Source organism: Actinophytocola sp. (assembly GCF_036378875.1).
Taxonomy (GTDB): Bacteria; Actinomycetota; Actinomycetes; order Mycobacteriales; family Pseudonocardiaceae; genus Actinophytocola.
The window spans coordinates 1-55,634 of the sequence record NZ_DASUVO010000103.1; the positions used below are offsets into that span (position 1 = coordinate 1).

62 protein-coding genes and 2 tRNA genes (1 of these 64 running past the window's edge) are annotated in these 55,634 nt (G+C 68.8%); 20 read left to right on the top strand and 44 right to left on the bottom strand.

Features of this window, described 5'->3' with window-relative positions; all coding sequences use genetic code 11:
* Nucleotides 1-363: hypothetical protein (locus VF106_RS31205; protein WP_330843476.1), on the bottom strand; the 363-nt coding region annotated here is incomplete at its 3' end.
* 130 nt (nt 364-493) lie between these two features.
* Here VF106_RS31205 and VF106_RS31210 point away from each other — a divergent pair.
* Entirely contained in the window at nt 494-835 is a 342-nt protein-coding gene (locus VF106_RS31210; protein WP_330843477.1) for a hypothetical protein, read from the top strand.
* Between the two features lie 134 nt (nt 836-969).
* Nucleotides 970-1,908 carry an alpha/beta hydrolase gene (locus VF106_RS31215; RefSeq protein WP_330843478.1) on the top strand — a complete coding sequence of 313 codons (939 nt, stop codon included), beginning with the start codon at nt 970-972 and terminating at the stop codon, nt 1,906-1,908.
* 10 nt (nt 1,909-1,918) lie between these two features.
* On the opposite strand, the gene VF106_RS31220 is transcribed toward VF106_RS31215, so the two are convergent.
* The 7 genes from VF106_RS31220 to VF106_RS31250 form a co-directional block, all read right to left on the bottom strand.
* Nucleotides 1,919-2,701, bottom strand: a complete 783-nt coding sequence (locus VF106_RS31220; RefSeq protein ID WP_330843479.1) for an MHYT domain-containing protein — start codon at nt 2,699-2,701, stop codon at nt 1,919-1,921.
* Nucleotides 2,702-2,712: 11 nt separating this feature from the next.
* Nucleotides 2,713-3,297: a GTP-binding protein gene (locus tag VF106_RS31225; protein WP_330843480.1), complete on the bottom strand. Its 585-nt coding sequence runs from the start codon at nt 3,295-3,297 to the stop codon at nt 2,713-2,715.
* Nucleotides 3,275-3,649, bottom strand: coding sequence for a DUF742 domain-containing protein (locus VF106_RS31230; protein ID WP_330843481.1), 375 nt, complete (start codon nt 3,647-3,649; stop codon nt 3,275-3,277). The genes VF106_RS31225 and VF106_RS31230 overlap by 23 nt, the downstream gene beginning before the upstream one ends.
* Before the next feature lie 10 nt (nt 3,650-3,659).
* A complete protein-coding gene (locus VF106_RS31235; RefSeq protein WP_330843482.1) occupies nt 3,660-4,079 on the bottom strand; it encodes a roadblock/LC7 domain-containing protein in 420 nt (139 codons plus the stop codon).
* Nucleotides 4,080-4,096: 17 nt separating this feature from the next.
* Nucleotides 4,097-6,376 carry a sensor histidine kinase gene (locus VF106_RS31240; RefSeq protein ID WP_330843483.1) on the bottom strand — a complete coding sequence of 760 codons (2,280 nt, stop codon included), beginning with the start codon at nt 6,374-6,376 and terminating at the stop codon, nt 4,097-4,099.
* A 413-nt stretch (nt 6,377-6,789) separates the two neighbouring features.
* Complete coding sequence (locus VF106_RS31245) at nt 6,790-7,290, bottom strand: hemerythrin domain-containing protein (RefSeq protein WP_330843484.1); 501 nt, start codon at nt 7,288-7,290, stop codon at nt 6,790-6,792.
* Between the two features lie 58 nt (nt 7,291-7,348).
* Nucleotides 7,349-8,485, bottom strand: a complete 1,137-nt coding sequence (locus VF106_RS31250) for a cytochrome P450 (RefSeq protein ID WP_330843485.1) — start codon at nt 8,483-8,485, stop codon at nt 7,349-7,351.
* Nucleotides 8,486-8,549: 64 nt separating this feature from the next.
* On the opposite strand from VF106_RS31250, the gene VF106_RS31255 reads away from it, so the two are divergent.
* Nucleotides 8,550-9,620 carry a TetR/AcrR family transcriptional regulator gene (locus VF106_RS31255; protein WP_330843486.1) on the top strand — a complete coding sequence of 357 codons (1,071 nt, stop codon included), beginning with the start codon at nt 8,550-8,552 and terminating at the stop codon, nt 9,618-9,620.
* Between the two features lie 15 nt (nt 9,621-9,635).
* Here VF106_RS31255 and VF106_RS31260 read toward each other — a convergent pair whose 3' ends face one another.
* The 5 genes from VF106_RS31260 to VF106_RS31280 form a co-directional block, all read right to left on the bottom strand.
* Complete coding sequence (locus tag VF106_RS31260) at nt 9,636-10,220, bottom strand: GTP-binding protein (RefSeq protein WP_330843487.1); 585 nt, start codon at nt 10,218-10,220, stop codon at nt 9,636-9,638.
* Nucleotides 10,201-10,572, bottom strand: coding sequence for a DUF742 domain-containing protein (locus VF106_RS31265; protein WP_330843488.1), 372 nt, complete (start codon nt 10,570-10,572; stop codon nt 10,201-10,203). Before VF106_RS31265 ends, VF106_RS31260 begins: the two co-directional genes overlap by 20 nt.
* Nucleotides 10,569-10,982 (bottom strand): roadblock/LC7 domain-containing protein, encoded by a 414-nt coding sequence (locus tag VF106_RS31270; protein WP_330843489.1) that lies wholly within the window; start codon nt 10,980-10,982, stop codon nt 10,569-10,571. The genes VF106_RS31265 and VF106_RS31270 overlap by 4 nt, the downstream gene beginning before the upstream one ends.
* Nucleotides 10,960-13,542, bottom strand: coding sequence for a sensor histidine kinase (locus VF106_RS31275; protein WP_330843490.1), 2,583 nt, complete (start codon nt 13,540-13,542; stop codon nt 10,960-10,962). The genes VF106_RS31270 and VF106_RS31275 overlap by 23 nt, the downstream gene beginning before the upstream one ends.
* A 326-nt stretch (nt 13,543-13,868) precedes the next feature.
* Nucleotides 13,869-14,378, bottom strand: coding sequence for a hypothetical protein (locus VF106_RS31280; RefSeq protein ID WP_330843491.1), 510 nt, complete (start codon nt 14,376-14,378; stop codon nt 13,869-13,871).
* A 333-nt stretch (nt 14,379-14,711) separates the two neighbouring features.
* Between VF106_RS31280 and VF106_RS31285 the strand changes: the two genes are divergently transcribed.
* The 4 genes from VF106_RS31285 to VF106_RS31300 all read left to right on the top strand — a co-directional run bounded on the left by VF106_RS31285 (nt 14,712) and on the right by VF106_RS31300 (nt 16,302).
* A tRNA-Arg gene (locus VF106_RS31285) sits at nt 14,712-14,785 on the top strand.
* A gap of 19 nt (nt 14,786-14,804) precedes the next feature.
* On the top strand, nt 14,805-15,344 hold the full coding sequence (locus VF106_RS31290) for an HAD domain-containing protein (RefSeq protein WP_330843492.1): 540 nt from the start codon (nt 14,805-14,807) through the stop codon (nt 15,342-15,344).
* Between the two features lie 88 nt (nt 15,345-15,432).
* Nucleotides 15,433-15,507 (top strand) — tRNA-Glu (locus VF106_RS31295).
* A 33-nt stretch (nt 15,508-15,540) separates the two neighbouring features.
* Entirely contained in the window at nt 15,541-16,302 is a 762-nt protein-coding gene (locus tag VF106_RS31300; RefSeq protein ID WP_330843493.1) for an alpha/beta fold hydrolase, read from the top strand.
* Here VF106_RS31300 and VF106_RS31305 read toward each other — a convergent pair.
* From VF106_RS31305 to VF106_RS31345, 9 genes are read right to left on the bottom strand one after another with little or no spacing between them, the layout of a single operon-like run.
* A complete protein-coding gene (locus VF106_RS31305) occupies nt 16,259-16,837 on the bottom strand; it encodes a hypothetical protein (RefSeq protein WP_330843494.1) in 579 nt (192 codons plus the stop codon). The two genes, VF106_RS31300 and VF106_RS31305, sit on opposite strands and share 44 nt — an antisense overlap.
* 6 nt (nt 16,838-16,843) lie before the next feature.
* The gene (locus VF106_RS31310) at nt 16,844-17,596 is read right to left on the bottom strand and encodes an ESX secretion-associated protein EspG (RefSeq protein WP_330843495.1); all 753 of its coding nucleotides are present in this window, start codon (nt 17,594-17,596) and stop codon (nt 16,844-16,846) included.
* Nucleotides 17,589-18,668 carry a PPE domain-containing protein gene (locus VF106_RS31315; RefSeq protein ID WP_330843496.1) on the bottom strand — a complete coding sequence of 360 codons (1,080 nt, stop codon included), beginning with the start codon at nt 18,666-18,668 and terminating at the stop codon, nt 17,589-17,591. Before VF106_RS31315 ends, VF106_RS31310 begins: the two co-directional genes overlap by 8 nt.
* Entirely contained in the window at nt 18,665-19,102 is a 438-nt protein-coding gene (locus VF106_RS31320) for a hypothetical protein (protein ID WP_330843497.1), read from the bottom strand. The genes VF106_RS31315 and VF106_RS31320 overlap by 4 nt, the downstream gene beginning before the upstream one ends.
* A gap of 47 nt (nt 19,103-19,149) precedes the next feature.
* Nucleotides 19,150-19,824 (bottom strand): dienelactone hydrolase family protein, encoded by a 675-nt coding sequence (locus tag VF106_RS31325; protein WP_330843498.1) that lies wholly within the window; start codon nt 19,822-19,824, stop codon nt 19,150-19,152.
* A gap of 60 nt (nt 19,825-19,884) precedes the next feature.
* Entirely contained in the window at nt 19,885-20,640 is a 756-nt protein-coding gene (locus tag VF106_RS31330) for a sulfite exporter TauE/SafE family protein (protein ID WP_330843499.1), read from the bottom strand.
* Nucleotides 20,637-21,002: a VOC family protein gene (locus VF106_RS31335; RefSeq protein ID WP_330843500.1), complete on the bottom strand. Its 366-nt coding sequence runs from the start codon at nt 21,000-21,002 to the stop codon at nt 20,637-20,639. The genes VF106_RS31330 and VF106_RS31335 overlap by 4 nt, the downstream gene beginning before the upstream one ends.
* Nucleotides 21,003-21,053: 51 nt before the next feature.
* Nucleotides 21,054-21,935: a spore coat protein gene (locus tag VF106_RS31340; protein WP_330843501.1), complete on the bottom strand. Its 882-nt coding sequence runs from the start codon at nt 21,933-21,935 to the stop codon at nt 21,054-21,056.
* Nucleotides 21,935-22,663, bottom strand: a complete 729-nt coding sequence (locus VF106_RS31345) for a cytidylyltransferase domain-containing protein (protein WP_330843502.1) — start codon at nt 22,661-22,663, stop codon at nt 21,935-21,937. The genes VF106_RS31340 and VF106_RS31345 overlap by 1 nt, the downstream gene beginning before the upstream one ends.
* A gap of 41 nt (nt 22,664-22,704) precedes the next feature.
* Here VF106_RS31345 and pseB point away from each other — a divergent pair, with 41 nt between their 5' ends.
* Genes pseB through VF106_RS31360 form a run of 3 tightly spaced genes read left to right on the top strand, consistent with a single transcriptional unit; the run spans nt 22,705 to nt 25,503 of the window.
* Nucleotides 22,705-23,688: a UDP-N-acetylglucosamine 4,6-dehydratase (inverting) gene (gene pseB, locus VF106_RS31350; RefSeq protein WP_330843503.1), complete on the top strand. Its 984-nt coding sequence runs from the start codon at nt 22,705-22,707 to the stop codon at nt 23,686-23,688.
* Complete coding sequence (locus tag VF106_RS31355; protein ID WP_330843504.1) at nt 23,681-24,817, top strand: DegT/DnrJ/EryC1/StrS family aminotransferase; 1,137 nt, start codon at nt 23,681-23,683, stop codon at nt 24,815-24,817. Before pseB ends, VF106_RS31355 begins: the two co-directional genes overlap by 8 nt.
* Nucleotides 24,817-25,503, top strand: a complete 687-nt coding sequence (locus tag VF106_RS31360; protein WP_330843505.1) for a phosphotransferase enzyme family protein — start codon at nt 24,817-24,819, stop codon at nt 25,501-25,503. Before VF106_RS31355 ends, VF106_RS31360 begins: the two co-directional genes overlap by 1 nt.
* Nucleotides 25,504-25,626: 123 nt before the next feature.
* Here the strand turns inward: VF106_RS31360 and pseI are convergent, their stop codons facing one another.
* The 4 genes from pseI to VF106_RS31380 all read right to left on the bottom strand — a co-directional run bounded on the left by pseI (nt 25,627) and on the right by VF106_RS31380 (nt 28,189).
* Nucleotides 25,627-26,676 (bottom strand): pseudaminic acid synthase, encoded by a 1,050-nt coding sequence (gene pseI / locus VF106_RS31365; RefSeq protein ID WP_330843506.1) that lies wholly within the window; start codon nt 26,674-26,676, stop codon nt 25,627-25,629.
* Nucleotides 26,677-26,707: 31 nt separating this feature from the next.
* Complete coding sequence (locus tag VF106_RS31370) at nt 26,708-26,929, bottom strand: hypothetical protein (protein WP_330843507.1); 222 nt, start codon at nt 26,927-26,929, stop codon at nt 26,708-26,710.
* Nucleotides 26,930-27,085: 156 nt separating this feature from the next.
* Entirely contained in the window at nt 27,086-27,550 is a 465-nt protein-coding gene (locus VF106_RS31375; protein WP_330843508.1) for a hypothetical protein, read from the bottom strand.
* A 9-nt stretch (nt 27,551-27,559) separates the two neighbouring features.
* The gene (locus VF106_RS31380) at nt 27,560-28,189 is read right to left on the bottom strand and encodes a glycosyltransferase family 29 protein (RefSeq protein WP_330843584.1); all 630 of its coding nucleotides are present in this window, start codon (nt 28,187-28,189) and stop codon (nt 27,560-27,562) included.
* Nucleotides 28,190-28,333: 144 nt separating this feature from the next.
* On the opposite strand from VF106_RS31380, the gene wzm reads away from it, so the two are divergent.
* From wzm to VF106_RS31400, 4 genes are read left to right on the top strand one after another with little or no spacing between them, the layout of a single operon-like run.
* Nucleotides 28,334-29,260, top strand: a complete 927-nt coding sequence (gene wzm / locus VF106_RS31385) for a galactan export ABC transporter permease subunit Wzm/RfbD (RefSeq protein ID WP_330843509.1) — start codon at nt 28,334-28,336, stop codon at nt 29,258-29,260.
* 17 nt (nt 29,261-29,277) lie between these two features.
* A complete protein-coding gene (gene wzt, locus VF106_RS31390; RefSeq protein WP_330843510.1) occupies nt 29,278-30,096 on the top strand; it encodes a galactan export ABC transporter ATP-binding subunit Wzt/RfbE in 819 nt (272 codons plus the stop codon).
* Entirely contained in the window at nt 30,096-31,001 is a 906-nt protein-coding gene (glfT1, locus tag VF106_RS31395; protein WP_330843511.1) for a galactofuranosyltransferase GlfT1, read from the top strand. The genes wzt and glfT1 overlap by 1 nt, the downstream gene beginning before the upstream one ends.
* A gap of 60 nt (nt 31,002-31,061) precedes the next feature.
* Nucleotides 31,062-31,334 carry a hypothetical protein gene (locus VF106_RS31400; RefSeq protein WP_330843512.1) on the top strand — a complete coding sequence of 91 codons (273 nt, stop codon included), beginning with the start codon at nt 31,062-31,064 and terminating at the stop codon, nt 31,332-31,334.
* Nucleotides 31,335-31,374: 40 nt separating this feature from the next.
* Here the strand turns inward: VF106_RS31400 and VF106_RS31405 are convergent, their stop codons facing one another.
* On the bottom strand, nt 31,375-31,773 hold the full coding sequence (locus tag VF106_RS31405) for a GtrA family protein (protein WP_330843513.1): 399 nt from the start codon (nt 31,771-31,773) through the stop codon (nt 31,375-31,377).
* Between the two features lie 45 nt (nt 31,774-31,818).
* Between VF106_RS31405 and dprE1 the strand changes: the two genes are divergently transcribed.
* Together dprE1 and dprE2 are read left to right on the top strand one after the other, a co-directional pair.
* The gene (gene dprE1, locus VF106_RS31410; RefSeq protein ID WP_330843514.1) at nt 31,819-33,156 is read left to right on the top strand and encodes a decaprenylphosphoryl-beta-D-ribose oxidase; all 1,338 of its coding nucleotides are present in this window, start codon (nt 31,819-31,821) and stop codon (nt 33,154-33,156) included.
* A complete protein-coding gene (dprE2, locus tag VF106_RS31415; RefSeq protein ID WP_330843515.1) occupies nt 33,153-33,908 on the top strand; it encodes a decaprenylphospho-beta-D-erythro-pentofuranosid-2-ulose 2-reductase in 756 nt (251 codons plus the stop codon). The genes dprE1 and dprE2 overlap by 4 nt, the downstream gene beginning before the upstream one ends.
* Before the next feature lie 444 nt (nt 33,909-34,352).
* Here dprE2 and VF106_RS31420 read toward each other — a convergent pair whose 3' ends face one another.
* From VF106_RS31420 to VF106_RS31460, 9 genes are all read right to left on the bottom strand, one after another.
* Nucleotides 34,353-34,721 (bottom strand): PIN domain-containing protein, encoded by a 369-nt coding sequence (locus VF106_RS31420; RefSeq protein ID WP_330843516.1) that lies wholly within the window; start codon nt 34,719-34,721, stop codon nt 34,353-34,355.
* Nucleotides 34,722-34,745: 24 nt separating this feature from the next.
* On the bottom strand, nt 34,746-35,258 hold the full coding sequence (locus VF106_RS31425) for a helix-turn-helix domain-containing protein (protein ID WP_330843517.1): 513 nt from the start codon (nt 35,256-35,258) through the stop codon (nt 34,746-34,748).
* Nucleotides 35,259-35,452: 194 nt separating this feature from the next.
* On the bottom strand, nt 35,453-36,388 hold the full coding sequence (locus tag VF106_RS31430; RefSeq protein ID WP_330843518.1) for a decaprenyl-phosphate phosphoribosyltransferase: 936 nt from the start codon (nt 36,386-36,388) through the stop codon (nt 35,453-35,455).
* Nucleotides 36,385-36,957, bottom strand: a complete 573-nt coding sequence (locus tag VF106_RS31435; RefSeq protein ID WP_330843519.1) for a phosphatase PAP2 family protein — start codon at nt 36,955-36,957, stop codon at nt 36,385-36,387. The genes VF106_RS31430 and VF106_RS31435 overlap by 4 nt, the downstream gene beginning before the upstream one ends.
* Nucleotides 36,957-38,171 (bottom strand): UDP-galactopyranose mutase, encoded by a 1,215-nt coding sequence (glf, locus tag VF106_RS31440; protein WP_330843520.1) that lies wholly within the window; start codon nt 38,169-38,171, stop codon nt 36,957-36,959. Before glf ends, VF106_RS31435 begins: the two co-directional genes overlap by 1 nt.
* A 51-nt stretch (nt 38,172-38,222) precedes the next feature.
* Nucleotides 38,223-38,825, bottom strand: coding sequence for an endonuclease (locus tag VF106_RS31445; RefSeq protein ID WP_330843521.1), 603 nt, complete (start codon nt 38,823-38,825; stop codon nt 38,223-38,225).
* Between the two features lie 177 nt (nt 38,826-39,002).
* Nucleotides 39,003-40,163, bottom strand: a complete 1,161-nt coding sequence (locus VF106_RS31450) for a BamB-related PQQ repeat family beta-propellar protein (protein WP_330843522.1) — start codon at nt 40,161-40,163, stop codon at nt 39,003-39,005.
* A 51-nt stretch (nt 40,164-40,214) separates the two neighbouring features.
* Nucleotides 40,215-41,081 carry an LLM class flavin-dependent oxidoreductase gene (locus VF106_RS31455; RefSeq protein WP_330843523.1) on the bottom strand — a complete coding sequence of 289 codons (867 nt, stop codon included), beginning with the start codon at nt 41,079-41,081 and terminating at the stop codon, nt 40,215-40,217.
* A 15-nt stretch (nt 41,082-41,096) separates the two neighbouring features.
* A complete protein-coding gene (locus VF106_RS31460) occupies nt 41,097-41,672 on the bottom strand; it encodes a hypothetical protein (RefSeq protein ID WP_330843524.1) in 576 nt (191 codons plus the stop codon).
* A 41-nt stretch (nt 41,673-41,713) separates the two neighbouring features.
* Between VF106_RS31460 and VF106_RS31465 the strand changes: the two genes are divergently transcribed.
* Both VF106_RS31465 and VF106_RS31470 read left to right on the top strand, forming a co-directional pair.
* Nucleotides 41,714-42,538: an HAD family hydrolase gene (locus VF106_RS31465; protein WP_330843525.1), complete on the top strand. Its 825-nt coding sequence runs from the start codon at nt 41,714-41,716 to the stop codon at nt 42,536-42,538.
* 22 nt (nt 42,539-42,560) lie between these two features.
* Entirely contained in the window at nt 42,561-43,031 is a 471-nt protein-coding gene (locus VF106_RS31470) for a SixA phosphatase family protein (protein ID WP_330843526.1), read from the top strand.
* A gap of 18 nt (nt 43,032-43,049) precedes the next feature.
* Here VF106_RS31470 and VF106_RS31475 read toward each other — a convergent pair whose 3' ends face one another.
* Nucleotides 43,050-43,397, bottom strand: a complete 348-nt coding sequence (locus VF106_RS31475) for a hypothetical protein (protein WP_330843527.1) — start codon at nt 43,395-43,397, stop codon at nt 43,050-43,052.
* A gap of 280 nt (nt 43,398-43,677) precedes the next feature.
* On the opposite strand from VF106_RS31475, the gene VF106_RS31480 reads away from it, so the two are divergent.
* Nucleotides 43,678-43,881: a cold-shock protein gene (locus tag VF106_RS31480; RefSeq protein WP_330843528.1), complete on the top strand. Its 204-nt coding sequence runs from the start codon at nt 43,678-43,680 to the stop codon at nt 43,879-43,881.
* A gap of 67 nt (nt 43,882-43,948) precedes the next feature.
* Here the strand turns inward: VF106_RS31480 and VF106_RS31485 are convergent, their stop codons facing one another.
* From VF106_RS31485 to VF106_RS31495, 3 genes are all read right to left on the bottom strand, one after another.
* Nucleotides 43,949-45,850, bottom strand: a complete 1,902-nt coding sequence (locus VF106_RS31485) for a glycosyltransferase (RefSeq protein WP_330843529.1) — start codon at nt 45,848-45,850, stop codon at nt 43,949-43,951.
* Nucleotides 45,851-46,002: 152 nt separating this feature from the next.
* Nucleotides 46,003-47,922, bottom strand: a complete 1,920-nt coding sequence (locus tag VF106_RS31490; protein ID WP_330843530.1) for a glycosyltransferase — start codon at nt 47,920-47,922, stop codon at nt 46,003-46,005.
* A 104-nt stretch (nt 47,923-48,026) separates the two neighbouring features.
* A complete protein-coding gene (locus VF106_RS31495) occupies nt 48,027-50,840 on the bottom strand; it encodes a PQQ-dependent sugar dehydrogenase (RefSeq protein ID WP_330843531.1) in 2,814 nt (937 codons plus the stop codon).
* A gap of 237 nt (nt 50,841-51,077) precedes the next feature.
* Between VF106_RS31495 and VF106_RS31500 the strand changes: the two genes are divergently transcribed.
* The gene (locus tag VF106_RS31500; protein ID WP_330843532.1) at nt 51,078-53,069 is read left to right on the top strand and encodes a DUF6541 family protein; all 1,992 of its coding nucleotides are present in this window, start codon (nt 51,078-51,080) and stop codon (nt 53,067-53,069) included.
* A gap of 42 nt (nt 53,070-53,111) precedes the next feature.
* Here VF106_RS31500 and VF106_RS31505 read toward each other — a convergent pair whose 3' ends face one another.
* The 4 genes in view from VF106_RS31505 to VF106_RS31520 are tightly spaced (at most 23 nt apart) and all read right to left on the bottom strand, a layout consistent with a single transcriptional unit that may run on beyond the window.
* Complete coding sequence (locus tag VF106_RS31505; protein WP_330843533.1) at nt 53,112-54,002, bottom strand: glycosyltransferase family 2 protein; 891 nt, start codon at nt 54,000-54,002, stop codon at nt 53,112-53,114.
* Complete coding sequence (locus VF106_RS31510) at nt 53,999-54,367, bottom strand: DUF2304 domain-containing protein (protein ID WP_330843534.1); 369 nt, start codon at nt 54,365-54,367, stop codon at nt 53,999-54,001. Before VF106_RS31510 ends, VF106_RS31505 begins: the two co-directional genes overlap by 4 nt.
* A complete protein-coding gene (locus tag VF106_RS31515; RefSeq protein WP_330843585.1) occupies nt 54,364-55,134 on the bottom strand; it encodes a glycosyltransferase family 2 protein in 771 nt (256 codons plus the stop codon). Before VF106_RS31515 ends, VF106_RS31510 begins: the two co-directional genes overlap by 4 nt.
* 23 nt (nt 55,135-55,157) lie before the next feature.
* Nucleotides 55,158-55,634 carry the end of a hypothetical protein gene (locus VF106_RS31520; RefSeq protein ID WP_330843535.1) on the bottom strand. It continues 861 nt past the right edge of the window, so only the last 477 of its 1,338 coding nucleotides appear in the window; its start codon lies beyond the right edge, outside the window; it ends in the stop codon at nt 55,158-55,160.

Sequence of the window (55,634 nt, forward strand, 5' to 3'; positions counted from 1 at the left end):
CGGCTCGGGCACCGGCACCGGCACCGGCACGGGCTCCGGCTCGGGCTCGGGCTCGGGCACCGGCTCCGGCACCGGCTCCGGCTCCGGCTCCGGCACCGGCTCCGGCTCCGGCTCCGGCACCGGCTCCAGCCCAGACCCCAACGGTTCGGGCTCAGGCACCGGCACCGGCACCGGCACGGGCTCCGGCTCGGGCACCGGCTCCGGGTCCGGCTCGGGCTCGGGCTCGGGCTCGGGCTCGGGCAGCAGCCCAGACCCCAACGGCACTGGTTCAGGCTCCGGTTCAGGCACCGGCACCGGGTCCGGGTCCGGGTCCGGGTCCGGGTCCGGGTCCGGCAGCAGCCCAGACCCCAACGGCTCAGGCAACCAGAACCCTCCGGGACAGAACCAAGGTCCGGGCAACAACGGCCCGGACCCCAACAACCCCGGTGGCAACCAGGGCAATACGCCAGACCCCAATGCGACCGGGCCGAACCAACCACACAAGCCTTGGGAGGTGTACGACCCGCAGACGGGGAAGTACAACAACCCGTGGACCCCGGAGGGTTACCAGAACCACGCGCAGTTCACGCAGTCGCTCGACCAGCTCAGCCATGTACCGCAGGAGAAGGTCTCGGACATCGCGCACAAGCTGCTTGGGCCCAAGGGCGGCGACATGTTCATGAACACGCTGCAGACCCTGAAGGATCTGCGGGATCCCGGCTACTTCGTCAAGGTCGGTGGCGTCGAGGTTCCCGTTGGCTGGATCGGTGCGACGATGACCGAAGTCATGAAGGAAGCAGTGAAGGTCGACGACAACAAGGAAGACGCCAGGGAGGACGCTGGCGTCGAGGGCTGACGCGGGTCCCGGAAATGAGGTTGACCGGTCCACGCGGCCGGTCATAGCCTTCGACCCGCGCTGTAGAGCTGCGTACCGACGCAGTAGCTGTCACCGACAGCCGGAATTGTGAGCGCTCATCCGAAAGGTTTACCGTGCGCGCCTTTTCCGCGGCGGTGATCGCTGCCGTCCTCGCACTCCTCCTCGCACCGTCCACTGTGGCCGAACCAGCTTCGTGTCGCGGCCAATTTCTGTCCGTCGACCGGTATCCGGGCGATCCCGTGCCGCACCGCGTCTTCGGCGAGTTCTGCCGGCCGGCCCGCATGGGTCCCGACACGCCCGTCCAACTGCTCCTGCACGGTGCGACCTACGACCACACCTACTGGAACGCCTACGCCCGGCTGGCCGCGGCACGCGGGTTCGCGACGTTCAACCTCGACCGTCTCGGGTACGGCCGCAGTGACCACCCGGACCCGATGACACTCGACCTGCCGGCCGCCGGCTACGTCGCGCACCAGGTTGTGGAACGCCTGCGCGGCGGCACGTTCGGCCCTCGGTTCACGAGGGTCGTGCTGAACGCCCACTCGCTCGGCGGGCTGGTCGCCTACGACGCGGCGCGGTACGGCGGCGTTACCGCCATGGTCATCAGCGGCATGCCGGCCGGTCTGCCGAACATCCGCGCGAACGCGCCCTTCCCACCGTTCTACCCGGCCGAGCAGGACCCGAAGTTCGCCGGTCGCGGCTGGGCGACCGGATACCTGACCACCATGCCCGGCACTCGCGTCGAGACCTTCCTCTATCCCGATACGTACGGGCCGGCGGTCCCGTATCTGGAGGAGGCCAGAAAGGACACCGTGCCGGAGCCGGAACTGCTGGCCATCGGCACGTCACCGACGCCGGTCGACGTGCCAACGCTGTCGGTACTGGGCCGACACGACATGTTCTACTGTGGACAGACGGCCGACTGCACGACCGCACCCGCCGGGCAACTGGTGGACGCGGTCATCCCGGACACCGGCCACTCGATCAACATGAGCGACGGCGCGCCCGCGTTCTACACGCTCACCTTCCGCTGGCTTGCCGGGAACAGCTGACCGACTCGGACTACCGGACCGCCGCCGTGTCGAGGGGGCGGTCCAGTGGTTCGTCCGGCGTGATGTCGTCGTCCTTCTGGGTCGTCAGGATCGCGACGATGGGGAGTGCGAGCGCGGCGGCCGAGAGGATGAACACCGGGAACAGGAAGCTGAACACCTCGACGCCGGCCGGGTCGGGGGCGTTCGCGTCCAGGTTCACATCGACCGCGGCCATGCCTACGAAATGCATGCCCACCACGGCGACGCCCATCACCAGGCCCGCCATCAACCGCTGCGGCAGGCCGTCCGTTCGCACCGTGAACCACAGGGCGGCCGTCGCGGCGCCCACGGCGATGATGATCGACAGTACGACCAGGAACGGGTTGTAGCTGAGGTCGCCCTTGACGTTCACGGCCCACATGCCCGTGTAGTGCATGAGGTTCACCGCGAGGCCCGTCACGGCGCCCGCGACGATCAGCCGCCATGTCGCGGACTTCTGCCGCACACCGAACACCACGAGCCCGACGAACACCGCCGTGATCGCGAGCACCGCCGACAGTGCCGTGCGTGCGATGTCGAAGCGGATGGGCTGTCCCGGGGTGGAGAAGCCGAGTATCGCGATGAAGTGCATCAACCAGATGCCGATGCCGCCGATCGAGAGTGCGGCGAGCGCGAGCCAGCCGAGGCGGACGTTCGGTGTCACACCGCGGGCCTGGGCCTGGTGCGCACACGTGAGGCCGATCGTGGCGCCGACAACGGACGTCGCGTACGACAGGAACAGCAGCCACACGCCCATGTCGAAGTGGTGAACCATTTCCTGGCCTTTCAGCCCGCGCGGGCATCCAAAGCGGACAGTGAGTACTCGCTGGCGGCGATCAGCACCTGCTTCGCCGACTGTGTCGACCGGGCGTCACAGGGGATGATCCGGACGTGGTCGCCGAGCACGAGTGCCTCACGGACCTGGTCGGGGGTGAACCGGCGGGCGCCGTCGAACTCGTTGATCGCCACGAGGAAGGGCATGCGGCGGGACTCGAAGTAGTCGACCGCGGAGAAGCCGTCGGCCAGGCGTTCCGGGTCGACCAGCACGATCGCGGCGATGGCGCCCTGGACGATGTCGTCCCACATGAACCAGAAGCGGTGCTGGCCCGGGGTGCCGAACACGTACAGGACGAGGTCCTCGGCGAGCGTGAGCCGGCCGAAATCCATGGCCACCGTGGTCTTGAGCTTGTCGGGGATCCGCGCCAACTCGTCGACACCCACGCTCGCACTGGTCATCAGCGCCTCGGTGCGCAGCGGCGTGATCTCGGACATCGAGCCGACGAACGTCGTCTTGCCCACCCCGAAACCGCCGGCCACCACGATCTTCGCGGACGTGATCCGCTTGCGCCTACTTGGTTGCCCGTAGTCCACTGAGGACCCTCTCGATCAGCTCGCGTTTCTCCGCGTCGTCCGCGTCGTGTGCGAGGGTGGCCTCGACGTTCACCAGCCCTTCGGCGACGAGGTCCGCGACGAGCACCTTCGCGACGCCGAGTGGCACCGCGAGGTACGCGCCGATCTCGGCGATGGACCGCGGTTGGAAGCACAGCTGCGTGACCGTCCACAGTGCACTGGTCAGGCGTGGTGTCAGGTCCCGACCGGACCGCGTGGTCAAGACCCGAGCCTCGATCGCGAGGTCGACACTTGGCTGTGTGCGGCCGTCGGTCCACGAGTACGGGCGTGCCAACGCCGGTGGCGGCGCCCCGGGGTCATGGACGTCACTCAAGTTTCGGCCCTCAGCCCTGTTCTGATGCTCCGCCGCGGACCGGGGTGTCGACCATGCGGCCGACGCGATCGACAAGCAACGTCATCTCGTAGCCGACGAGACCGATGTCGCACCCCGCCGCGGCGATCACCGCGAGATGGGAGCCGTCGCCGACACTCATCAAGAGCAGGAACCCGTGTTCCATCTCGATCACCGACTGGACCACCCGGCCAGCCGTGAACAGGTCTGCGGCGCCGACCGTGAGGCTGGTCAAGCCTGCTGTCAGTGCGGACATCTGGTCCGCGCGATCTCGTGGGAGGGCATCGCTGGCAGCGACCAGCAACCCGTCGGCGGAAACCAGCACCGCGTGCGCCACGCCAGGAACTTCCTTGGTGAACGCGGAAACCAGCCAGCCCAACGACGGTTCGGTCGCCGTCGTGCCTTCAGTCATCGTCTCAGTCACTCCCTCTAGCTGTTCCCGCCTGGCCCGGGCTGCTCACGGGCCCGGCGAGCCGCGAGCACGCCGTCGTAGTGCCGTGAGAGGTTGTTCCGGATCGACTCTGGATCGCGGAAACCCGTATCTGGGGCGGTCTGCTGACGCTCCGCCGGCACGGCTCCCGCGCCGGGCGAGCGGATCGGCAGGCCAGCCGCGGTGGTCGCGGCGGGTCGAGGGGCGGCGGGGGCCTGGCTCAGGGGCCGCACCGCCGGGGTGGCAGGGGTCATCCAGCTGCTGCCGTGCTGGTTCCCGTTGCCGTTGCTGCTACTGCCGTTCCCGTTGTCGTTGGTGTCCGAGTACGTCTCCTCGACGAACCAGCTGGAGGTCTTGGGCTGGTCCTCGAGTTGCGGGGCCGGCCACAGCGGCATGGGCTCGGCGCTGGTGGCCGCGGCCACCAGCTCACGCCGGCCGGCCGCCACGGTGACCATGCTCTCCGGGGTCGTCCCCGCGATCACCAGCGCGCCGGGCAGGTGGATGCTGGCCGTGATGCCGGCCCGCGACGCCCGCTCGAACGTGGGGCGCAGGCGCACGGTCACCCCGTGCCGGGCGGCGAGTCGGCTGACCACGAACAGACCCATGCGCCGGGTGGTCTCCGGGTCGACCGAGTCAACGGCGGCGAGTCGCCGGTTGGCTGCCTCGATGTCGTCGGGCGCCATGCCGAGCCCGGCGTCGACCACCTCGAACAGCAGACCGCCGTCGGCGCCGCGGTCCGCGGACAGCACGACCTTCTGGTCCGGTGGCGAGTAGCGGGTCGCGTTCTCCAGCAGCTCGGAGAGGATGTGCACGACGTCGGCGGCGGCGATCGCGCGGACCGAGCCGCTCGGCGCGTGCGCGAGCGTGATCCGGCGGTACTCGTCGATCTCGGAGGTGGCGGCACGCAACAGTTCGACGACGGTGACCGGCGACGTGTCGCGGCGGGCAGGCGAGCCACCGGCGAGCACCTGGAGGTTCTCGCCGTTGCGGCGCAGGCGGGTCGCGAGGTGGTCGAGCCGGAACAGGCCGGACAGGCGGCGCGGGTCCTGCTCGTCGGCCTCGAGGGTCTCGATGACCTCCAGCTGCGACTCGACGAGCGTCTGGCTGCGGCGGGACAGCGTCATGAACATCTCGCTGACCTGCCGGCGCAGCTCGGCCTGCTCGGCGGCGAGCTTGATCGCCTGCTCGTGCATGTCGTCGAACGCCCGGGCGAGCTGGCCGATCTCCTCGGTGGTCCTCACCGGCACGGACTGCGCGGAGCTCCAGCTGATCGGCTCGCCGGCACGCACGCGCTCGACCGTTCTCGGCAGCTGGTGGCGGGCGGCGGTGAGCGCGGCCTGGCGCAGGCGACGCACCGGCGACAGCAGCGACCTGGCGACGACGAGTGCGACCGCGAGCGCGGTCAACAGCGCGGCGATCACGATCGCGGTGTCCCGCAACGCGTCGGAGCGGGCGTCGCTGGTGCGCTCATCCACCGTGGTGCCAAGGAAGTTGACGAGCTGGGTGGACAGGTCGCGGATGCGGGTCGCCGCGGTCTGCACGTTCGGCAGCAGGGAGGTCAGGTCAACAGAACCGGGTTCGATGACGGCCTGCTGCAGCGTGGCCCGCCGGCCCGACGCGGTCTCGGTGGCGGCGGCGAACTCGGTGGACGTCCAGTCGGGCAACGCGACCCGCAGTTGCTCGCCGAGCACCCGCTCCTCGGCGGCGGACTGCTGCGCGCCGGAGGCGATGGCACGGGGCGGTGGCGTCGGCTCACCGGCGAACCGGATGAGTGCCTCCTCGGCGGCCAGCGCCGAGCGAAGGAGCAGCAGCGAACGGACCGAAGTGGACAGTTCGTCGAGGTCGTCGCTCTGGGCCACCTCGACGACGCCGGGCACCAGCTGGGTGAGGCCGTTGACGACCTCCTGGTAGGCGGCGAGGTCGGTGACCGGGTCGCCGACGTCGTTGCTGGTCTGCACGCGGACCGCGGCGAGACGGCCCAGGGAGTCGCTCAGCGTGCGGTCGACCGCGGAGGGCAGGCGCGCGAAGTCCACCGCGCCGCGCACCTTGAGCACCTGCGCGTCGACGGCCGCGCGTTGCGCCCGCAGCCGTGGCCGCTGGTCCCGGTCGTTAATCACGGCCGTGACCATCTCGTCGACCACGAGGTCGGCGAGCTTCAGCGACTCGCCGAGCACCACCATCTGGTCCCGGATCGTGCTGAGGCGGTTGGCCTCGTCAAGCCGTGACTCGACTCGGATGGCACCGAGCACGAGCGCGATGACGGCCGGCAACAGGAGCACGGCCGCGACCTTGGTTCGCAGGCTCCAGTTGTCGACGCGCCATTTGGTGGAAACCCGCTTTACTGGCTCCGGGGCCCCGCTGCCCATCTGACATTCCGCCTAACTCGAGCTGTGCTCAGCGCACGAAAAAGATGGAGTCGCCGCCTGCATCGGCGTCACGAATTGCCTTTGTTCCCGACCTGGGTGCCGCGTTTGAGGAGACAATCGGAACCAACGGGCTGTGTCAAGACGTCAGCCGGAAGTTAGCTGATCATGACCGTTATGTCCGATTTATCCGATTCGTCGATTGCTCCGTTCGTGTGACACACGCGTCCAAAAATGCAAATTGCAGCATTGTCCTTGCGTGAGTGTCTTTGCGAAGCAGACGAACGGCGGGTGGCCAAAAATCCGACCACCCGCCGTACTGAATCGCGTCAGGACATCACCGCGTCAACAGCCTTCTTGATGGCGCTCGGCTGCGACGGCTTGCGGGGCGCCTTCTTCTTCAGTTCGAGCATCCGCGCGCCCAGTTCCTGCAGCTGCTTGCGACCGAGGCCAGCGCGGACCTTCGGGAACCAGTCCTGCTCCTCCTCGTCCATGTGGTGGGTGACGTTCTCGATGAGCACCGTGGTCTTGGCGTCGAAACGCTCGCTGTCCGGGCTCATCGCGGCCAGCTCCACGCACAGGACGTCGGCCACGTGGTGTTCCTCGTACGACTCGAGAACGTGGTCGGCCAGGTCGGGCATGAGTTTTCGCACCTCGGGGTACATGCACTCGTTCTCGATGTAGGTGTGCACGGTCAGCGCTTCGAGGATGCGTTCGACAATCTTTCCCTTGGTCCTCGCGGGTTTCTCGCTCGCTTGCTCGAACTCGCGGAAGAGCTTGCGGATCTCCTTGTGGTCTTCCTTCAGCAGGACGATCCCGTCGGTCGACATGGCGTGTGCCCCTTTCGACGAAAACCCCGGGACACCGAGATACCCACGGAACCGGGCCTCACACCACGCGTACCGGCAACGCCGTCAGACGCCAGGTCGCCGGGTCCGGGGCACGGAGTTCCGCTGGGTTCACGGTCAGTGTGAGGTCCCTGGCGAGCAGTGCCGAGAGCGCTACCTCCGTCTGCACGCGGGCATGTGCGGCGCCGAGGCAGAAGTGCGGGCCGTGGCCGAAGCCGAGCTGTGTCGCCGCCCCGCGTCGGAGGTCGAACCGCGACGGGTCGGGGAACGCCCTCGGGTCGCGGTTGACCGCGGCGATCGCGATCGTGACCGGTTCGTCGGTCGAGACGGGCACCCCGAACAGGTCCACGTCCTCGGTGGCGTAACGCGGGACGGTCAACAGCTGCGGGCCGCACCACCGCATCAGCTCGTCCACCGCGCCCGGCAGCAGCGCCGGGTCCGCCCGCAGCTCCGCCAGCACGTCCGGTCGAGTCCACAGTTCCGCCACCGCGTTCGCGATCAGGTTGACCGGAGTTTGGCCCGCCAGCACGAGCTGCCACACCAACGTCACCAACTCCGTGTCGGTGAGACGGTCCTCGGCGCGGATCAGATCCGCCAGCGCACCCATGGGCGGACGGGCGGCGATCGCCGCCTTCGCACCCTCGATGATCCCCGGCACGGCCTCGCCGAGTCGCGCGACGTCGAAGGCGGCGACGATCGCGCCCCACTCCACCCAGTCGGCACGGTCGGCCGCCGGGATGCCGACCAGCTCGCAGATCACGTGCATCGGCAAGGGCTTCGCGAAGTCCCGCAGCAGGTCCGGCTCGGCGGGCATGGCGTCCAGAAGCTTCTCGACGAGTGGTTCGACGGCGGGGCGGAACTCCTGCGCTCGCCGTGCGGTGAACGCGGGTGCCGCGAGCCGGCGCAGCCGCAGATGATCTGGACCGTCCATTTCGGACATCGTGTGCAGGTACCGCTGGTACTCCGCCGGCGCGCCGGGAATGCCGAGGAAGCTCGTCGGCCGGATGACGAAGCGCGGGTCGGTCAGCATCGCGCGCGCGTCCTCGTGCCGGGTCAGCGCCAACATCGGCATGCCGGGGATGTTCAGCCGTATCACCGGGGCGGCCTCTCGCGCCCGGTCGTAGGCGGTGAACGGATCGCGGATGACCTCGGGGTCGGTGAGGTCCAGCTCGTACATGTCGCCTCCATATGTTCAGATCATATGATCTCATCATCTGGATGGTGACGATATCTTGTCAAACATGACGCGGCTCAGCAGGGCGGAGATGCAGGAGCGCAACCGGGCGCGGGTGCTGGCCGCCGCACGGGACGAGTTCGCCGAGCAGGGCTTCCGGGACACCAAGATCGACCTCATCGCCGAGCGGGCCGAGCTCACCCGCGGCGCGGTCTACTCGAACTTCCCCGGCAAACGGGCGCTCTACTTCGCGGTACTGGCCGACCTCGCCGAGCACGCACCGCCAGTGCCACACATCGAACCGGGGCGAACCACCGGCGACGCGCTCGCGGCCCTCGCCCGCACGTGGCTCGGCCGGATGCCGCCGAGCGAGGAGCGCTGGCTCGGCATGGACCTGATGCCCGAGGTCCTCTCCGACGAGCTGACCCGCCGGCCGTACGCGCAGCTGATGATGCTCGACGCGGTGCTCCTCGGCCTCTCGCTGGAGAGGCTGCGCCAGGAGGGGCGGATGGTCAAGGTCGCGGAGACCGTGCTGACCACGCTCCACGGGGCGAGCCAGCTGGCGGCCGCCGCGCCGGGGTTCGGCGACCAGTTCAACGTGGCCAAGGCCTGCGAGCAGCTCGCCTACCTCGACGTGCCGGACGAATGGCTGGAGCTGCCGTTCACGGCGCAGGTCCGCGCGGTGAACGAGCCGTGGGCACCGCCGGCCGGGTGGGACTCCGTGCGGAACGAGGAGGTCTCACCCGTCGAGGACGGCGTGGTCGCCGTGCTCGGGCTGCATCGGGCCTCGGCCGTCGAGTACGCGGTCCGTGCCGCGCCGGACACCACGGTGACGGCCGTGCTGGTGTCGGGGACACCGGCCGAGCTGATTCCCCTCGCGCGGCTCGCGATCACCGAGCTCACCGGGTGCCTGCGACAGGCGTTTCCGGAGTTCACCTGGCCCCGCCTGCGCGTGCTGTGCGACGGCACGGGCGCTCTGGCCCGGGCCGCCGGTGTGTCAGCGGTGAGCGACGCGACCGAGGTGGCGATCCGGGTGTCCGACGGGAAGATCGTGGCCCGCGCCGAAGGCTACGGCGCCTGCCACGTGGTCACGAAAACGCAACTCGCAGGGGCCGAACGCGAGACTCGCGGGGGCTGAAAGCGAGACTCGCGGCTAGATGGCTGTGCCGGCCAGGCGGGCTTCCGCCATCGCGTGTTGGAGCAGCATGATCAGGACCTGCTTCGTGGACTCGCGTTCGCGGGCGTCGCACAGCAGGATCGGGACGTGGCCGTCCAGGTCGAGGGCGCCGCGGACCTCTTCCGTGCCGTAGCGGTAGGCGCTGTCGAAGCAGTTCACGCCGATCACGAACGGCAGCCCACGCTTCTCGAAGAAGTCCACCGCGCCGAAGCAGCTGTCCAGCCTGCGCGTGTCGGCCAGCACGACCGCGCCGATCGCGCCTCGGGCCAGCTCGTCCCACATGAACCAGAACCGGTTCTGGCCGGGGGTGCCGAACAAGTACAGGATCAGCTGCGGGTTGATCGTGATGCGGCCGAAGTCCAGCGCGACGGTCGTCGTGTGCTTCTGCTCGACACCGGTCAGGTCGTCGACGCCGGAGGACGCCTCGGTGATCAGCTCTTCGGTGCGCAGCGGCGGGATCTCGCTCACCGAGCCGACCATCGTTGTCTTGCCGACGCCGAACCCGCCGGCGATCACGATCTTGGTCGCGCTGGCGGGGCGGTCAGAGTTTTCGTATGCCATCGAGAACCGCCTGGAGAACATGTTGGCTTGGGCGCTCGTTCGCCGACGAGACGGGCGAGCGGAAGATGATGAGCCGCTGGTTGATAAGGTCCGAGAGGAGCACCTTGACCACCTGCAGCGGCAGGTCGACCTTCGCGGCGACCTCCACCACCGATATCGGGAACTGGCACGCGGACAGAATCCGCTCGTACTCCGGCTCCACGTCGATGTCGACGGCCGAGTGCATCGCGACGACGAGCGTGATCAGGTCGAGTCCGAGGGTGTCCGACCGGGTACGACCGCCAGTCATCGCATAGGGCCGGACCAGCGACCCTTCGGCGTCGTCGAACCACTCCTCGTCTTCGGCGGTCATGGCACCGGACGCTCCAGGAACTCACGCGGCTTGGCGGTGAGCACCGCGCCGACCCGTTTGACCATCATGTTCATCTCGTAGGCGATCATGCCGATGTCGGCGTTCTCGTCGGTGAGCAACGCGAGGCAGGCGCCGTGGCCCGCCGCGGTCACGAACAGGAAGGCGTGGTCCATCTCGACCAGCGTCTGCCGGACCTGCCCGCCCCCGAAGTGCCGGCCGGTGCCCCGAGCGAGGCTCTGGAACGCGGAAGCCACCGCGGAGAGGTGCTCCGCGTCGCCGGCGGACAGGTTGCTCGACCGTCCGATCAGCAGGCCGTCCGCGGAGAGCACCACGGCACGGTCCGCGCCGGCGACTCGCTTGACCAGCTCGTCGAGCAACCAGTCGAGCTCATTCACTGCGGTGTTGGCCATTACGCCCGCTCCCCACACTGTCGTCGAACTTCACTGTCTCGTCGGACGCCTGTGCGTGTCGACCCCTACGGGTTCCCGACTGGAACGCGGCCAACCGGCTGCGTGCCTGCTCGGGGCTGTCCTCCCGATTGACCTCCGGGCTGTCGGACGACTGGGGCCACGTGGGCGCCGGGTCCTCCCGCAACTGCGGTGCCAGGTTCTGCTGGCGGCGGCGTTGCGGCAGCGCCGGACGGCCCGGCGCCTGGGCGAACTGCGGCGCCTGCGGCGGCTGCTGTGCCGACGGTTGCCGGGTGTCGGCGCTCGGCGGCGCCGGTGCGGCGAGGTCCGGACCGCCGGCCTGGACCGGCTCGGCGGAACGCTCCGGGGCGCGCGGCGGCGCAGGCGTGCGCTTCGGCAGCTCCGGGGGCTGCTCGCCCGAGCGCTGCTGCGGCTCCACCTGGCGCGGCGGCTCGGTCGAGCGCGGCGGCTCCTTCGGCTGCTGGGGCGGGCGGCGTACCGGTTGGCTCGGCTCGTGCTCGGCGTCCACCGGTCGCTGCGGGCGGAACAGGTCCTCACCGGGACGCGGCTCCACGACCGGCAGCGGCGGCAGGTCGGGCAGGCTGACCGCGCCGGGGATCGACAGCTTGATCGCGCTGCGGGGCCCTGGCGCGCCGTTGCCGTTGCCGTTGACCCGCTCGACAGGCTGTTCGGGCGTGTCCTGCTTGCTGTCCGGGGCGCTCAGGTCGTCGGTGTCCGGGCCGAGCAGCTCGTTGCGGACCAGCACGATCGCCCTGGTGCCACCGTAGGCCGACTCCCGCAGCGTGACGCCGATGCCGTGGCGGGCCGCGAGGCGGGCGACCACGAACAGCCCGAGCCGGGGCTCGGTGGACAGCGCCATGATGCCGAAGTCCGGTGGATTGACGAGCATGTTGTTGAGATCGTCGATGCGGTCCGCTTCGATACCGAGTCCCTGGTCCTCGATCTCCAGGACCACGCCACGGCCGACGACGTTGCCGCGGACCTCGACCCGGGAACCGGGCGGGGAGAACGTCGCGGCGTTGTCGATCAGCTCGGCGAGCAGGTGCACGAGGTCGCCGACCACCGGGCCGATGACCTTGCGAGGCGGCAGCTTGGCCGCCTTGACCCGCGCGAAGTCCTCGGTCTCCGCCGCCGAGCCACGCACGACCTCGGCGAGGCTCACCGGGTTGCGCCAGCGCCGGCCGGGCTGCCCGCCACCGAGAATGATCAGGTTCTCGGCGTTGCGTCGCTGACGGGTGGTCAGGTGGTCGAGCTGGAACAGCAGCTCCAGCTGCTCCGGGTCCTCCTGCTTGCGCTCCGCCTCGTCCAGCGTCTTGAGCTGGCGGTGCACGATCACCTGGCTGCGGTGCGCGATGTTGAGGAACACCTTGTTGGTGCCCTCGCGGGTCTTCGCCTCCTGGACGGCGGACGTGACGGCGGTCTGCTGCGCCTTGTTGAACGCGATCGCGACCTCGCCGATCTCGTCGCCGCCGTAGTCGCCCAGCTGGGCCTCGTCGACATTCACGTCCGCGCCGGTCCGCACCCGCTCGACGAGCGAGGGCAGGCGCTTCTCCGCGAGTTCCAGCGTTTCGGTGCGCAGCCGGACCAGGCGTTCGATGAGCCGGCGGGACAGCCGCAGCGCGAACACGAACACGAAGCTCACGAGGGCGAGCACGACGATGCCACCGATGATCGACTCGATCAGCGTGCCGTCGACCTTCGACAGGGCCAGCGCATTGGTTCTGTCGTTCTGGATGCTGAGCATGCCCATCAGCGTCTTGCTGACGTCCGACGAGGCGCCACGCCAGAGGTCCTCGCTGATGGGGAGCTCGCTGTCGCCGCGGACCAGCGTCTCCTCGACCGAGTTGAGCCGCAGCCAGGCCGGGCTGCCGGTCAGCTTGCGGTACATGGCCTGCACGGCCGGGTCGGTGAGCGGGATGGTCTCCGCGAGCTGCAGGTGGTAGGCGGCGACCTGGCCCTGGTAGACGGTGAAGTCCGCGTTGGTGAGACCACCACCGACCAGCGCCGCCGCGGCGAGCGCGTCGGAGCGGTGCATCAGGTCGATGCTGCCGAGGAGCGGCGAGAGGACCATCTGGCGGTACGCGATCTCGGCGTCGGGCGCGGACTGCGCGAGCCCCTTCGCGCCGGCGACGAACTGGTCGATGATCCCGTTGTAGAGGCTGGCCGCTTCCGAGATCGCCACCTGGCCGCCGTCAACTCTGGCGCGCATCTCCGGCAGTTGCCGCATCAGGGCGCCGAACTCGCTGACCGCCTTCTTGACCTGGTCCGGGGCTATCTCGGCCAGCTCACCGAGGGAGGAGGTCGCCTTGCCCGTGACGGCGTCGGTGATCTGCCGCTGCTTGATGAGGTCGGACGTGTACGTGCCGTAGCTCGCGAGCCTCCGCAGCGTCAGGCGCCGCTCCTCCTGGAGCGAGACGATCAAAGGCAAAGCCTGATCCTGCGCCGTACTCGCCGTTTGGTAGTAATTCCTGGTCTTCGCAGCGTCGAAGATCAGGTATCCTGCGCCGAGCACGCCGGCGATCAAGAATACGAGACTCGGCACCAGCGCCAGGGTGAGCACTCGCGTACGAATGGACAGAGCCCGGCGCCGCCGGATGGGCGTGATCTTCACCGCGGTCCGCTTTCCTTCCGGCGTTACCACTGGTCATACGTTCAGGGCGCCGCACTTGCCGTCCCGGACCCGCCGGGAACGGTAAACATTTGGACTCGACGAGTCAAATGGCGGACACGTTAGATCCTTCCGGCATGTAAGCGACACCGGGAAAACTGGTAACCCGACTTATCCGGATCGTCTAGGATTTATTCATCCAAACGGGTGATTTCGTGGCAGTACGCAGTCGCCCGATCACTCAGCGGATTGGTCTGGACCTATCTGAATATTGGACGCCACGTCAGTTCGGGAGTTCCGCGACGCCGGTCACACACCGCCGGCTGGAAACTCTCCGTGAACGCGTAGGCACCCTCCGCGTCGCACGGCTCCCCGATACGCACGAACTGGTTCGGCGGCGCGTCATCGGTCGGCACCGTGGGCTGCGTCACGACAGGCGGCGGCGTGACCGTCATCTCGGCGGACTGGGTGTGGACGGGCGGCACGACGAACGCCGGCGTCGAACTGGTCGGACCATTGGGGACGCCACTCGTCCCGATCTGCGGCACATGGGGCGCCCGGGCAGCGGGCTCGTCTTTCCCGGATGTGGTGAGGAGCACGACCGTCGCGACGAGCGCGAGGGCGACGGCGACCGTGGCCGCCTTCAGGAGGACCATCGTGGAGTCGGCGTCCGGACTCTCGTCCTCGGGGGACTCGACCTGCTCCTCGTCGGTGGGCTCGGCCGGCGCCAACGGGCCGCCCTTCGGCTCCTCGAAAGCTAGCCGCGGCATGGTGATCCGTCCCCGTGTGTTCGCGGTTTGGTCGCGCCCAGGGTAACGGTTCCGTCAACTGACGGGGGATAAATGTCGTTGACGCCATCCGGTTAATGCGACAACATTGTCCTCACACGTTTTCTCGAGGAGTAGTCATGACGGGCATTGAGCGACGACCGGAGCAGGGCCGCACTGGCCGCCCACTGCCGGTACCGTGCCCGCGTGAGCTGCGGGAACGCCCGCCAGGCTCCCGAGATGTGACCTACGCGTAGGCACGTCGAGGAGCCGCCCTTCCCGGAATTCCGGTGGGCGGCTCTGTTATTTCCCGCGCGTTTTTCTGGTTGTTTTCCTGCCCCTGTAGCTCAGGTGGAAAGAGTGCGCCGCTACGAACGGCGAGGTCGCAGGTTCAAGTCCTGCCAGGGGTGCTCGACGGAAGGAGGTGTGATGACACGTGGCCTGCTGCTACTCGACGTGGACGGCCCACTGAACCCGTACGCGGCGAACCGCTACCGACGCCCACCCGGCTACCTGACGTACCGCCGCACGGCGACGGGCTGGCACAGCGGCCGCGACGCGCGCCGGTACAAGGGCCTGCGGGTGTGGCTGAACCCCAGCCACGGCGCGCAGTTGCTGGCACTGGCGGCCATGACGTCGCTGGAACTGGTGTGGGCGACGACGTGGCAGCACGAGGCGAACGAACGGATCGCCCCGGCGGTCGGCCTACCGGCCCTGCCGGTGATCGAGTTCCCGGGCTACACCCTGACCACCGGCTGGGACGACGCGTGGAAATGGCCGGCGGTCGCGGCGTACGCGAAGGACCGCCCACTGGCCTGGCTGGACGACGAACACGAGCGTTCCGGCGCGGCCGAGTTCGCACGGCAGCGAGCCGGCACACCGACGCTGCTGTGCCACGTCGACCCGAGGCAGGGGCTCGGGTCGGCACACCTGGCGCAGGTGCGCCGATGGGCCGGTTCGCTGGCCTGACGGATGCGAGGGAGACGGCAACCCACCTGACTTGGGATCAGGAGACACCGCGTTCGACTCGCGGGCATCCGACTGTTGTTTCACCGAAGGCGCGTTGGTCCAGCGGCATGGACACTGGCCTCTCAAGCCAGAGACACGGGTTCGATCCCCGTACGCGTCACCAGCACTGGCACAGGGGTGGGCTAGGTTCGGTCGAATGGGGACGGTCACCTCGGCGGACGGCACGGTCATCGGGTTCGAGACGGTTGGCGATGGGCCGCCCATGGTGTTGGTGCATGGCGGCACGGCCGACCGCACGCGTTGGGCGCCGGTGCTGCCGGAGTTGGCTCGCCAGTTCACCGTGCATGCCGTCGACCGGCGGGGGCGTGGGCTGTCCGGGGACGGCGAGCAGTACGACATCCAGCGCGAGGGTGAGGGCCTCGCCGCGGTGGTGGCGGCCGTGGGGACGGATGTGTTCGTGGTTGGGCACTCCTACGGCGCCCTGTGCTCGCTGGAGGCGGCGCTACGCACAGACGCCATCGGGCGGATGGTTCTCTACGAGCCGCCGGCCGCCACGCCGGGGCACAGTGTCAGCTCGCCGGGCATGATGGCCGCGCTTCGCGCCGCTCGGGACAGCGAGGAGATCCTGCGGATCTTCTACCGCGACGCGCTCCACCTGACCGACGAACAGATCGACGCCATGAGTGGCACGCCGATGTGGCGGGCTCGGCTGGTCGCGGCGCCGACGATCGTGCGGGAGTTGGCGGCCATCGAGGCGTTCGACATCTCGGCGCGGCTGTCCGCGATCGACGTGCCGGTCCGGCTACTGCTGGGCACCGAGAGCCCGGCGTACTTCCGGCCCGCCGCGGCGGCCATCGCGGCGCACCTGCCGGACGCGGCGATCGTCGAGCTGCCCGGTCAGGCGCACATGGCGATCAACGAGGATCCGGAGCTGTTTCTCGCGAAGGCTCTTGCCTGATGAGCAGCAGGCCGACCGCCACCGACGCGTAGAGGGCCACGCCGGACCCGACGCCGGCCACGAGGTTCACCGTGCCGAGTGCGGCGCCGGTGGCGGCCAGTGCGAAACCGATCAGGCCGAGGATCGTCTGCACGATGCCGAGCCAGCGATGCAGCGGGATCCGCCACGCCGCGGCCAGTGCGATGAAGTGGACACCCACGACCAGCGCGATCCACGGCACCGCGAACTCGGGCCGGCCGAACACGCCGTTGATCAGCGCGAGGCCGCCGAACAGGGCCAGGCCCTCGATGCCGACGATGTTCCAGTAGCGACGGCCGATGAAGCCGCCGGACGGGACCTCGCGTTCGGCCACACCCTTGCGGGCCACCAGGACAAGGCCGGCCAGCAGGACGGCCGCGACCACCGCGCCGGCCACCCGCACCACCAGTGGCCAGCTGCCGGGTAGCTCACCGCTGTTGACCTCGATGAACACCAACCCGAACACGACACCGACAAGTGAGCCGGCGACGACGCCGGCTCTCGCGTGGTTCTGCATGATCCCTCAACTGACGTCGGCGAGCATCTCCTCGGCCATGGACGTCAGACGAGACGTGTCGGCGGGAGTTACGGTGATCCACTCACCGTTGCGGCGCAGAGCATAGCGACCGTCCGGAGTGTCCACCCAGTTCACGACGCTGTACGTCCGGATCCGGCCAGTGGCACCCAGTTGGCCACCACCGTTTCTCGTGGTCAGGGCCTGGGTGAGAGTGCTCACGTCCGCCATCCGCAGGCCAGCCGACTGCAGCGTGCGGGCGAAGCCGGACACGCCGTCGTACTCGCCTTCGGCGCATGCGTCCTCGTAGTCCGCCGCGTTCACGTTCACCGGGCGGCCAGGGGCTGCCGGCAGCGGGGTCAGTGAGCCGAGCAGGGACGCCGCCAGCGCGGTAGCGCGGATCGTGCCCAGCCGCACCTCGTCGCCGACCCTCGCGGCGAGTGCGGCACCCGACGGGCCGGCACCAGCGAACGCGAACATCGGGTCACCTGTCCCGTAGACGCGCATGTCGAGCGACGACGTGCACGTGCCCAGCGCGCGGAGCATGCCGGCCAGGTCGCGCGCCGGGGCGGTGACCGTGCCGAGGTCGCGGGCGGCCAGCGCCTCGGATGTCTCCTCGACCAGTTCGGCGCGGCGGGCCGGGGTGCGGCCCACGTGCAGCAGGTCAAGCACCTCGGGGGTCTCGCCCAGCTCCATGGTCGACCACAGGAGGTGGAACTCGACCGCACTCAGCTGGATCCAGCCGGAGCCGGGGTCACGCACGGCGGTTGACCTCCCCGATCACCGGCGGCATGAGCTTGTCATCGTCCAGGCCCCAGATGTCGTCGTCACCCTCCAGGTACTTCTTGCCCGGGCGTTCGGTGTCCTCACCGCCCTGGCCCACGGGGGCGCCACCCATGGGCACCCCGCTCATGCCGCTACTCGCACCCGGCCTGCCCGGGGTGGTGGAGGAGGCGGCCGCCGCGGCGGGGCGTGCCGGCGGCGGCTCGGCCGTGCCCATGCCGCCGCCGGGAGCCAGCGCTGCCGGCGGGGCCGGCATGGCCCGCACACCGCCTCCGGCGGAAGGACCCGCCGCGGGAGCGCCACCCGTGGGGGGCAGCGGTCCCCTGGTCTGCGGGGCGGCAGCCACCAGGGCTTGTTGCGGCACCGTCTGCGGCGGCACTGGCTGCTCGGGAGGCTGCGGCGCGACGAACGTCTTGCGGAGGTTCGGCGGCGCGAACCGCGGGACGGTCGCGTAGACGTCCCGCGTGTTCGTCTGGAACGTCTCCATCGTGCGGGCGGCCTGCTGGTGCAGTGCCCGCTCCTGAGACGTGAACGTCGCCGGGTCGGCCACCACGGACCTGGCCGTCTCGAAGTCGCCGCTGGTGAACGCGGTCGCCTGGGAAGGTACGGACGCGGTGCCCACCGGGTACGGCGGGGTCGGCATGTTGTTGCGGGCCGCGGTCGCGTTGTCGACCTGGACGGTGATGCAACCGGACACCTCGGTCGCGCGGACGCCCGTCTCCCGGGACCAGTCCGCCAGCGCGGACACGCTCTCCTGCGCCAGCTCTGCGGAGTCGCCCTGCCACGCCTGGGCGGTCGCCGCCATCAGCCGGGCCAGTTCGTCGCCGATGTCGGCCAACTCGTCACCAAGCCGTGCCCACTTGGCGGACACGGACATCGCGCCGGTCAGGTCCAGGCCGGTGTGGATCATCGAGTACAGCTCGGGATGCGAGTAGGTCATCCAGTCGACCTGCTCGTCCAACGAGTCCGGCTCCGGTTCCGGCACTGGCGGTCTCGGCGGCCGGGGCCACGTCGTCGGGAGGCAGCCACCCATGGTCAGCTCCCTGGTCATGGGCCCTCCTCGAGCTGGACGCCGAACCGGCCGATGGCGCGCCGCAGGTCCGCCTCGGCCTGCTCGTCGGTGGTCTCGTAGACGCCCGCCGCGAAGCGGACCGTGGCCTCCAGGTCGTCGAGGACCTGGTGGAACGTGGTCAACACCGGCGTGACCGCACCCCGGCGGCCCACCGCCACCTCCCGCAGCCGCCGCGACATGATCTCCCCGACCCAGTTGTCACCGAACTTCAGCGGTGTGTCGAGGTCGGCGCAGTCGCGGACGAGGTCGGCGGCCCGCAGGCGCAGCGTGGCCAGCTGCTTGAGGATGGCGTTCGCGGCGTCCAGGTCGATGCTGAGCGTGCCGGCGAGAGCGTGCTCCTTGGCCTTCACCACCTGCCCGGCGACGGGTGCGAGCGCCCCCGCGGCGGATCCGCCGAACGACGGCTTGGTCATGCGCCACCCCCTGACAAAACAACGTCAGGTGTAACAGTAACGAATGATCAGCGCAGATGGGCGTCGAACCAGTTGAGTACGCGCTGCCAGGACTCCATGCCGGTGTCGGGGTAGATGTCGAACCGGTGGTCGGCCGCCGGGTAGAGCACGACGTCGTTGGCCGTCTCCGACCGCTTCGCCGCCTCCCGGAGCACCGCGACCTCGTCCGCCACCTTGTCGCCGTACAGGCCGAGCCACGGGCAGCGCAGCTCGGAGGCCATGTCCACCAGCGCGGGAAGCCCGGGGGACGCCTGCTGCAGGATGCCGCCCACCGAGACCGCGGCGCCGATGCCCCGGCTCGCGGCGACGACCAGCGACACCGCGCCGCCGAGCTCGAACCCGATGACACCGATCCGGTCCGCCTCGATGCCGTGCTGCGCGAGCCAGCCGAACGCGATGTCGGTGTGCGCGAGCACGGAGTCACCCGACAGCGCGCTGGCCCGGTCCCGCGCGGTGGCCGCGTCGGTCTCCGTGGAGTCGCCGTCGTAGATGTGCGGGGCGACGGTGAGCCATCCCTCGTCCGCCAACCCCGACACCAGCGCGCGCATGGTCTGGGTGATCCCGCGTTCCTCGTGCAGGACCACGACGCCGCCTCTGACAACGCCGTGCGGTTGCGCGAAGGTCATGCGGAGCGCACGACCGTCAGCCAGCTGAACGGTTTCGGTGCGGGTGGTTGCAGACATCTCCATACCCAACCACGCCGAGGTGAACGGCAGTCAACGAAATCCGACCGTTCGGAGTAATCACGAGACGACGAGCTGAATGATCGCTACCGTGCCGACCACCACAATGGCCACACGTAGCCAGAACGGCCGAAGCCGCCGCCCGATTCGGGCACCGATCATGCCGCCCACGATCCCGCCGCCCGCCAGCAGGCCGACGACGAGCCAGTCCACGTTGGCGGCGAAAACGAAGACCAGACCGGACACCAGGTTCGCGAGCGCGGTGAAGACGTTCTTGACCGCGTTGAGCCGCTGCAGCGTCTCGTCCATGAGAATCCCCATGAGCGCGATGAGAATCACACCCTGGGCTGCGCCGAAGTAGCCGCCGTACACGGCGGTCGCGAACACACCGAGCAGCAACGGAATCCCGCCGTGCGGGTGCCGGTCGGGGTTGCGGGCGGCCAGTTTCCGCGCGATGACCGGTTGCAGCAGCACGAGCACGAGCGCCACGACGATGAGCACCGGCACGACCGCCTCGAACGCGTCAGCTGGCAACGCGAGCAGCAGCAACGCACCGACGATCGCGCCGAACACGGTGACCGTGCCGAACCGGACCAGGCGTTTGCCCTGTCCCTTCAGCTCACGGCGGTAGCCGATGGCGCCGGTGACCGAACCGGGCACGAGCCCGAGGCTGTTGGAGACGTTCGCCACGACCGGTGGCAGGCCGACACCGAGCAGAACGGGGAACGTGATGAGCGTCCCGGAGCCGACGACGGTGTTGATGCCGCCGGCCAGCACGCCGGCGACCACCACGATCGTGATCTCGAGCGTGGTCACCGCGGGGCGAAGACGCAGAACTCGTTGCCCTCGGGGTCGACGAGCACGTCCCAGTCGATCTCGGCGTCCTTGCGGCGCACCACGGTCGCGCCGAGCGCCACGAGCTCGTCGACGTTCCCGAACACATCGATGTGCAGCCGGTTCTTGACGATCTTCTTCTCCGGCACGGCGTTGACCCAGATCAGCGGGCCCGCGCCGGCGGGGTCGACGATGGGCACGGGCCATTCGGTCGGCCGCACCCAACCGTCCTCTGGCGGGTCGTGGACATCCCGGCGGACGTAGCCCATCGCGGCACACCACCAGTCGGCGAGTGCCTGATGGTCTCCGGCGTCGAGACAGATGTCCTTGAACCGTGCTGGCATGGACGAATCGTCCCATGTAGCGATCATCAGCACCGGTCGCCGAGCAATACGTCACATGGTGGCCTCGACCGCATCGAGGACGCGGTCCGCCCCCTTGCCGTCCACTGTGGCCATTGCCTTCTCGCCCAGTGCCGCTCTGGCGGCCGGGTCCCGCAGCAGAGTGCGCAGCGTCTCGACGTGCTCACGCGGGTCGGTGCCGAGCCCCGCCGCCACGCCGCGGGTCAGTGCCGCCTCGTAGCCCGCCTTCTGGTTGTCCGCGATCCGTACGAGCGCCGCCGGCACACCGATGCAGCACAGCTCCAGCAAGGTCACCCCCGCCGCGCTGACCACCAGGTCCGCCGAGGCGAACAGTGACGGCAGCTCGGGCGTCGGCGGGCGCACCTCGACGCCCGGCACGGGTACCGACGAGATGGCCACCACGTCCGCAGGCACGCCCGTCTCCCGTACCGCGGTCACCGCGGCCGCGACCGCCGAGGGCGCCGCGCCGCCACCCATCACGATCACGACCTTCGGTGGCGTCGAGCCGGCGCTCCGGTGTGCGCGGGCCGTACGGATCTCGGTACGCAGCGGCGCGTAGGCCGGGCCACGCAGCACCACCGGCGAGCCGTCGTCCGGCCGCGGCACCTCGTACAGGTTCGCGTCCACCACGATGTCCGCCCGCCGCCGCCCGAACGTCGCGTCCTCCATGGACACGACGAGCGACGGCAGCGACACGGCGTCGAGTCCGTAGTGGTCGACCAGCACCACGTCGGCCGGCTGGAGATCCGGCACGACCGGCAGGTCACCGATGAGCCACCGACCGGCCGTGAACGTGCCGCACAACACGACGTCCCAGCCCCGGGTCCGCGCGGCGGTGGCGAACGCGACACACCGGGACAGGTGCCCGACACCCATGGTCGGCGAAGCGTCGGCCCGTAACAGCAAGGAAGCCATCAGTGAGTCTTCTGCACGACGGAGGCGTTCAACGCCACCAGGTCGGGCCGGGACCGCAGGACCTCGACCACGTCCGTCCATGCCGGCACGCCGTCCCCGAGTGCGGCCACCAGCTCGTCCAGCAGGCGGGCGTCCTCCGGGGTGTCGAGCGTCACGCGGAGGTCCGAATTGTCCATTCCGGACAGAACGCCCACGAGCCGGTAGGCCTCCGGTCGCGTGTGGATGTTCGACGTCACGTGCTCGCGGTGCGAGCCCGTCGCCAGGTGGTCCTGCGCCTCCAGCACGTCGCGGCGCACCAGCTCGGTGTCGAACCCACGCGGGTACCGGCGGACGACCACATTGGACACGTAGTCGAGCGTCGGGTCGGCCCGCCACACGCCCACCACCTGCGCGATGAGCGCTGGGTCGTGGAGCGGGCAGTCGGCCGTGAGCCGCACCACCGCGTCACACGGATGTGTACGCACCGCGAGCAGATAGCGGGCGAGCACGTCGTCCAGCGGTCCCCTGACGACCTCCGCGCCGCAGCGGAGGGCCTCCTCGGCGACCGGGTCGTCATCGGGTGAATCGGACGTCGCCAGGATCACCCCGTCCACGTCGTGCGTGCGCGTGGCGGCCCGGATCACCCAGCTCAGCACGCTTCTCCCACCGAGGGGCCTGAGCACCTTGCCGGGCAGCCGGGTGGAGGACAACCGTGCCTGGATGACCGCGTTGACTTGCACAAATGTCATGATGGCGCACTGGCGACCCACCAGACCGCGGAGGTAAGACCATGGCGCTACTCGAGGGGGCCAGCATCCTGCTCACCGGCGGTACGGGGTCCTTCGGCAAGGCGTTCATCACCTACGCCCTGGAGCACCTCAACCCGCGCCGGCTCGTCCTGCTCTCCCGCGACGAGCTGAAGCAGTACGAGGCCCGCCAGCTGTTCGGCGACGACCACCGCCTGCGCTGGTTCATCGGCGACGTGCGGGACCGGCGCCGGCTGGAACGCGCCATGCACGACATCGACTACGTCGTGCACGCGGCGGCGCTCAAGCAGGTCGACACCGCCGAGTACAACCCGTTCGAGTTCGTGCAGACGAACGTGTCCGGCTCCCAGAACGTGATCGAGGCGGCCATCGACTGCGGCGTCAAGAAGGTCGTGGCACTATCCACGGACAAGGCGTCGAGCCCAATCAACCTGTACGGCGCGACGAAGCTGTGCGCGGACCGCCTGTTCATCGCGGGCAACCACTACGCGGCCGGCCACGTGACACGGTTCGCCGTGGTGCGCTACGGCAACGTGATGGGCTCGCGCGGCAGCGTGATCCCGTTGTTCCGGTCACTGGCCGAACGCGGCGAGTCCCTGCCGATCACCGACCTGCGCATGACCCGCTTCTGGATCACGCTGCCGCAGGCGGTGGAGTTCGTGGTCAGCTCCTTCGACCAGATGCACGGCGGCGAGTTGTACGTGCCACGCATCCCCAGCATGCGGATCGTCGACCTCGCGCGGGCGATCGCCCCGAACAACCAGATGAAGGAGGTCGGCATCCGGCCGGGCGAGAAGCTGCACGAGGAGATGATCGCCCCGGACGACTCGCGCCGGACGCTCCTCATGGACGACCGGTACGTCGTGATGCCGCACATCGCGGGCTGGGGCTACGAGCCGCCGGCCGGTGGCAAGCCGGTGGCGGACGGTTTCGCGTTCCGCTCGGACACCAACGACCTGTGGCTGACCGACGAGGACCTGCGAACTCTGGTGGCGCAGTATGGGTGAGTTCCTTCCCTATGGCCGGCAGTCGGTATCCGAAGAGGACATCGAGGCTGTCGCCGCGGTGTTGCGTGGTGACTGGCTGACCACGGGCCCGGCCGTGCGACAGTTCGAAGAGGACCTGTGCGCACTGACCGGTGGCGTGCCGACGGTGTCGGTGACGTCCGGCACCGCGGCCCTGCACGTCGCCTACGCCGCGGCGGGCATCGGCCCGGGCGACGAGGTCGTGTGCGCCCCGATGACGTTCGTCGCGACGGCCGCGACCGCGGCACTGCGGGGCGCGAAGATCGTGTTCGCGGACGTGTCCCCGGAGACCGGCAACCTGCTGCCCGGGGCGGTCGAGGCCGCGATGACCAAGAACACCCGCGTGGTGTCCGCTGTGGACTTCGCGGGGCACCCCGCACCACACGACGAGCTGGTCAAGGTCGCGCACGACGGCGCCGCGCTGCTGCTGGCGGACGCGGCACACTCGATCGGTGGCACGTGGCAGGGCCGCCCGGTCGGTTCGCTGGCGGACATCACGACGTTCTCGTTCTTCCCCACCAAGAACCTGACGACGGCCGAGGGCGGCGCGGTCGCCTCCCCCAACCCGGACCTCGCACGCAGGGCGGCACAGTTCCGCAACCACGGCCTGGTCCGCGAACCGTCCCGCCAGCGTTTCGCCGACGAGGGCGGCTGGCACCAGGAGGTCCACGAGTTCGGACTGAACTACCGGCTGCCGGATGTGTTGTGCGCCTTGGGTTCCAGCCAGCTGCGCCGGCTGCCGGCGTTCAAGGCGCGCCGGGCCGAGATCCACGCGAGGTACACGGCCGGTTTGTCCGATGTGGACGGCGTGTGCACGCCGGTGTCGCTGCCCGGCGCCGATCCCATGTGGCACCTGTACGCGCTGCGGGTGCTCGACGGCCGCCGGCGCGCGCTGTACGAACACTTACGTGCCAACGGAATCGGCGTGCAGGTGAACTACGTCCCGGTCTACTGGCACCCGGTGTTCGCCGACCTCGGCTACCAGCGCGGCCTGTGCCAGAACGCGGAGCAGTTCTACGCCGAGGAACTGTCGCTGCCGCTGTACCCGGACCTGACGGACGCCGAGGTCGACCGGGTGATCGACCTGGTGCGAGGGTTATTCTCAGCCTGATGGACCTGTCGATGTGGGGGTCGCCGCCAGTGGCCGGGCGGCTGGGGGGCGGCCACCGCAACGAGGTCTACCGCGTCGGCGACGACTGGGTCGCCCGGCGCTCCCGTCGGCCGCTCGCGTCGCTGGAGTGGGAGCTGGACCTGCTCGATCATCTGTCCGGCTGCGGATTCGTGGTCCCCGAGGTGGTCCCGGCGCGGGACGGCCGCCGCCACGTGGACGGTGTGGTCGTCCAGAGGTGGCTCCCTGGCCGCGAACCGTCGGGCGACGACTGGCCCCTGGTGGTCGCGGAGCTACACCGTCTGCACGAGCTGATGACCGGCTGGCCACCACGCCCGGACTTCCCCGGCACGCGGGAGTTGCTGACGATCGACCAGGGCGGCGACGTGGACCTGACGGCCATGCCGGTGGACGCCGTACGCGCGTGCCGTGCGGCCTGGCGGGCACTGCCCCCCGAACAGACCGTCATCCACGGCGACCCGTGTGCGGCCAACATCCGGCTGTCCGGCGACCGCGTCGGCTTCCTCGACTGGGACGAAGCACGAGTCGACCACCCGTGGCTGGACCTGGCGGACATCCCGGGCATCGACTTGCCCCCGGCGGCCACCACGGCCACCGACGCGTGGGAAGCCGCCAACGCCTGGCTACTGGAGCCGGACTACGCCCGCGGACGACTCGCCCAGCTGTAGCTGTCCACATGGCGCTGTCCACATGGCGCTGTCCACGTGTCGCTATCTACACGGCGCTATCTACACGGCGCTGTCCACGTGTCTGTGGACAACCCTGTGGATAACCGGTCCGACTGTGGATAACTAGATGATTTCCCAGGTCAGGGGCGTCCCCTTGGTGGCTTTCACCCGGAACCGGCGGCCCAGGACTGTGGACAACTCGCCCGGCGGCAAGCCGCCCGCCGGGCGGATGGACCGGACGTTCTCCGGTGTCACGGGGTCGCCCTCCGCGACATCGGCAACCACGTAGAGCGATCGCCGAACCCGCAGCACCTCCTGCTCACTGTCCTTGGGCCCGATGCGTGGCCGCCCCAGCGCCTGCCAGGCACGCTCGGTCTCGGTGACGAGGGCGGTCAGCTCGGCGGGCTCCAGGGAGAAGTCACTGTCCACCCCGCCGTCGGCACGGGCCAGGGTGACGTGCTTCTCGATGGCACAGGCCCCGAGCGCGACGGCGGCCACGGGCACGCCGATCCCCATGGTGTGGTCGGAGAGGCCCGGGACGACGTCGAACGTGTCGGCGATAAGTGGGATCCCCCGCAGGTTGCTGTCGGCCGGCGAGGCCGGGTAGGAGGCTGTGCACCCGAGCACGACGAGCTGGTCGTTGCCCGCCGCCCGCGCGGTGGCGACCGCGTTGTGGATCTCGGCCACGCTGGCCGCGCCGGTGGAGATGATCAGCGGCTTGCCGGTCCGCGCGCACAGCTCGATCAGCGGGAGGTCCACGATCTCCGCGGACGCGATCTTGTAGGCCGGCGCGTCGAGGCCTTCGAGCAGGTCGACTGCCGTGGGGTCGAACGGGCTGGAGAAGACGGTCAGCCCCAGCGACGCCGCCCGCTCGAAGATGGGCGCGTGCCACTCCCAGGGCGTGTGCGCCTTCTCGTAGAGGGAGTAGAGGGTCTCCCCGCCCCACAGAGAGTGATCGGCCGAGATTCGGAAAGAGGGCTTATCAACATCAATTGTGATGGTGTCCGCACGGTACGTTTGCAGCTTGAGTGCCTGCGCCCCGGATGCGGCCACGGCGTCGACGATCGCGAGGGCACGCTCGAGCGACCCGTTGTGGTTCCCGGACATCTCGGCGATGACGAACGGCCGGTGGCCGGCGCCAACAGTGTGCTTGCCGATACGAACCTCACGCATGCGGGCAACGTACCCCCGCACGGGAAGCACGTCACGAAGCGCGCCAGACCGCCTCGCCATACGTGCTGGCCAGCAGGTCACCGAAGATCAACATACAGGCGAGACACCGCTCACCCTCATCGGTGCACTGGATCTTGGTGTTGGGCACGCTGTGTTCACAGAGCGCCTCACCGAAGTCACGCCCAGCCTGCTCGTTCGCGAAGGCGTGCACCCGGTTGTCGTAAGCCGATCGCCACCACTGCACGTTCACCATGCCCCGGACCCCTTTGCGCCTGCATACAGGATTCAGGGTCCACGAATGGAGTAACGAACAACAGGGTTGACTCCATAACTACACAGCTCAACATTTCCCACTTGAAAGTTAAACTGTGAATACTGGCAACGGAACGTGATTCTCCAACCCTCGCGACTACTCGGAGCGACCTTCCAACTGCCGAAGGCGATCCTCGTACTGCGCGACCGCCGTCAGGCGCACGCGCACCTGCGCGTGCTCGCGCCGGATCTCGTCGATGAGCGACCGGGCCTCGTCGATCTGCGGCTGGTCCGACGCGGGTATCGCGCCGATCCTCTCCCGCAGCGACTCAAGCTGCGACTCCTGCGCAGCCACCTGCGGGATGATCCGCTCCAGCTCGTTGGCCGACCACTTCTGCAGCCGGTCGATCTCGTCGAACTGCCTGGTCAGGTCGTCGACGCGCTGTTTCAGTTCGTTGATCGACGCCCGGTGCTCATCCGCGAGACGGTCGACCTTCTCGTAGTGGTACTCGAGCCGCGTCAACGGGATCTTCTCGTTGATCCGGTAGTCGATCAGTCGCTTGACCCGGTCGGACACGAGCTGTCGTGCTCCGAACAGGTCGCGCAGTGAGTTGTTCCGCATGTCTCGTCCTCAGCGAAGCAGCTTGGTCCGGCCTGTCCTGGTCCACGACTTGAGTAACCGCCCTTCGGCGGCGATCTGGTGCTCAGGGCCGACGATGCAGGAGTCACCGGCGGCATGCATCCAGGACGTCTGGTACGGGTCATCGATGAACGAGAACCCGGCAAGCAGCAGCTCAGCTTCGGGATAGGACGTTCGGGCGATCCACGCGGCCATCGTGCCGGTGGTCGCCCAGGTGCCCTCGGCGCGCGTCGGCAGGCCCAGCGCGTCCGACAGGGGCAGCGTCACCTCGGTGTTGTTGACCGGCACGAGTCCCAGGTCCTCCGGCCACCAACCGGGCAGACCGTCCGGTTCCCAGTGCAGCCGCCCCGGCTCGACCATCAGGTACAGGCGTCTGCGGTAGTTCTCGAACACGTATCTGGTGGCGCGCAGTGCGCGGTTGAACACCACCACGTGGCAGCGGCTGCCAACGGTGGGCGGGCCGTCCGGTTCGTCTGTGACGAAACCGTTAACCCGGAGAACCAGGTCGCACGAGTCGATGGCCTTGGCACGTTCCTCGTCGGGCGGCAGGGGCATGTTGCCGACGACGGCCACGGATCGGGGCTCCGGATGTTCGGCGTAGACGTCGAGTAGCGCGCGCATAGCGCTCTGTACTGGGACGACGTCGACCATGAACGCAGAAGCTACCAGGAGGCAAGCAGGATTTACGAGCCCGCGTTCCCCATCCCAAATTGCGTGCCGCATCCCCTGCGGCACGTACTGTGGCCGCCGGTACGCTCGACAGCCGTGTCAGTAACGAGTACTGCCGAGCAGGAGCAGGCGCCTCCGCCCCCACCGTCCAGCCGCAGCTGGTCGCGCGCGCGGGAGGACATCGTCGAGGGCTTCAGACAGCGCGAGCTGTGGGGTCATCTCGGTTGGCAGGACATCAAGCAGCGTTACCGGCGGTCGGTCATCGGACCGCTGTGGATCACGCTGTCGATGGCCATCACCGCCATCGGTCTCGGCCTGCTCTACTCACAGTTGTTCGGCGCGCACATACAGACGTTCCTGCCGTACATCACGGTCGGCTTCATCGTCTGGAACTTCATGTCCGGCTGCCTCCTCGAGGGCACGGACACGTTCATCGGCAACGAGGGCCTGATCAAGCACCTGCCCGCGCCGCTGACCGTGTACGCACTGCGCACGGTGTGGCGCCTCACGCTGATGTTCGCGCACAACCTCGTCGTCTACGTGATCGTCCTCGCCATCTTCTGGTCGGACCTGACCGGCCCCTACCGGATCACGCCGGTCACCGGCACCCTCGAACCGGGCATCGGCCTGTCGATCCTGCTCGCGATCCCGGCGTTCATCCTCCTCGCGATCAACGGCGGCTGGGTCGCGATCCTGTTCGGCATCATCTCCACGCGGTACCGCGACATCCCGCCGGTCATCAACAGCCTGGTGTCACTGATCTTCTTCATGACGCCGATCGTGTGGACCACGGACATCCTCACGGCCACCAAGATCGGCGGCGAGGGTGACGGCAGCTGGCGCATCCTCATCGCCGAACTGAACCCGCTGTACCACTACGTTCAGATCCTGCGCGCGCCACTGATCGGCACCGAGCAGAACTGGCATCACTGGGCGGTCGTCGGTGGGCTTACCGTTGTGGGGTGGGCAATGGCCTTCGTGGTCATGCGCAACTACCGCGCCCGAGTCTCCTACTGGGTCTGAGTGAGGCGATTAACGACATGGTGAGCATCAACGTCTGGAACGCCTCCGTCGACTTCCCCATCTTCGACGCGAAGTCCCGTTCACTGAAGAAACTCGTCCTCGGCAAGGTCGGCGGCAAGATCGGCACCGAGCAGAAGGTGCCGATCATCGAGGCCCTGCACGACATCACGCTGTCGCTCAAGGAAGGTGACCGCGTCGGGCTGGTCGGCCACAACGGCGCCGGCAAGTCGACCCTGTTACGGCTGCTCGCGGGCATCTACGAGCCGACCCGGGGGTCCGCGCGGACCCTTGGCAAGGTGGCGCCGGTGTTCGACCTCGGTGTCGGCATGGATCCGGAGATCTCCGGCCTCGAGAACATCATGATCCGCGGCCTGTTCCTCGGCATGACCCGCAAGCAGATGGAGAAGAAGGTCGACGACATCGCCGAGTTCACCGAACTCGGCGACTACCTGCAGATGCCGCTGCGGACGTACTCGACGGGCATGCGGGTCCGGCTGGCGCTCGGCGTGGTCACGTCGATCGACCCGGAGATCCTGCTGCTGGACGAGGGCATCGGCGCCGTGGACGCCGCGTTCCTCGCGAAGGCGCGGACACGCCTGGTTGATCTCGTCAATCGCTCCGGCATGTTGGTTTTCGCCTCACATCAGGACGACCTATTGTTCGAGCTGTGCGACTCGGCCATCTGGATGGACGAGGGACACATCAAGATGCACGGCTCGCTGCGCGAGGTGATCACGCAGTACAAGGGCAGGGACCCGTTCGCCAGCATGGACCGGGAGACCCTGGAACGTCTTGGCATCGAGCCGGCACTCACGACCAACCCCAGCGAGGTCTGATGAACGTCGATGGGCAGTTGCCGCCGAACGCCGTCGTGGCCGTGGTGGTCACGCGGCACCGCAGGGAACTGCTCGCCGACTCACTGAAGGTGATCGGCGCGCAGACCAGGCCGCCGGACCACCTTGTCGTGGTCGACAACGGCCCGGACGACCCGGTGCGCGACATCGTCGACAGCTGCCCGGTCCCGTCCACGTACCTGGTGTCGCACCGGAACCTGGGCGGTGCGGGCGGCTTCGCCCTCGGCATGCTGCACGCGCTGTCCATGGGCGCCGAATGGGTGTGGTGCGCGGACGACGACGGCCGCCCGGCGGACGAGAACGTGCTGGAGGTCCTGCTGGCCGAGGCGGAGTCCCGCGGCCTTGCGGAGATCTCCCCCGTGGTGTCGAACATCGAGACCCCGACGAAACTCGCGTTCCCGCTCCGCCGCGGCCTGACGTGGAAGCGCAACGCCGCCGAGCTGGGCGTCGACTTCCTGCCGGGCATCGCGTCGCTGTTCAACGGCGCCCTGTTCCGTGCCTCGGCGCTGGACGTCATCGGTGTCCCGGACTACCGGCTGTTCTTCCGCGGCGACGAGGTGGAGATCCACCGCAGGCTGGTGCGGTCCGGTCTCCGGTTCGGCACGAGCCTGCGCGTGTCGTACCTGCACCCGGACGGCTCGGACGAGTTCAAGCCGATGCTGGGTGGCCGGTTCCACGCACAGGACCCGGAGAACGAGGTGAAGCGGTACTACACGTACCGCAACCGCGGGTACCTGCTCTCCCAGCCGGGCCTACGCAAGATCGGCATGCTGGAGCTGTTCCGGTTCGGCCTGTACTTCATCGGCACCAAGCGCGACCCGAAGGCGTTCCTGCAGTGGCTGCGCCTGGTGCGTCAGGGCAGGCGGGAACGCTTCTTCCGCTTCTAGCGGATCCGCTGCGGGCGAACCCCTGTTGTCGCGGGGTTCGCCCGGTGATGGTGTTGTCGCATGGCTGATTCCAAGCGCGCACTCGTACTCCACCTCCAGGGCGGCGGCGAACCGGTGGTCTTCGCCCTGGCGGACGACTCCGCCAACGACCTGGAGCCGCGACTGGCCCAACTGCTGACCGAGGGCCAGGTCCACGCCGCCGCGTTGGCGGACGGCTCCTCGGTGGCGGTCAACTTCGCCCACGTCGTGACCGCACACCTGGACGAACTGCCCCCGCTGGCCCGCGTCTACGGCAGCGGACAGCCCAGAAAACACGGCTTCGCGACGTCCTGACTCGTGATGCCCTCGGAGGCGAGCGAGGGGGTGGCTCGCCTCACCGGGCAGGTTGTCTGAACACCACGGTCCGCAGCATCACGAAGTTGATGGTCGTCGCGACGCCCTGGGCGATCACCCACGCGAGTGGGATCGGCAGGCCGAGGCCGAGCATGAGCGCGTTCGTGCCGACGTTGACGAAGAACGTCACCGTGTAGAGCAGGACGAAGCCGCTGAGCTGACCGACGCCGCCGGACGCCTCGAACGTGAAACGCCGGTTGAGGAAGTAGGCGGTCGTCGTGCCGGCGACGAAGCTGAGCGCCTTCGCCAGGTGCACCCACACGTCCGGCCAGAGCAGCAGCTGGTAGACGCCGAAGTCGACGAGCGCGCAGAATCCGCCGATGAGGACGAACCGGGTGAGCTGTCTGACCAGCCCGGTCCTGTTGTCGACGGCAGTCACGGAGCCAGTGTAGGAGCCGGCCACCGCCCGGATACCCTCGGTGCGGTGAAGCCACTCAAGCTCACCGGTTGGGGTCGCACCGCGCCCACCTCGGCGCAGGTGCTCCACACTGCGGACGTCGGGACCATCGCCGAAGCGGTGCGGAACGCGGGGCCGCGCGGGGTCATCGCCCGCGGGCTGGGCCGCAGCTACGGTGACCCGTCGCAGAACGCCGGTGGTGTGGTCATCGACATGACCGCGCTGAACCGGATCCACACCGTCGACGCCGACGCCGGCACGGTCGTCGTGGACGCGGGTGTCTCCCTCGACACGCTCATGCGCGCGCTGCTGCCGTTCGGGCTGTGGCTGCCCGTGCTGCCCGGCACCCGTCAGGTCACGGTCGGCGGCGCGATCGGCAGCGACATCCACGGCAAGGCCCACCACGTCGAGGGCAGCTTCGGCAACCACGTCCTGTCACTTGACCTGCTGACCGCCGACGGTGAGATCACCACACTGACCCCGGACGACGACCTGTTCTGGGCCACGGTCGGCGGCATGGGCCTGACCGGCATCGTCCTGCGGGCCACCCTGCACGTGAACCACGTGGAGACCGCGTACTTCCTGGTCGACACCGACCAGCTCGGCAGCCTCGACGAGCTGATGGCCCGCCAGAGCGTGGACGACGAGCGGTACGTGGAGTCGGTGTCCTGGTTCGACGCGGTGACCACCGGCCCGCACCTCGGCCGCGGCATCCTGACCCGCGCCAACCACGCGAAGGTCGACGACCTGCCGGCGAAGCTGCGCAAGAACCCGCTCAAGTTCGACGCACCGCAGCTGCTGACGGTCCCGGAGGTCTTCCCGCCCGGCATGCTCAACCGGTTCACCGGCCGGGTCTTCAGCGAGGTCTGGTACCGCAAGTCGCCGACCAGGAAGAACGTCGTCCAGAACATCACCCAGTTTCTGCACCCGCTGGACATCGTCGGTGAGTGGAACCGCGGCTACGGCCCGCACGGCTTCCTGCAGTACCAGTTCGTGGTGCCGTTCGAGGCGGAGGACGTCATCCGGCGCACGGTCCGGCGAATGACCGAGACGGGCCAGGTCAGCGCGCTGAACGTGCTGAAGCGGTTCGGCGCGGGCAACCGGGCGCCGCTCTCGTTCCCCATGCCGGGCTGGACGCTGTGCGTGGACCTGCCGGTCGGCAAGGGCGTGCACGAGCTGTGCGAGGAGCTGGACGAGCTGGTGCTCGCGGCCGGTGGCCGGCACTACCTTGCCAAGGAGTCCCGCGCGACGCCGTCGGTGATCGAGCGCGGCTACCCGCGGCTCGACGAGTGGCGCAAGATCCGCGCATCCGTTGACCCACAAGGCGTTTTCGCCTCGGACATGTCGAGAAGGTTGTCACTGTGATTGACGCTGTCGGGAACCCCCAGTCGCTGCTGCTGCTCGGCGGCACCTCGGACATCGCCCTCGCGGTGGCCATGAAGTACGCGAAGCGCCGCCCACTTCGGGTCGTGCTCGCCGCGCGCCAGTCGGAGCGCCTGGACAACGCCGTCTCGCAGCTGCGTGAGGCGGGCGCCACGGTGTCCACAGTGGAGTTCGACGCGCTCGACACCGCGTCCCACCCCGCGGTCCTGGACAAGGCCTTCGGCGACGGCGACATCGACGTGACCGTGGTGGCGTTCGGCCTGCTCGGCGACGCGGAACAGGTGTGGCAAGACCACGCCAAGGCCGTCGAGCTGGCGCAGGTCAACTACACGGCCGCGGTGTCGGTGGGCGTGGCGCTGGCCGAGCGGCTGCGGCGCCAGGGCCACGGCCGCGTGGCGGCGCTGTCGTCGGTGGCCGGCGAGCGGGTGCGCCGCGCGAACTTCGTGTACGGCTCGACGAAGGCCGGCATGGACGGCTTCTACCTGGGCCTTGGCGAGGCACTGCGGGACGAGGGCATCTCGGTCACCGTGGTGCGGCCGGGGTTCGTGAAGACGAAGATGACCGACGGCATGAAGCCGACCCCACTGTCGACGACCCCAGAGGCGGTGGCCGACGACATCGTGACCGCCGTGGCCAAGCGCAAGGAACTGGTGTGGACGCCGGCGCCGTGGCGCGTGGTGATGTCGGTGTTCCGGCACGTCCCGAGGGCCATCTTCCGGCGTCTGCCGATCTGAGGCTAGGTCGCGGGCCGTCCGCCGTCAGTCGCCGCGCTCCGGTGGACGACCCGCCAAGCCGGCGTTACGTGGGGCACGCCGACCACCCTTACTGCAACTTGCAGATCCGCAAGCTCCACGGAGAGTACTGGATCGGTTACAGTGATCGGAACCCCTCGCGTGTCAGCAGCATGGGTGCCGGCGGCCGTAGCTCACGGGTGTTCATCTCCGAGAAGAACCCGGGTACCCCCTGGGTGAAACGAGCGGGCGAATCAGCTCCACCGCTTGGCTCATGCCATATCGATCGTCGAGAACGTCCAGGATGTCGGAAGAGGTCAACTCCCGACCGCGTCGGCCCGACCTCGCCGCGATGGCCCGAATCGCCGCGAGCGCTCGGGTTGGGTTCAGTTCAACGGTGTTGGCGGCGAATGTCCAGGGCGGCAGTACCTGGATTGCTGCGGGGATTCAGGCTTCGGGGAAGTCTTTGACGTTGAGTGTGATGATGGCACCAGCACCACCAACGACAGCCGCTGCGACAACATGCTCATCATCCGGATCAGGGAGTTCGTAGGTACCCTCCAGCCCCTCCCAACCCTCGACTTCGGCGTCATCGAACGCCCGCCTCATCTCACAGATGAGGTGCTGCGCACGGCTGACCGCTTGCGCGGGCTCCTTTCCGCGCTCGATCAGCTTCCGTTCCTCCCCGTACTCCAACTCCTCGAGAATCGTGGCGCTCCAGATTGGCCGGTACAACCCTTCGACCGCCAAGGACAACAGGAAGTCGCGCTGAAGGTTGGGCCAGAGGACACACGTATCAAGAAGAGCCGTAAACACTCCGTAATCGTGCCAGTACTGTGATCAATCCGCCTGTCCACGCCGACGCATGGCGATCTCCTGACGAGCCGCGCGCATTCGGCGCAACGCGTCATCGAGGTCGTCGTCTTCGTCGACCGCAGTGGCGTCCAACACGGCGTACTGCGCGGCCCGGCGCTCGTCACGATAGGTGAGCAGGTCACGGAGCTCGATGCGTCGGTGACTGCCGATCTTTTCGTAAGGAAGCCGTCCTTCATCGAGGAGTCTGATCACCGTCGGTCGACTGACGCCGAGGAGTTCAGCGGCCTGCTGGGTTGTGACGGTTTGCGTTACCGGCACAACCGAGACAGCCAGCCCGTCCTGGAGTGCCTGGACCACCTGCCGCAACACCCGGTATAGCTCCACTGGGAGCTCCACACGATCGCCAGGATGCGTGCCACTGAGGAAACACGGCACATCCGGCCGCCCCCGACCGGCGTCCTCATGCGCCCTCAGGAAGTCGAGGACCTGCGCGAACTGCTCCTCATCGACCCCCGGCAGGTAGGTCTCCTGCTTCACAGACACACCCACAACGTCCTCCCTAATCGAACGAAACGTAACACATTTCGATTCAACCGTCTATGCTGTGCCGCAGGACTACCGAGAACAGGTCGAGAAAGGGGAGACGATCGAAACCGTCGTCACGTACGACAACGGTTGCGGGACGCCTCGGTGCTCACTGATCTCCGGTGAACACGCCGGGAGTAGTTCACCTAGAGGAACGCGGAAAGGGCCACGCACAGGACCCACGAGGCGCCCAGTACCTGGAGCACGCGGTCACGGAGGGCGATGTCCTCCGGTTCGCCCGCGTTGCCGCCGTCGACGTCCACCGCGTAGCGCAGGACCGCCACCACCATCGGGACGATCGAGATGACCGCCCAGACCGAGTTGGTGCCCGTGCGCTGCCGGATCTCGAACGCCCACAGCGAGTAAGTCATGATCATGATGGCGGCAGACGTCGCCCACACGAAGCGCAGGTAGCTCGCCGAGTACTTGGACAGCGACGCCCGGATCTGGGCGCCTGTCCGCTCGTACAGCACGATCTCCGCGTAGCGCTTGCCGGCCACCATGAACAGCGAGCCGAACGCCGTGACCAGCAGGAACCACTGCGACAGCGGCAGCCCGGCCGCCGCGCCGCCCGCGATGGCGCGCAGCAGGAAACCGGACGCGACGATGCAGAGGTCGATCACCGGTTGGTGCTTGAGGCCTATGCAGTAGCCGATCTGGACCACCGCGTACACGCCGATCACGACCAGCAGCCGCCAGCTCGACACCAGCGACACCGCGAACGACGCCAGGAACAACACCACTGCCAGCGAGTACGCCACCCCGACCGGCACGATGCCCGCCGCGATCGGGCGGTTGCGCTTGGTCGGGTGGGCGCGGTCGGCTTCGGCGTCGATGGCGTCGTTGACCAGGTACACCGCCGACGCGACCAGGCAGAAGGCGACGAACGCGATGGCGGCGTCGACCACGACGTCCATGCGGAACACGGGGTTCGCCGCATACGCCGCGAACGGCGCCGCCAGCACGAGGACGTTCTTGACCCACTGGCGGGGTCGCGCGGTCCGGATCAGCCCGCGCACCAACCCGCCGCGGGAAGCACCGGCAGAGGGCATCGCGGTGTCGCTCTCCGCCGTACTGCTCATCTCGCCCGCTTCCTGCTCAGCACTCGGCGGACCACACCACCGACCACGGCGCCGAGGGTCGCACCCGCGAGCACGTCGCTCGGGTAGTGAACACCCAGCACGAGCCGCGACACCAGCATCGGCGGCACCAGCGCCGGCACCAGGTTACGACCGGTCAGACCGGAGTACACCACCGCTGCCGCGGTCGTCGACGTGGCGTGCGACGACGGGAACGACAGCGAGCTCGGCGTCTTGACCAGCACCTCGACCGACTCGTCGACCGGCCGGCGCCGCCGCACGACCCGCTTCACCGCGATCGACGCGGCGTGCGCGGCCACCACGCCTGCCGCGCCGACCAGCCAGTCCCGCCTGCGGTCCCGGTCCCCGGCCGCGCCGACCAGGCCGAGCGCGAACCAGCCACCGGCGTGCTCGCCGAACAGCGACAGCCCGCGTGCCGCTCGCACCACCGGCCGTCGGCCGATGGTGCGCTGGATCGTCGACAGGACCTTGACCTCGACCGACCGCTCCGGCTCTTGCGGAGGCGTGCCGGGTTCGACCAGCCGCAGCCGGGCCGGAGCAGTCGACGTCATCAGGCGTCCAGGGAACCGTCGAGCGGAGCGCCGTCGGTCAGGTGCGGTGCGACCTTGTTGTCGAACACCGACAGCGCCGACCCGATGGCCATGTGCATGTCGAGGTACTTGTACGTGCCGAGGCGACCACCGAAGATCACGTTCCGCTCCTTGGCCTCCTTCTTGGCCAGCTCGCGGTACTGCTCGAGCTTGTCGCGGTTCTCCGGGGTGTTGATCGGGTAGTACGGCTCGTCGTCGTCCTTCGCGAAGCGGGAGAACTCGCGGAACACGACCGTCTTGTCGGTCGGGTAGTGCTTGCGCTCCGGGTGGAAGTGCCGGAACTCGATGATCCGGGTGTAGGGGACCTCTTCGTCGTTGTAGTTGACGACGGAGGTGCCCTGGAAGTCACCGGTCGGCACGACCTCGGACTCGAAGTCGACGGTGCGCCAGGTGAACTTGCCCGCCGAGTAGTCGAAGTAGCGGTCGAGCGGGCCTGTGTAGACGGTCGGGGTGCCCGCCGGGATCTGGTCGCGCACGTCGAAGTAGTCGACGTTCAGCCGGACCTCGATGTTCTCGTTCTCCGCCATCTTCGTGAGCCACGCGGTGTAGCCGTCGACCGGCAGGCCCTCGTAGGTGTCGTTGAAGTACCGGTTGTCGAAGGTGTAGCGGACGGGCAGGCGCGTGATGATGTTGGCGCCGAGGTCCTTGGGGTCGTTCTCCCACTGCTTGGCCGTGTACCCGCGGATGAACGCCTCGTAGAGCGGGCGGCCGACCAGCGAGATCGCCTTCTCCTCGAGGTTCTGCGCGTCCTCGGTCTTGTATTCGGACGCCTGCTTCGCGATGAGCTCGCGTGCCTCGTCCGGGGTGTGCGACTTGCCGAAGAACTGGTTGATGAGGCCCAGGTTCATCGGGAACGAGTAGACCTGGTCCTGGACCCTGGCGAACACGCGGTGCTGGTAGTTCGTGAACTCGGTGAACTGGTTCACGTAGTCCCACACGCGCTTGTTCGAGGTGTGGAAGAGGTGCGCACCGTACTTGTGCACCTCGATACCGGTCTCGGGCTCGGCCTCGGAGTAGGCGTTACCGCCGAGGTGCGGCCGGCGCTCCAGCACCAGGACCCGCTTGTTCAACTGGGTCGCGACCCGCTCGGCGATCGTGAGACCGAAGAACCCGGAGCCCACGATGACCAGGTCGTAGCCGGAGTAGTTATCAGATTGGTTTGCTGGGGCGCTCACGGGCAATCAGGCTACCGACCGTGGAGCGTCCGCTTCACGCGGCTCTGTCCGTCACTCTGCGCGCACGGCATCGGCGAGCTTCTTGTCGAGGCTCACACGGACGAGCGCCGCGGCGAGCCGGTGCACGTCATCACCCGCGAGCTTCGCCAGCTTCTCGGGGTTGGTCGGGAGTCCGACCCTCCTGGCGCCGTCCAGCGTCTTCTTGTCCAGGTAGGGCCGCAGCTCGGGCCAGACCACCTGCGCCTCACGGCAGAAGATGTCCACGCCGACCGGCCCCATCTTGGGGAACCGGCGCAGACGTTCGGCGAGCTCGTCACCACGGATCGTGCGGAGATCGCCCTTGTACTCGTCGAGCAGCAACTGGGCACCGTCACCGAGCGCGGTCGCGGTGCTCTCGTCGTAGCGGACGTAGTGGGCGCGGCCCAACGCGTCGACCCGGTCCTGCCAGCTGGCCTCGAGCATCGCGCGGGGCGTGCCGTACCGCTTCAACTCCCGCGCGGCCGCGACGGCGATGTCCGCCTTGATGCGGGTGGACAGCAGCGTGCTCAGCACGAGGAGCCGGTAGAGCGGCGCGGGCTTGTCGGCGAGCCTGATCCCGGCGTCCTCCGCGTAAGTGCGGCCGGCCTTGTCGAGTAACGCCTGGACAGTGTCCATACCGGCCGGTTACCCGTACGTCCCGACCCATGAAACGCCGAAGACCCCCGCACCCGTTTCCCCCGGCACGAGGGTCCTCTCCCCTGGCGTTTCCCCCTGATCCCTTCCGGCCTTGTGGGCCTCGCCCATAGAGACGCCTGGGCCCCCCGGAACGTTCCGTGCCCTGGGTCACGAATTTCAGCCGAGTGGATAGCCGACGAGCGCCGGCCGCCTCGGGTTCTCGTGAACGACGAGGTAGTCTCCACTCACCGCGACGGGCGCCCCGGGAATCCGATCGATCTCATTGCCCGCCAGGTCCACGGTGTAGTGGCGGTCGCCGATCGCGTTGACGAAGATCCGATCCCGCCACACGGCCTCGACGACGTCGTCGTTGGGCACCGACGTGACTGACTGGTCCGCGAGACGGAATACCGACAGGGTGTCGTCCTCGGAACCACACACGATCGTTGCCTCACCGTCGGTCTCGCAGTTCGCCGTGACCTCGCCAATGTCCACCACGCGCTTTCCGGTTCCAGCCGACAACAACACCAACTCGGCCTTGTCCTCGGTCGACTCGGTGCCACGGACCAGCACGACCTCCCCCGCCGTGAGCAGCACCTCCGAGCCCTCGTACCGATCGGCGATGTCCCAGCGTGGGTCACCGGTCGCAACGTCGAACGCGAACACCGAGGGTCCCGGACCAAGGGCGTCCAGCGGGAGATCCTGCTCCAACCCGTTGACGCCGAGGACCGTGTTCCCGGCGATGGCTGCCGGCCAGGCACCGGTCCGTTCCCAGAGCTGGTTGCCGGTGCGTGTCTCGAAGGCGATCATCCGTAGATCGGCCGGTTTGGTCAGCGTGGCGACCTCGGTGGTCGTCACGAGCGCGATCCGCTCGTCGGCGGCGTGCAGGAACAGGTGCTCACCGGTGGTCTTCTGCCACAACACGCGACCGTCCATGGCAGACAGGAGCACGAGCCCGTACTCGTTGTCCTGCCCGAAGCGGTAATAGGCGCTGAGCACGGCGAGGTTCGCACCCTCACCGACGAGGAACGGCGTCCCGACCCGCGTGTCCCACCTGCCGCCGCCGAGGCCGGTGTTCTCGTCTGTCTTCCACCGAACCGCGCCACTGGCGAGATCGATCACCTGGAACGTCTTTTGGCCCACGGCAAGCGCCGTCCCGTCCCGCAACCGCGCCTCGGACGTCCCGTCGCTGGTCCATGCCGCTTCGGCGGCCACGTCGAGCTTCGGCAGCTTCGGCTTCGCGGAAATGGTCGTCGGGACCGGTGGTGGCGCTGCCGGCGTCGTGCAGTTCGTCGCGGCCAGTGTCACGAGAACGGCCAACACGATCTTGAGTCTCACGTGCCCCCTCCCCCTGAGAGCGGGAAGGTACACGCGGGGCCGGCGGCGCGCTCAGTTTTCGCGAAGTCGCGGCAGGTCGTCGACCACGGCCTCCAGTGTGCTCAACTGGCCCGCGTACACGCCTTCCTCGCGGGGCCAGTGGGTGACCACGTCGGTGAAACCGAGGTGTGCCGCCCGGTCGACGGCCTCGCGGAAATACTCCGCGCTCGACAGCGAGTACACCGGTGCCGCGTCCAGGCTCAAATAGCGGTCGAGGCCTTCGGCGCCGGGGAGGGCGGCGAAGGTTTTCGCCAGCGCGGCGACGCCGGCCCACCAGTCCTCGATCGTCTCGCCGCCCTTGCCGGTGGTGACCCAGCCCTGGCCGAAGCGGGTGGCGATCCGCATGTTCCGGGGGCCGTTCGCGGCCACCACGAACGGTGCCCTCGGGTGCTGGGCGCAGCCGGGAGCCGAGCGGGCGTCCACGGAGGTGTAGTACTCGCCGGTGATGCTGGTGCGCTCGTTCGTGAGCAGGGAGTCCAGCTGCTCGACGAACTCCGCGAACCGGTCGGCACGCAGGCGTGCGGGAAGCGGCTCGCCGCCCATGACCTGGTTGTCGTAGCCGCCGAGGCCGCCCGCGCCGACGCCGAAGAGCAGGCGGCCGTTCGAGATGTCGTCCAGGGCCAGCAGGCTGCGGGCGAACGGCACGGGGTGCCGGAAGTTCGGGGAGGCCACCAGCGTGCCCAGCTTGATCCGCCTGGTGACGGTGGCCGCCGCGGTCAGCGTCGGCACCGCGTCGAACCACGGGCCGTCGACGAGCGAGCGCCAACCGACGTGGTCGTAGGTCCAGGCGTGGTCGAAGCCGTAGCTCTCGGCCGCACGCCAACGCTGTTCGGCCAGCAGCCACCGGTACTCGGGGAGGATCACGACGCCAACACGCACAGTTGGCACCGTAACTCAGTACTGCGGCGGGTAGCCGGGTGGCGGGTAACCGGGCATGCCTGCCGGCTGCTGGCGGCGGCGCATGGCCCGGCCGGTCGCCGGCAGCACCGCGAGCACCGTCGCGGCGAGCCACAGCAGCCACGACACGAGAACCATCGCGATGACCTCGCCGCCGTCGTTGCTCAGTAGCCAGATGATCGCGTAGATGTAGTAGGCGGTGGTGAGCGCACCGACCACCGCCAGGATCCAGCGCACGAACTCCAGGCGGGCGAACAGGAGCAGCGCGAACGTCATCGTCGTGCACGCGACGCTCATCGTGAGCGAGACCGCGAAGTCGAAGTTGCCGGTCAGGTCCTCGCTGAACGCGGCGCCGACCATGGCGGCCACCATGATCTGGTTGTCGCCCTGCACGCCTCGCCAGCCGACGATCGCCAGGATCAACGCGAGAACACCGCACACGACGAACACGATCGCGGTGATGTAGGCCAGTGCCGTGCTGGGCCGGCCGTAGCCATACGGAGCGTAACCAGGAGGGGGCGGCCCGTACGGCGGATATCCCTGTGGCCCGTAACCCTGTGGTGGGTAGCTCACGAAACGCACCGTAGCCGATTCGGGCCGGGGAAGATGGCGTTGTGGACAAACCCGAGCTCGTTGCCTCAGACGTCGACGGCACCCTGCTGGACCCCATGCAGCAGATCACCGAACGCACCGCACGGGTCATCGCCCGGGTGCTCGCGGCGGACACCCCTTTTGTGCTGGTCAGCGGCCGACCGCCGCGATGGATCCCAGGGGTGGCGGAGATGGCGGGCCTGTCGGGGTACGCGGTGTGCGCGAACGGCGCGTCCGTGTACGACATCGGCGCCGACGAGGTGCTGGCGGTGCGGGAGATGCCGGCGATGCGGTTGCACGACGTGGTCGAGGCGGTGGCGGCGGCGCTGCCCGACATCCGCGTCGCCGCCGAGCGGACCACCGTCGGCCGGGAGCAGGAGGAGCCGTTCGCGACCGAGCGTGGTTTCCGCAACCCGTGGGGCAACCCGAAAGGCGAGACCGACGAGCCGGACATCGTGTCGAGAGCCGAGGTGCTCGGCCGGCCGGCGACCAAACTGCTGCTCAGACACCCAGGCCTGACGAGCCAACAGATGGTGGAGGTCGTCGAGACCGTGCTCGTGGACGTGGACCTGGAGGTCACGTACTCGTCGAACAACGGGCTGATCGAGATCTCGGCGGCCGGCGTGACCAAGGCGTCCGGGCTCGGGTGGGTGTGTGACCTGCTTGACGTGCCGGCACGCAAGGTCGTGGCGTTCGGTGACATGCCCAACGACCTGCCGATGCTGGAGTGGGCCGGACACGGCGTCGCCATGGACAACGCGCACCCCGAGGTGCTGGCGGTGGCCGACGAGGTGACGGCACCCAACTCGGAGGACGGCGTGGCACAGGTTCTGGAGCGCTGGTTCTGACGGGCATGCCATGCTGGGGCGCATGGCTCGGACCCTCGTCGTCGTGCGGCACGCGAAGTCGGACTGGCACCGGGACCTGCCCGACGAGAAGCGTCCGCTGGCCGCGCGAGGCCGCCGCGAGGCTCCGCTGATCGGACCGTGGGTGGCCGACAACGTCGGCAAGGTGGACCTGGTGGTCTGCTCGACCGCGACCCGCGCCCGTCAGACGCTCTCACTGTCCGGCCTGGTCGCCGGCGAGGTCCGCCACGACGAGCGGGTGTACGCCGCGACCTACCAGGAACTGATGTCGGTACTGGACGAGCTGCCCGACGACGTGTCGACCGCCGCGCTCGTCGGCCACAATCCTGGCCTGTCGGACCTCGTGCGAATGTTGACCAACGAGTCGCTGGAGCTGAAGACCTCCGCGCTCGCCGTGATGACGTGGCGTGGTGGCTGGCCAGACGTGTGGTCGAGGAGGGCAAGCCTGGTCAGCCACGCGACACTGCGCGGCTGACCAGCACCTTTCGCCTGTCTAGGAGTTGGTCTTGATGTCACGCATCGCGATGGGGGCGCCCGCGAGGTCCTCGTCGTTGCAGAGGAGCTTCACGTCGTAGTACGGAGAGTCACCGCTGTCGTCATAGTCCAGGTGGATGGCGATGACGTCGACTGGTTCTCCCAGCCATTCCTGCGTCTGTCGCAGCCAGGCGGCCGAGCGTTCCAGCGCGGTCGGCAGGTCGTCGTCGCGGAACTCGACCGGGCGGTACGGAACGCCGTACACCTGGTCCTCACGATGGGCAGGACGGGGTAGATCGACCGAAACCCCCGCGTCGTCGAGATCGAGAGCGATGGAACGGGGCTGGTCACTAGCGAGCTCACTCACACTACGAGCGTGTCTCAGCCCGTGATTCGCCGCAACCCTTCGCAAGGGGTTTCACGGTCCGGTGGACCGCAGCGTCATCATGCGAGCACTGTAACCGTCATAGTGCGCTCTGTCGGTCCCGTGTGGTTGACTGTCCCTGGTCGTAGTTGAGTTCGTGTTCGATCACGCTCGCGAACGATTGCGGGCGCGCGGGTTAGCTGTAGGTTGAGTCGCCGTCTGAACCGGCCAACAGGTTGTCGCAACCGCGGCAGCCTGCACAGCAGTATCAGGAGATTGTGTAGTGGCACAGGGAACTGTGAAGTGGTTCAACTCTGAGAAGGGCTTTGGCTTCATCGCCCCGGACGGTGGCGGCGATGACGTCTTCGTCCACTACTCGGAGATTCAGGGCAGCGGCTTCCGCAGCTTGGACGAGAACCAGCGCGTCGAGTTCGAGATCGGCCAGGGCCAGAAGGGCCCGCAGGCCACCGGCGTCCGCGCCGTCTGATCTCGTCAAACGCTGAACAACGCGAGGGCCACCGGGTTCGTCCCGGTGGCCCTTTCGTTTGTCCGTACTAGCTGGTGAAGACCTTGCGCCACGACTCGACCGAGGTCAGCTCCGGCACCGCGGCCCGGTACTGCTCGACGAGCCTCGGCCACTCGGCGATCAGACGGCGGTAGTTGTGCGCCGTGCGGGCGGCCAACTCGCGGAACACCTTCGGGTCGCGGCGGCGGAACGCCACCCCACTGCCGTCGGCGTTGGACACCGTCGCACTGTCCAGGTTGCCGAGCAGGAACCACAACGCGCTGTTGGCCGAGACGTTGACCTGAGGGCGCTCCACCGCGTTGGGGTCAGTCCCCCGCAGGTTGTGGACCAGCGCCTTACCGGCCCGCAGCGCGATCCGCGCCGGGTGCACCGGCGGGTGGAGCATCTGCTCGGCCTTGACCATGTCGAACGACGGCGGCGGGAACTCCCGCGCGGACGGCGCGAACTGCGCGTCCGTGTACTGCTTGCGCAGTGCCTGGATCTCCGGCAGCCCGTTCTTCAGTGAGTCGAACAGCCGCTCCGGACCGGCCATGAAGTCCTCGAGCGCCTTGTTCTCCAGGGCGGCGGTCGAGTACTCCATCGAGAACAGCCGCCGCACGGCGACCCGGGCGCCCTGCACCAGCAGGGTCTTCCGCAGGTCGTACGGGCTGTGCAGCGCGCCCATGATGAGGCGGTTGCGCAGGTGGAAGTACGCCGTCCAGTCCTTGGTGTCGTTCTTGTCGGTCCACGGCTCGTGCCACACCGCGGAGCCGGGCAGTGTCACCGTCGGCATGTCGAGCTTGCCGGCACGCAGCGAGTACTCGGCGTCGTCGCACTTGAGGAACAGCGGCAGCGGCAGGCCGGTCTTCTCGAGCACCTCACGCGGGAACAGGCACATCCACCAGCCGTTGTAGGTGGCGTCGATGCGCTTGTGCAGCTCGGGGCTCTCCCGCAGCGAGTACTGCCCGAAGTCGTGGTCCATCTTGGCGCCCGGCGCGGCACGCCAGACGCAGGTCGCCATGTCGACGACCTCACCCATCGTGTGCAGGCGCGACTTGGCCTGCAGGTTCAGCATCTGGCTGCCGACGATCACCGGCTTGGCGGCGGCCCGCGCGAACATGTTGGACCGCAGGATCGAGTCGGTCTCGATCGCGATGTCGTCGTCCATCAGCATGATCTGGTCGACCGTGCCGGGCGAGGTGTGCTCCAGCGCCTCGTAGAACGCACGCGTGAAGCCGCCGGCGCCGCCCAGGTTGCCCTGCTCGATGACCTCGAGCCGGTCACCGAGCGCGTTCACCAGCTCGCCGTAGCGGGCGTGGTCGCGCACCTTCTTGGGGCCCTGGTCGGCGACGAAGACCTTGCTGACCACGTCGAGCACGGCCTGGTCCTCGCCGAGCGAGAGCAGGGCGGCGACACAGTCGTCGAGCCGGCTGAACGTCGTGGTGCCGATCGCCATCTTCTGGCGCCGCAGCGGCTTGTTCGACAGCCAGCACGCGTCGGTGATCTCGAGCGGGATGTTCTCGGTGAACACGTCGAACCACAGCCAGCCACCGTCCTCGAACGGCGCGAGCGACACGTCGAACTCGAAGGCCTGCCAGTCGTCCTCGGCGTGCACCGGCGCACCGGTCAGGTGCACGAGGTCACCGTTCGGCTTCGAGCGGTACACCTCGACGCGGCCGGCGCCCCGCACCCTCAGGTGCAGCGTGACCTGCTCGACCGTGGTCCAGCGCTTCCAGTAGCTGGCCGGGAACGCGTTGAAGTACGACGCGAACGACACCCGTGCCGACGGTGGCACCTGGAGCTGGCGACGGGAGGAGACGTGGCAGTTCACGTTTTCCGGCTCGTCGAGGTACAACGGCCGGACATCGAGCGGATCGCTCTCTTTTGGCAGGATCACGCGCCAGAGCACGCGATCGGCGTCAGGCTTGCTGGCAGTCGCCGGCTCGGCCACGGTTCTGCTCCTCCAGGAAGTGACTAGGACTTGCGGTCGTCAACCCGCACCCCAGCCGAGATGGTTGGGGGGTGGCGCCGAGACTCGGCACCGTCCACCTACTCCAACCGCATCCTAGCCGCCCGTGGCTGGGCGGCGCCCGCGGGACAGGATCACTCCAGCCCGTAGAGCCGGCGCCAGTTGTCTCGGCTGGTGAGATCGGCGGCGGCGGCCCGGTACTCCGCACGCGCGCGCGGGAGCTCCGCGACGATCCGGCGGGCGAGCTTGCCGGCCTGCTTGGCCAGCTTGAACGTCAGCTCGCGGTCCCGGCGCCGCACGCGCACGCCGCCCTGGGAACCGTCGGTGACGACGACCGTCTTGAACTGCGAGAGGTGCCACCAGGTGGCGTCCTCCTGCGCGACCGAGCCGATCTCGTGGACGGACTTGCCGAGGGCGAAGTAGATCAGTCGCTTGAGTAGCACCACGCGGTTCATGCTCGGCGCCGGCCCGGCCTGGACCATCGGCATCTCGCCAGCCCGCAGGCCGGGGACGTCGGTCGCCGAGTGCATGACCGTGTCGGGGAAGTCGGCACGCAGGGCGTGCACCTCCCGCGCCGCGGCCGCGCCGCCGTCATGCAGGAAACCGGGGCCCTTCAGGTAGTCCTCGACCGCCTTGAGCACCGTGGCGGCGAGGCCGTACTGCATGGACAGCAGGCCGCGGACGACGCGGGAGAGGATGACCCGCGCGATCTGCTTGGGGTCGATCTCGGCGTGCAGCGAGGAAACGATCATGGCGTTGCGGACCGCGAAGTACTCGTTCCACTTGTCCGCGTCCTTCCAGTCGAAGTCCGCGTGCCACAGGCCGGCGCCCGGCAGTGTGACGGTCGGGAAGCCGTTGGCGCGGGCACGGTAGCCGTACTCGACGTCGTCCCACTGGAAGAACAGCGGCAGCGGCAGCCCGATGGTGGCGACCACCTCGGCCGGGATCAGGCAGGACCACCACGCGTTGTAGTCGGCGTCGACGCGGCGGTCACCCCGGTTGGGCTTGCCGGTCGGCACGCCGTCCTCGTCCTCCGCCTCCTCGGTCACGTCGACGTCGTCGAGCGCGCCACGCACGACCTGGCCCGGCACGAGCTGCGCGAAGTCCGCGTACTCCGCGCCGGCCAGCAGGATCGTGGGGTGCAGGAGCCGCAGCATCTGGCCGCCCACGATGGTCGGCTCGGAGGTGCGGTTGGCGAACGCGGTGAGCCGCACGGCGATCTCCGGCTCGCACAGCACGTCGTCGTCCATGAGCAGCACGTTCGCGTGTGCGGAGCCACGCTCGGTGACCTCGTACATGCCTCGGCCGAAGCCGCCGGCACCACCGAGGTTGGGCTGACGCAGGTAGCGCAGCCGCCCGGCGAGGTCCTGCTCGATCGTGGCGAACGCCGGCCGGGACTCGACGGTGTCGGTGCCCTGGTCCACCACGTAGATCGCGTCGAGCACCTCGAGCGCCTCGTCGTCGGCGGCCAGGGACTGGAGGGTCTTGGTGCAGTCGTCGGCACGGTTGAACGTGCAGATCACGACGGCTGTCGGGCGGAGGCGCTCCGGCGACTCGACGGTCCAGCGCAGGCGCTCCACGACCAGCTCGGCGTCGGACGCGGCGAACTCCAGCCACAGGAAGCCGCCGTCGAGGAACTTGTCCAGCTTGGTGCGCAGCGTGACCTGCCCGCCGTGCTGCGCGGTGACCTCCTCGGCCGCGACCGTGCGCGTGTCGCCCTTGCTGTCTGAGGCGATGAGCGCGACGCGGCCCGTGCCGGCCACGGTCAACTCGGCCTGGACCTCGGTGACCACCGTCCAGCGCTGCCAGTAGCTCGCCGGGAAGCGGCCGAAGTACGTGTCCGTGGACACCTCGGAACCGGCGTGCACGACGAGCCGCTGCCGATGCCGCGCCGCGGTGCCGACGACGATCTGCGCGTACAGCTCGTCGGGGCAAACCGGGTCGGGACCGCGGAACAGGCCGCGCTGCGCGACCAGGCGGCCACTTGGCACGTGCTCCACGAGTCGCTCGTCGGGGGCCGAGGTCTCACTGGCGGTCGAGGTGCTGCCGAGCATGTCGAGTCCAGTCCTCCTGGGAGTAGGCAGGTTGTCCCAGGGTACCTACGCAGCACCGTGTGGTTACCGTTAGGTCACAACTGGGCGGCTGCCAGGCCACAGGTTCATCTCCGAACATCGACAACCCAGCCATACAACGAGTTGTAGAAGATGTAGCCGCCCTGGAAGTCCGAACGGCGCCCGCCTGGCACCGCCCGTTCGCCGGTGATCGGGTAGCCCAGGTACGAGCGCTCCCACCCCAGCGCGGCGTACCGGCCACGGATCGCGCCGACGACCTCCCACGCGCCGGTCGCGGGTGACCAGAAGATCGTGCCGCGCTCGAAGTGCTGGATACGACCCGTGCGGTTCGCGGTGTAGCCCTCGGGGCCGGTCGGGAAGCCGAGTGCCGGCCCGCCGCCGAGCGTGGCCCACCGGCCGAGCACCGCGCCGTACAGCTCCCACGCGCCGTACCACGGTGTCCAGTAGATGGAGCCGCGCTCGAAGTGGTTGAAGCGGGCGTTGGGAGCGCCGCCCTCGTCGGTGATCGGGTAGCCGAGGGCCGACGTCTCGGCGCCGATGGCGCGGTAGCGGGCGTGGATCGCGCCGATCAGCACGTGTACGCCGGTGTTCGGGTGCCAGTAGATGCCCTGTCCGCGGGCCAGCAGCTGGAACCGGCCGCCACCCGCGCCGGCGAGCTCGTCCGTTGCCGGCATGCCGAGCACCAGGTGCCCGCCGAACGACAGGTACTTCCACCGGATCGCGCCCACCATCACGTGTGCGCCGGTCGCGGGCGACCAGTACATGCTGCCCCGCGCGTAGGTGCGCCACCGGACGGTCGCGTCGCCCTGCTCCACGGCGGTCGGCTCGCCGAGGCTGGACCGGAGCGTGGCGTCGGCGTCGTACCGGCGGTCGATCGGCGTGGCGTAGCGGACCTCGACGACCTGGTCGGCGTCGGGCAGGGTGATCGTGCGGACGCGTTCGGTGGTGCCGTCGCCCCACCGGTCGAACGTGGCCACACCGTCGAGTGCCTGGTCCGGCGCGGTGATCGTGAGCTGGGTGCCGACCGTGAACAGACCGGACGAGGTGGTCTCGCCGCCGATGCTGAAGGCGGCCGGTGTCGTGCTGTCGATGGTCACCCTGCGTTGCCGCGGCCATACCACGAACGTGGACGACGTGATGGCGCCTGTCGAGTCGGTCGCGAACGCCGTGACCTCGAGCCTGCTGTCCCCGGGATGGCCATCGAAGGTGAGCCGGAACGCCGGACCGTCCTGCCGGGCCCCGGGGTGCCGGTGGCAGTCGGCCGGTGCCACGCAGTGGACGAAGTCGGTCGCCCAGGTCACGGTGACCGGGCCGTCCTCGGCGTCGGTCGCGGAGGCGTCCGCCGCGACGAGGTCGCCGACCGCGTACGTGTAGGCGGGGTCCGGTGCCCGCAGGGACAGTTCCGGCGCGTGGTTGCCCGGATAGACGGTGGCCGTCGTGGTGGCCGTCGCGCCGCCGGGGTCACTGGCGGTCAAGGTGACCGTGAAACTCTCCTGCGTGGCCGGGTAGACGTGGCTGACCTGCTCGCCCGTACCGGTCCCGCCGTCGCCGAAGTTCCACGTGTAGGTCAGCGGGTCGCCGTTCGGGTCGGTCGACTGGGCGGCGTCGAAGGTGACCGTGCGTGCCGCCGCCTCGACCGTTGAGGTGATCGCTGGATCGGGTGAGGAGTTGCCGGGCGCGTACACGAGCCGGCGCAGCTTGCCGGACGCGATGTCGGCGTAGACGACGTCCCCACCCGTCGGGACGGTGCCGAACTTGACCGGGGCGCCGATCCCGTTGCCGAACCCGGCTGTCTCCGGCGACGTGGTCAGCACGCCGCGGCCGTCGAAGTCCAACGTCCACAGCACCTGGTCGACGTAGTCGCCGAAGAAGTAGCGGCCCCGGTACTGGGTCGGGTACGAGTCCCCGGTGTAGAACACGCCGCCGGTCACCGCGCTGCCACCGACGTGCGGGTACGAGTACAGCGGCTTGGCCGTCGAGACGCCCGCGCACTCCGGGTACTCCTGCCAGCCGGTCTGTTGCCCGCCCTCCCAGCACGGCCAGCCGTAGTTGTTGCCCGGGGTGACGAGGTTGACCTCCTCGACGGCGCCTGCCCCGACATCGCCGAGGACCGGCCGGCCGGTGCCCGGCTCCAGGCTGAACCGGAACGGGCTGCGGAAGCCGCTCGCGAAGACCTGGCTGCGGGGTGCGCCCGGGTTGGCGGGGTCGTAGTAGGGGTTGGTCGCCACGCCGGAGCCGTCCGGGTTGACGTGGAGGAGCTTGCCGTGCGGGTCGTTCAGGTCGAGCGCACGCAGCGAGGCGCGTGGGATGCCCAGGTACTCCGCGTTGTCGCCGATGGAGATCCACACGGTGCCGTCGGCCGCGGCGACCAGGCCGGTCAGGCCGTGGGTGTGGTAGTCGGCGTAGGTCTGTAGGACGGTCTGCTCGTCCGCCAGTCCCACCGGGCTGCCGTCGGCGTCGGTGGTGGCGGTCCAGCGGCTCACCCGCAGCACCCCGTTCGCGCCGGAGCCGGGACCGGTCGCGGACACCGCCCGCGCGGTGTAGACCGCCCGGCTGGTCGCGTAGTCGGGCGCCACCGCCAGGCCGATGAGACCGAGGTCGCCCGTGCCGTTGGTCGGGAGGTTGGCGATCTGCACCGGCGAGCCCACCCTCGGCAACCACATGACCTTGCCGTACTTGCCGGCGACCAGGATCGTCTCGTCAGGCAGGTAGGCGAAATCGGTGAGGCCGTCGCCAAGACCGCCCGAGGAAATGCCGCGTAGACCCGTGTCGATGTCGCGGAGCACGAAGCCGTTCGCGAGTGTCGGCGCAGCGGCTGCGGTCGTCGCCGGCAACACGGTGAGGAGCGCCGCCATCACCGCCAGCACGGACAACAACACGGCACGAGACGAGGTCGTCACAGGGCGGCCCCTCACGATCGGGTCGGCAGGATCGACTGCGAGTTAGCTGGTCCTGCCCTGGGTCGCCCGAATAGGTGGCCGCGTTTCAACCAAACGGGTTAATACGTTCGAACGGCCGACACGAACGTCCGGTGAAAGGTTGACGGGGACGTCGCGCGAAAGGCACCTATCTATCCCTTTTAGAATCGGCTCCGCCCCAACGCTGGGATCCGGTCGAGACACGAGGTTGCCCCGCCGATGAACTGGTTCGAAGCCCTGCCCGCGATCGGTGCGACCGTGGCCTGGCTGCTGGTGCCCGGTCTGGCCGTCAGTTATCTGGTTGGACTACGCGGCATCGCCGCGTGGGGTCTCGCACCCGTCACGAGCATCGCGGTGATCGCCACCACCGCCGTCGTCGTCGAGAAGCTCGGGATCGGCTGGAGCGTGGGCGCCGCGCTGATCGCGTGCGCCGCGGTCGTGGTCGTGGCCGGGGCCGTGGGATTCCTGTTGCGCCGCAAGGCGATCTTCGCCGCGAACGCCGACCCGCGGGGCGTGTCGCTCGCCGGGTTCCTCGGGCTCCTGCCGGCCGTGGTGCTCGGCATGATCGGCGTGATCGCGGTCATCAGCGCGCCGGACGCCCTCAACCAGACCTACGACGCGTTGTTCCACTACAACGCGCTCGCCTACATCCGCGACTCCCACGAGGCGTCGTCGCTGACACTCGCCACGCTGGGCAACCCAGAGGTCAAGGGCGTCTTCTACCCGGCGGCGTGGCACGACGTCACCTCGCTCGTGATGATGTCGACCGGTGCGAGCATCCCGCTGGCCGCCAACGTGGTGACCATCGCGTGCGCGGTGCTCATCTGGCCGCTGTCCTGCCTGCTGCTGGTACGGCAGCTGTTCGGCCGGAACATCGGCGCGCTGGCGATCACCGGAACCCTCAGCATCGGCTTCACCGCGTTCCCGTGGGACCTGCTCGGGTTCGGGATCCTGTGGCCGAACCTGCTCGGCATGTCGTTCGCGCCGGCCGCGCTCGCGGTCGCCTTCACCGTGACGCGCTGGGTGAACGACGACGCGATCGGCGTGGGTCGCGGCTTGCTCGCCGCCGGGATCGCCCTGATCGCCGTCGGCTTCGCGCACCCGAACATCTTGTTCTCGGTCGGGGTGCTCTCGCTGTTCCCGATCGCGGCGCGGCTCGGTGTCCGCGCGTGGGAGTTGCACAAGGCCGGCCGCACGGTCCGCGGGGCCGTCGAGGTGGTCGTGGTCACCGCCTTCGCCGGGTTCGTGTGGTGGTACACCGCCACCGCGCCCGCGTTCGCCGCCACCCGCGACCAGTACTGGCCGCCGTTCGAGACACCGGCCAACGCGGTCGGCGAGGTGCTGCTGAACGCCACGCACGGGGCCAACGCGCTGTGGATGCTCTCGATCGTGGTGGTGCTCGGCGTGTTCGCCGCAAGCCGCGACTGGCCGGTGCTGCGACTCGTCGTCGTGGGACACCTGGCCACCACGTTCCTGTACGTACTGACCGCCGCCGTGAACGTGCCGGAGACCAAGAAGTTCACCGGCTACTGGTACAACGACTCACACCGGCTCGCCGCCGTCCTGCCGATCACCGCGGTGCCACTCGCCGTCGGCGGCATCCTGTTCATCGCCTCGAAGATCCTGACCAGGGACACGGAGAAGGTGTGGCGCGGTCGCACCGCCACCACGGTCACCGTCGGACTGGTGGCGCTGCTGCTCGTGGTCACCGGCGGTCTGTACCCGACCGACCGCGAGGGCCGGATGGCCGCCGGCTACCACGTGCCGGAGAAGGAAGAGCTCGTCAACTCCGAGACACAGGCGTTCTTCGAGCGGATCAAGGACGAGATCCCGGAGGACGCCCTGGTGGCGGGCAACCCGTTCAACGGCAGCGCCATGCTGTGGGCGCTCGAGGACCGCGAGGTGCTGTTCCCGCACTTCCGCAGCGTCCAGAGCGCGGAACAGGACTACATCGCCGCCCACCTGGACGACGCCGCCAGAGACCCCAAGGTGTGCCGCGCGGTCCGGAGCCTGGGCATCGACTTCCTGCTGGTGGGCGGCGGCACGTTCCGCACGACCGACCCCAAGTGGGAGTACTACGAGGGCGTGGACGACCCAGGCCGTTCGGCAGGCTTCGAGCTGGTCGACACGGACGGTGACAGCAAGCTGTACCGCATCACGGCCTGCGGTGTGCTGGGCGACGACACGAAGAGCCAGGCGTCCGGCTCGTAAGCTTTACGACGGGCTGCGGGGAACCCCCGCAGCCCGTCGTGATCAGCTGCGGCCTGGGCCGAAAGCGTGCCGTAGCAAGGGCTCCACGCCGTTCCGGGCGCGGAGCGCCTGCGGCAGCAGGGTCAGCGCGAAGAACCGGGACGACAGGTGCAGTCGCGCGACCCTGGCGGCCTTGTGCCAGCCGTGGGCGTCCATCTGGTCGGCCACGTCCGCGAAGAAGTTGCCCGCCTCGGTGAAACGGGAGCCGTCGAACGCGGTGGCCGACGACTCGCTCGCGTCGTGCCGGCGGTACTCGAAGCACACGGTCTTGTCCGCGATCAGGCGCTCGCCGCGCTGCACCAGCTCGATCAGCAGCGCCAGGTCCTGGATCACCTTCAGCTCGGGCCGGAACCGCAGGCCCTTGAGCGCCTCGGAGCGCCAGCAGATCGACGGGAAGTACAGCCAGTCGCCACGCAGCAGGCTCACGGCCAGGTTCTCGCCGGAAAGCCCGTACCGGCGCTCGAACCTCGGCGCGTACAGACGCTGCTTGGCCTCGTCGGCCAGCGTCCTCGTCGCGTTGCCCACGCTGTCGATGACCCGCACGCCCGGCTGGATGATGCCGACGTCCGGGTGGTCGGCGTGCACGCCACGCACGACGCGGACGTAGTTGGGCAGCATCAGGTCGTCACAGCCGATGATCACGGCCAGCTCGTGCTCGACGAGCTCGAGGCAGCGGTTGAAGTTGCCCGTCAGCCCCAGGTTCTTCGGGTTGTGCAGGTACCGGACCCGCTCGTCGTCGATGGTCGCGAACCACTCCGGCACGGCCGGGTCGGAGCTGTCGTCGACGACGGTCAGTCGCCAGTGGGGGTCGTCCTGGGCCAGGACGCTACGGACGGACGCCTGCATCAACGCGACGTCGCCGTAGAACGGCATCATGATGTCGACGGTGGTCATTCGGTCACGTTCTCGCGCTTGTCCTTCTGCAGCTGCTCGACCTCGAGCCGCAGGATGGCCTGGTCCTCGGCGAGCTTGCGGGTCTCGTTCTCCAGCCGCGACACCTCCCACGAGAGGTGCAGCACGACGCCGACCAGGAACACGATGCCGACGAAGAACAGGAGGTTGGACGGGACGGCCACACCGAGCAGGTCCGAGGACCAGCCCAGGATGCCCGGGAACACCGTGAAGACCAGCAGCAGGATGCCGACGAACAGCCACAGGACGGCGTACTTCTCGGTGAGCTGACGCCTGCGCAGGAGCTCCACGATGCCGGCGAGGACCAGCACGCTGCCGACCAGTTGGGCCAGGTACGTAGTGGTCATTGGACCACGCCTTCCTTCACGGGGCTCGGCTGCGACTTGCTCTCGAGCAGCTGCTGATCGAGGTCGTACCGGCGAATCAACGCGAGCAGCAGGGCGAAGCCGGCACGGAAGAGGTAGATCATCGACTTGATCGGCCGGTGACTGGGCTGGCCTCCGCGGCGGGGGCGCATGTGCGCGGGCACCTGCACGATCTTGCAGCCGGCGCGCAGCGCGATCACCATCGACTCGATGGTGTCACCCAGGTACTCGACCGGGTAGTGCTCGGCGAACACCGGCAACGCACGGCCACCGGTGGCCTTGAACCCGGACGTGGCGTCGGTCAGCTTGGTCTTGGCGAGCCGGGACAGCACCTTCGACAGCACGACCATCGCCCACTTGCGGGGGCCACGCACCTTGTAGGTGTCGTCCTTGCTCGTGAAACGCCCGCCGATGACGAGGTCCGCCTCGGACAACTTCTCCAACAGGGCGGGCACCTCGTTGGGGTCGTGCTGACCGTCGGCGTCCACCTGGACGGCGGCCTCGTAGCCGTGGCGGACGGCGTAGCGGAAACCCGCACGCATCGCCCCGCCGACGCCGAGGTTGAACGGAAGCTCCAACACGAGCGCGCCCGCCTCGCGGGCCACGTCCGCGGTCTTGTCGGTCGACCCGTCACTCACGACCAGCACCGGCAGGTCAGGTGTGGCGGCGCGAATCTCCCGCACCGTTTCACCTACTGTCAGCTGTTCGTTCCAAGCCGGGACAACGATGATCGCGCGGGCGGCAGGCACCTTGCTTGACACGGTTGGAAAGACTAGCCGGAAGTCACGACAGTCCCGGCACCGGCCGCCGCCGTGGCTGCCTCGCCGCCTTCACGCAGCGCTTTCGCCAGCGCACGCAACATGATGGCGACGACGAGCGCGGCGCCGGCGAGCTGTGCTATCACCCCCGCGTGGATGGGATCGCCTGGCAGGGCGAGCAACGCGACCAGCACCACCGTGCCCGCGGCCCACCCGTAGGTCACCTGCTTGTGGGCACCGAGGGCGATCAGTCCGGGCTGCAGCACGAGCGCGGTCATCAGCCCGACCGTGCTGACCCCGAGCAGGCCGACGACCGTGGTGGGGAGCCGGACCTCGGCGCCGAACAGCACCTGCACGGCCCAAGGCCCGACCGTGAACGACGCGAGCACGCCGAGCAGGCCGATCGCGAGCACGGCCATGAGGATGACCCGCAGCCGGGCACGGACGCCGGCGAAGTCGTGTGCGGACGCCGCCCTGGTGAGCGACGGCAG

Excerpts from the sequence above, each read along its gene's own strand:
- pseB (WP_330843503.1), top strand. The coding sequence starts at position 22,705 with ATGGCGCTACTCGAGGGGGCCAGCATCCTGCTCACCGGCGGTACGGGG.
- VF106_RS31250 (WP_330843485.1), bottom strand. The coding sequence starts at position 8,485 with ATGTACGAGCTGGACCTCACCGACCCCGAGGTCATCCGCGATCCGTTC.
- VF106_RS31505 (WP_330843533.1), bottom strand. The coding sequence starts at position 54,002 with ATGACCACCGTCGACATCATGATGCCGTTCTACGGCGACGTCGCGTTG.
- glfT1 (WP_330843511.1), top strand. The coding sequence starts at position 30,096 with ATGAACGTCGATGGGCAGTTGCCGCCGAACGCCGTCGTGGCCGTGGTG.
- VF106_RS31490 (WP_330843530.1), bottom strand. The coding sequence starts at position 47,922 with ATGCTCGGCAGCACCTCGACCGCCAGTGAGACCTCGGCCCCCGACGAG.
- VF106_RS31290 (WP_330843492.1), top strand. The coding sequence starts at position 14,805 with ATGACACGTGGCCTGCTGCTACTCGACGTGGACGGCCCACTGAACCCG.
- VF106_RS31315 (WP_330843496.1), bottom strand. The coding sequence starts at position 18,668 with ATGACCAGGGAGCTGACCATGGGTGGCTGCCTCCCGACGACGTGGCCC.
- VF106_RS31235 (WP_330843482.1), bottom strand. The coding sequence starts at position 4,079 with ATGACTGAAGGCACGACGGCGACCGAACCGTCGTTGGGCTGGCTGGTT.
- VF106_RS31255 (WP_330843486.1), top strand. The coding sequence starts at position 8,550 with ATGACGCGGCTCAGCAGGGCGGAGATGCAGGAGCGCAACCGGGCGCGG.
- VF106_RS31300 (WP_330843493.1), top strand. The coding sequence starts at position 15,541 with ATGGGGACGGTCACCTCGGCGGACGGCACGGTCATCGGGTTCGAGACG.
- VF106_RS31380 (WP_330843584.1), bottom strand. The coding sequence starts at position 28,189 with ATGCGCGCGCTACTCGACGTCTACGCCGAACATCCGGAGCCCCGATCC.
- VF106_RS31260 (WP_330843487.1), bottom strand. The coding sequence starts at position 10,220 with ATGGCATACGAAAACTCTGACCGCCCCGCCAGCGCGACCAAGATCGTG.
- VF106_RS31245 (WP_330843484.1), bottom strand. The coding sequence starts at position 7,290 with ATGTCGACCGACGGGATCGTCCTGCTGAAGGAAGACCACAAGGAGATC.
- VF106_RS31510 (WP_330843534.1), bottom strand. The coding sequence starts at position 54,367 with ATGACCACTACGTACCTGGCCCAACTGGTCGGCAGCGTGCTGGTCCTC.
- pseI (WP_330843506.1), bottom strand. The coding sequence starts at position 26,676 with ATGCGTGAGGTTCGTATCGGCAAGCACACTGTTGGCGCCGGCCACCGG.
- wzt (WP_330843510.1), top strand. The coding sequence starts at position 29,278 with ATGGTGAGCATCAACGTCTGGAACGCCTCCGTCGACTTCCCCATCTTC.
- VF106_RS31220 (WP_330843479.1), bottom strand. The coding sequence starts at position 2,701 with ATGGTTCACCACTTCGACATGGGCGTGTGGCTGCTGTTCCTGTCGTAC.
- VF106_RS31270 (WP_330843489.1), bottom strand. The coding sequence starts at position 10,982 with ATGGCCAACACCGCAGTGAATGAGCTCGACTGGTTGCTCGACGAGCTG.
- VF106_RS31445 (WP_330843521.1), bottom strand. The coding sequence starts at position 38,825 with ATGGACACTGTCCAGGCGTTACTCGACAAGGCCGGCCGCACTTACGCG.
- VF106_RS31430 (WP_330843518.1), bottom strand. The coding sequence starts at position 36,388 with ATGAGCAGTACGGCGGAGAGCGACACCGCGATGCCCTCTGCCGGTGCT.
- VF106_RS31400 (WP_330843512.1), top strand. The coding sequence starts at position 31,062 with ATGGCTGATTCCAAGCGCGCACTCGTACTCCACCTCCAGGGCGGCGGC.
- VF106_RS31345 (WP_330843502.1), bottom strand. The coding sequence starts at position 22,663 with ATGACATTTGTGCAAGTCAACGCGGTCATCCAGGCACGGTTGTCCTCC.
- VF106_RS31435 (WP_330843519.1), bottom strand. The coding sequence starts at position 36,957 with ATGACGTCGACTGCTCCGGCCCGGCTGCGGCTGGTCGAACCCGGCACG.
- VF106_RS31375 (WP_330843508.1), bottom strand. The coding sequence starts at position 27,550 with ATGCGGAACAACTCACTGCGCGACCTGTTCGGAGCACGACAGCTCGTG.
- VF106_RS31265 (WP_330843488.1), bottom strand. The coding sequence starts at position 10,572 with ATGACCGCCGAAGACGAGGAGTGGTTCGACGACGCCGAAGGGTCGCTG.
- VF106_RS31305 (WP_330843494.1), bottom strand. The coding sequence starts at position 16,837 with ATGCAGAACCACGCGAGAGCCGGCGTCGTCGCCGGCTCACTTGTCGGT.
- VF106_RS31355 (WP_330843504.1), top strand. The coding sequence starts at position 23,681 with ATGGGTGAGTTCCTTCCCTATGGCCGGCAGTCGGTATCCGAAGAGGAC.
- VF106_RS31280 (WP_330843491.1), bottom strand. The coding sequence starts at position 14,378 with ATGCCGCGGCTAGCTTTCGAGGAGCCGAAGGGCGGCCCGTTGGCGCCG.
- VF106_RS31335 (WP_330843500.1), bottom strand. The coding sequence starts at position 21,002 with ATGCCAGCACGGTTCAAGGACATCTGTCTCGACGCCGGAGACCATCAG.
- VF106_RS31340 (WP_330843501.1), bottom strand. The coding sequence starts at position 21,935 with ATGGCTTCCTTGCTGTTACGGGCCGACGCTTCGCCGACCATGGGTGTC.
- VF106_RS31320 (WP_330843497.1), bottom strand. The coding sequence starts at position 19,102 with ATGACCAAGCCGTCGTTCGGCGGATCCGCCGCGGGGGCGCTCGCACCC.
- VF106_RS31370 (WP_330843507.1), bottom strand. The coding sequence starts at position 26,929 with ATGGTGAACGTGCAGTGGTGGCGATCGGCTTACGACAACCGGGTGCAC.
- VF106_RS31360 (WP_330843505.1), top strand. The coding sequence starts at position 24,817 with ATGGACCTGTCGATGTGGGGGTCGCCGCCAGTGGCCGGGCGGCTGGGG.
- VF106_RS31500 (WP_330843532.1), top strand. The coding sequence starts at position 51,078 with ATGAACTGGTTCGAAGCCCTGCCCGCGATCGGTGCGACCGTGGCCTGG.
- VF106_RS31325 (WP_330843498.1), bottom strand. The coding sequence starts at position 19,824 with ATGTCTGCAACCACCCGCACCGAAACCGTTCAGCTGGCTGACGGTCGT.
- VF106_RS31470 (WP_330843526.1), top strand. The coding sequence starts at position 42,561 with ATGGCTCGGACCCTCGTCGTCGTGCGGCACGCGAAGTCGGACTGGCAC.